Origin of the sequence: Enhygromyxa salina (assembly GCF_002994635.1) — a bacterium.
Lineage (GTDB): Bacteria > Myxococcota_A > Polyangia > Nannocystales > Nannocystaceae > Plesiocystis > Plesiocystis salina_B.
On sequence record NZ_PVNL01000119.1, the window covers coordinates 1 to 57671 of the forward strand.

Here is a 57671-nt window from a genome sequence, read left to right on the forward strand (position 1 = left end):
GAAAGGGGGGGTGGAGCCGGTGGACGAGAATCGACTTGATTTCAAAGACTATCGGACGCCGGGGAATGTAGTGCTCTCGATCGGAGGCGCGGCATTGATAGCGGGCGTGGTGATGATTGCGGTCGACGTGAGCAAGCGGAAGAAGGCGCGGACGAAGGGGCACTCGAGTGCAAAAGCGCGAGTGGAGCCACGGGGGGTGGGGTTTGCGTTCTGAATTCTGTCGCTGACGGAATGACGTTTTACGCCGTGGTGCTCTAGTCTCGGCGTTGGTTGGTCAGAGGCGTCGCCGCCCGGCGTACTGGTCTCGATTGACGACTTGACGAACACTGCGTGGCTGCGGACAATATGGTGGTGAGTAACCGTCTCGTGGTCACCCTCGTCGCCGGCTTCAGCATTGGGGCGGCGCTCCCGTCGTTGCAAGGTTGCTCGGTGCCAAACGCCGAACACTGCGTCAACAACGGGGGTGATGAGTACTGCGCGCAGCAGCACTCGGACTGGGCGGAGGCGTACTGCTCGGATAATAGCTGCCTGGCTGCGGATGAGAAGACTGAGGATGGGTGCACCGAGGTTATTCCGCAGGGGTGCTGGTACTGCGACGGTCGGGACGAGCCCGAGTGTAGCGGGATGGCTGAAGGCGACGGGGATGGAGACGGGGACGGGGATGGGGATCCGCCTGGGGATGGTGATGGCGAAGGGGACGGCGATGGTGATGGGGACGGGGATACTTCGTGCATGGGGGATGAGGATTGCACCGCGCCGATGATGCCATTTTGTGATCTCGACAATGGTGTCTGCGTGGGTTGCGACGAAACTGCGGATCCCGATGGTTCGTGCGCGGGGGCTGATCCTAACATGCCAGTGTGCGAGGGGGCGGCGTGCGTGCAGTGTACAGCAGATGTTCAGAGCGCCTGCACGGGGACAACACCGATCTGTGACGTGGCTGGCAACGTATGTGTTGGGTGTGTCGATCACGAACAATGCTCCGATAGCGCATGCAATTTCGCTGAGGGCAATTGTTTTGATCCTGCAAATATTCTGCATGTCGACGGAAATAATGGAGTGATATGCGGCGCAGCGGACGGTAGTGAAGCGCTGCCATATTGTACGGTCGGGGCCGCGATTGTGAATGCACCGAATGAGTCGGTGATCGTAATCCATGAGCTGATTGGAGAGGCCGCCTATCAAGAAGATACCACAGTGACAGGGACATTGGCGATGTTCGCGGCTGTCGGTGATGCGCCGATTCTTCGAGGCTTCAACGGTAATCCAGCTGTTACGGTGGCCGTGGCGGGTACGTTGTTCATGCGCGGGATACAGATCTCGCTCTCCACTGCTCCTGGATTCCGTGTGAACGGGGGGGCGGCGTGGGTCGAGAGTTCACGGATCGTGAACAATCCCGGTGGGGGGTGGTCGTTGCTGGCGGCGGTTCACTGACCCTCGAGAACTGCTTCGTTGGGGGTAACGTGACGGACGTTGACGCGGTGAGCGTTGTGGATGGTGAAGTGAGTATTGTATACTCGACTCTTGCTGGCGGTGCGGCGGCATCGGCGGCACTCGTTTGTGCCGACGGGAGTGGTGTGAATCTTCGTAATAGCCTTCTGGTGTCGAGGCAGCCTGAAGATGAAATGTCTTGTCCGAATGTGACTGCTACCGACAACGCGCTTGAAATGATCATCCCTGGGAACACATCTCTGGGGGAGATGCCTGACACGTCGTGGTTTGCCGGCTACGCGCAGGCTGACTTCCACCTCAACCCCGCGATGTATCCGCCAAGTATTGAGACTGCTGCAAGTTGGATGAGCGGTGACCCTGGCAACGATATTGATGGCCACTCTCGCCCAGGAAATGACGGTACCCCCGATTTTGCTGGTGCGGACTTGGTGCCCTGATCGGCTGTTCGCGCGAAATGAGTGCCCCTGAACGCCGCGCAGGTTAGGCTGCGGGAGAATAGGTGACGCAGAGTCTGGACCTCGCTGGCGCCGATGTCGATGACCCGGGTACCGAGGCCCGTGTGGGCTCTCAAGCGACCTGTCGCAGGCTCCCATACCCGGTGAGCAGCCACACACCCCCTACGCTCACCCAACACCACCAGTCAGGTACACGACCCCCATGCGCCCCACCAACTTCCTGCTCGCCCTCAGCCTGCTCGCCTGCGAGGGCACCCCGCCCGCAGCCGAACAGCCCGAGCGCGTCACCCCGACCACCGCATCGCCGGCTGCCAACCAGGCCACACCAACACCCGCTCCGAACGACGTCGTACTCAACCAACAGGTCAAGCTCCTAGACCTAGACGGCACCACCAAGAACCTGACCGACTACCGCGGCAAAGCCCTGCTCGTCGTCAACACAGCCTCGGAGTGCGGCTTCACCCCCCAGTACGCAGAACTCCAAGAACTCTACGGCAAGTACAAAGACCGAGGATTCGAGGTCATCGCGTTCCCATCCAACGACTTCGGCGGACAAGAGCCGGGCACGCCCGAGCAGATCGACGCGTTCGTCCACAGCGAGTACGCGGTCGAGTTCCCGATGTTCGAGAAGGTAATCACCAAGGGCGCCGACAAGGACCCGCTGTATCGCACGCTGACCGAGCAGACCGGGGAGGGCATCAAGGGCGAGATCGCCTGGAACTTCACCAAGTTCCTGGTCGATCCCCAGGGTCGCGTGGTTCGCCGGTTCGAGCCGCCGGTCACGCCGCTCGACCCCACGTTGATCACGGCGCTCGAGCAAGTGCTGCCAGACGCGTGAGCCCGGTCAGCGCCCGCGATGCTGCTGCGAGCGTCGGTACTCTTCGACGCGCTCGATCAGCTCCGCGGCGCGCTCGTCGTCGATCTCGAGCAGCGCGCACAGCCGGGCGCGCGCGTCCTCGGGCTCGTGCGGCAGCAGCTCGTAGACCTTGTAGACCAAGCTCTGCTCGACCCGCAGGCGCAGGCGGTCGAGCTCGCGGTAGTCGGACTTGAGCCGGAGCCCGCGCTCGAGGTGATCGAGGCCGCGGTCGGGCGGGTTGATGTCGAACACCCACGACTGATAGAGCGCCCACAGGTAGCGACGCACGGTCGAGTGCTCGAGTTCGTCGTTGGAGCTGGTGGCGGCGCGCTCTTCGAGCCGCTCGAGGATCCTGGCCTGGCTGCGGAATTCGTCGCCGGTCGGCAGCTCGGCATGAATGAACTCGAGGATCGCGTGGCGTCGGTGCAGCTCGAGGTGCAGACCCGTGCGAGCGAGCCGAGCCCGGGCGCGGCTCAAGAACGCCTCGGGGGTGGGCTCCCACGGGCGCACGGGCGGCGGCGTGACCACGGCGCCGCTCGGAGGCGTGTCGGATTGGTCGTGCGGACCGATGGGGTCGGGGCTGTGCATGGCCCCGGGCTCGGCGGGAAATACCCGGATGTCGCGGCTGTGGGCGTCGGTGGCGTACTCGATGCGGACGATCTCGGGCATGGCCTCGAGCAGCTTCGAGAACTTGAGGAACCCGAATTGTGTCTCGTCGAACCCAGGGTCGATGCGGTTGCGGATCATGGGCTTGAGCGTGGCCCCCAGGATGCCGCCCGCGCCGACCTCTTCAGCGAGCAGCAGCCGCATGTGCTCCTTGAACACGGCCAGATCGCGGATCTCAACGGCGCTGCGCGGCGTCTCGCGCTGTTCTTCCGGGCCCCAGGTCCGCCACAGATCCCGGTAGTAGACGAAGCGATCACACAGGTTGGGGAGGTCGCGCGAGGCCGACTCGCGGACCGAGACGCCAATGATGCGATGGCCGTGTTCGCGCACGACCCGCAGCAACGGGAGAAAGTCCCGGTCGCCGCTGATCAGCACGAAGGTGTCGAACTCGCGCTCGTACAGAGCCCTGACCGCGTCGACAGCCAGGGCGACGTCGACCGAGTTCTTGATCTCCGAGCCGTGGCGCCGACCAAACACGTGCACGGTCTCGATCCCCTGCACGTAGAGATCTTGCTGGTGCTGGCGGACGCCGGGGCTGCGCCAGTCGGCGTAGGCGCGGGCGAGCACCAGCCGGCCTTCGTCGCGCACGAACCGAACCACGCGCTGGATGTCGACGTCGAGTTCGTGTTCGCCGTCGATGGTCGTGTTGTTGTTCTCGACCCCGTAGACCAGGTTCTCGAAGTCGATGAACATCGCAACGCGATCGCTAGGCATGGCTGAGATATCTATACCTCAGTCGTGCCAGGCTCGCATCGTGCTAGTTCCGCTCGCGGCCTGACTCGAGACCGCTGTTGGCGCGATCAGGCGTAGAACGAGGCGATCTCGCTCTTGTACTTCTCGTTGATCGCCTTGCGCTTGATCTTCATCGTTGGGGTCATCTCGCCGCCCTCGATCGTCAAGTCGCGGGGGAGGATCTTGATCTTCTTGATGGTCTGAACCCGCGCGAGCTCGGCGTTGACCAGCTGCAGCGAGCCCATGATGAAGTCCTGCAGCTTGGGATCTTGCGTGAGCTCCTCGAGGGTCTCGCTGGTGCTGCCGGTCTGCTTGATCAGCTCGTCGAACTTGTCCTCGTCGATCGTGAGCAGCGCGGACAAGAACGGCATGCGATCACCCACGACCACGGCCTGGCTGATCCACGCGATGTTCTTGAGCTTGCCCTCGATCATCTGTGGGGCGATGTTCTCGCCGCCAGCGGTGATCAAGAGGTCTTTCTTGCGGTCGGTGATGCGGTAGAAATCACCGGATTTCTCCCCGATGTCCCCGGAGTGCAGCCAGCCGTCGGCGTCGAGGGTCTCGGCGGTCGCCTCGGGGTTCTTGTAGTAGCCCTTGAACACGTTGCGGCCGCGCATGCACAGCTCGCCGTCTTCGGCGACCTTCAGCTCGGCGCCCGGGAGCGCCCAGCCAACCCAGCCGACCCGAAACTTGTTGGGCGTCGACATGCTCGCGGGCCCGGTGCACTCGCTCATGCCATAGACCTCGTTGATCAAGACCCCCAAGCTGGCGAAGAAGTCGAGCGTCTCCTTCGAGATCGGCGCGGCGGAGGTGATGTTGAAGATGCTGCGATCGAGGCCGAGCCGCTGCCTGACCTTGGAGAACACCAGCTTGTCGGCGATTCCATACGCGAGCGGCGGGGCCTCGCCGCGCTGACGGTTTTCGATCGCCTGAGCCCCGACCTTGCGGGCCCACTTGGCGATCGCCTTCTTGAGCCCGGTGTTCTGGGCGCCCGCGGTCATCATCTTGGCCTGGATCTTCTCCCACACGCGCGGCACACCCAGGAACACGCGCGGTCGGACCTCGCCCAGGTTCTCGCCGAGCTTCTCGAAGCTCTCGGCGAAGCTGGTGCACAGGCCCTTTTGCATGGGCACGAAGAAGGTGACGACCTGCTCGGCGATGTGCGACAGCGGCAGGTAGCTGATCATCATCGCGCCGACCTCGACGTCGAGCACCGAGGCGGCCGAGGCCGAGGTCCACGTCACGTTGTCGTGGCTGAGCATCACGCCCTTGGGCTCGCCGGTCGTGCCTGAGGTGTAGATCAGCGTGCAAATGTCGTCGGGTGTCTGCGCGGCGATGCGCTCTTCGAGCTTGGCGTCAGCGAGCGCGTCACCTTGCTCGAGCATCTGCGCCCATGAGTGGACCCCCGCGTCCTCGTGTTCGCCGCGCATCAGCACGATCGCCTTGAGCTCGGGCAGCTCCTCTCGGACCTCCAAGAACTTGGCGAGCTGCTCGTGGTCCTCGACGATCGCGATGTTGGAGTCGCTGTGGCCCGCGATGTACTGGCACTGCGCTGGCGAGTTGGTGGTGTAGATACCAACCGGGACGCCGCCCGCATGGATCGCCCCGAGATCGCCGATCAGCCAGCGCTTGCAGTTGAAGCCGATGATCGACACGCCCTTGCCAGGCTCGAGGCCCAGCGCGATCAGACCCTTGGCCGCGCGGCGGACCTCGGCGCGGTAGTTGGTCCAGGTCGTGTCCTGCCAGACCCCCGAGCTGGACTTGGCGCGCAGCGCTGGGGCAGAACCGAACGACTCGGCCGCCGTGTCCAGCAGCTGCATGACCGTCTGAGGGGGTCGATCCCGGATCGCGGCGTCACTCATCGCCGAAACCCCTACCACGAAATCCGGGTCGACAGGAGCCCCGGCGTGGACTCAGCTAGCGAAGAACCGAGTCATCGTCGTGCTGATGTTGTCGAGCGTATCGGCACCCCAGGCTGCGCCCGTGATGGTGCGACCCGTGGACTGGCCGTCGGCGTCGAGCTCGTAGAACACGGGGACCGAGACAGCCCGCAGCTCCTTGGTGCGCGGGTCATTGACGAAGTCGTCGAGCTCGGCGCGGATCAGGTAGACCCCCGCGAGCGCGGCCTGCAGGCGTGGCTGGTCCAGGAGCTCGCCGAACATGCGCGAGGGCGGACACCAGCGCGCGCCGAACTCCAAGAACGGACGCAGGCGGTGAGCCTCGGCTGTGTTCGCGTGCTCGCGCAGCAGGGATCCGAGCGGGGTGCCGGCGCGCAAGTGCACGACCACGTGGGAGCTGGCGGATCGCGGGGCGGCGATCTGCTGAGGTGGCGTGCCCGGGGACGCGCCGGAGCTCAGTTGCTGGGCGCGGGGGCGGGTGACCAGCCAAAACAGCAGCGAGCCGAACCCAAACACGATGAGCAGACCCGCGATCCCGAGCACGAAGATGCTCACCATGGCCGACCCTCGCGCAGCCAGGTCGCGGCCTCCGGGGCGAAGTAGCTCAGGATCACGTCGGCGCCGGCCCGGCGGATCGCTATCAAGGACTCGAGCACGGCTTTGCGCTCGTCGAGCCAGCCGCGCTCGCACGCGGCCTTGAGCATCGCGTACTCGCCGCTGACCTGATACGCGGCGAGCGGCAGCGGGGTGGCCTCGCGGACCGCTCGGATCACATCCAGGTATGGACCGGCCGGCTTGACCATGACCATGTCGGCGCCCTCGTCCTCGTCCAGTTCGACCTCGCGCAGGGCCTCGCGAACGTTGGCCGGATCCATCTGGTAGGTCTTCTTGTCGCCGTGCTTGGGGGCCGAGTCGAGCGCCTCGCGGAACGGGCCGTAGTAGGCCGAGGCGTACTTGGCCGTGTACGCGAGGATCGAGACCTCGGTGAAGCTGGCGTCGTCGAGCGCCTCGCGGATCGCCCCCACGCGCCCGTCCATCATGTCCGAGGGCGAGATGATGTCCGCGCCCGCGCGCGCGTGACACAGCGCCTGCTCGACCAGGACCTCGACGGTGGCGTCGTTGAGGATCCGACCATCGGCGGCGACGATCCCATCGTGGCCATCGCTCGAGTAGGGATCGAGGGCGACGTCGGTGATGACCAGGAGCTCGGGCCAACGTTGCTTGAGCGCCCGGATCGTGCGCGGGATCAGGCCCTCGTCGTTGTGAGCCTCGCGCCCGTCGGCGCTCTTGAGTGACTCGTCGATCGCGGGGAACAGCACCAGCGCGCGCAGATCCAGGGCCACCGCGCGCTCAGCTTCGCGCAGCAGGCCGTCGGGGCTCAGCCGCGAGCGGCCTGGCATCGAGGTGATCGGGATGTCGTCGCCGCCCTCGTGGATGAACAGCGGGTAGATGAAGTGCTCCGGTCCGAGCCAGGTCTCGCGGACGGCGTCGCGGATCGCCGCGCTCTTGCGGTTGCGGCGGGGTCGGGCGGTGAGGTCGAGGCGGGCCATGGCGGCCGAGCCTACGCTGTTTTTGTCAGCTCGGGCCAGGCTTCTGGCCCGCTTGCGGACGGCGCGATAGTCAGGGGGGCTCGTTGGCAGCGGAGAGTGATATTGCGCTTATTGGTGATCGGTCATGGTCTGCTGATTTGCAACGGTCACCAACGCGGCGGACCAATGGCGCGTCGATCTGGTAATTTGTTCGGTGATGGTGGAAGAGACCCTGGCCGCGACTGCGGCGCCCGCATCGGTGTCGGTCATGGACGACACGATGATCTCCGACGGGGGCGGCGAGTCGCCCAGTCGGACGGGAGGGGGCGGCGCGGCGGGCAATGAGGCGCCTGCGACGATCGGCCGCTATGCTGTGCTGTTCAAGCTGGGCGCGGGCGCGATGGGGGAGGTGCTCGCGGCCTACGATCCGCGCCTGGATCGCAAGGTCGCGCTCAAGCGGATCCACCCGGGCGGCGGCAGTCTGGACGCGGCGCGGATCCGGCTCGAGCGCGAGGCCCAGGCGCTGGCCAAGCTCGACGACCGCAACGTCGTCAAGGTCCACGACGTGGTGATTCACCAGGGCAGCGTGTTCGTGGCCATGGAGTTCGTCGAGGGCGAGACGCTCGGTCAGTGGATGCGCGCCGGACCCAAGCGCGCGCGTCCGTGGCGAGAGGTGGTCCCGGTGTTCGAGGATGTTGGTCGCGGACTCGGGGCGGTTCACGCGGTCGGCCTGGTTCATCGCGACGTCAAGCCGGGCAACGTGATGATCGGCAAAGACGGGCGGGTGAGGGTGATGGACTTTGGGCTCGCTCGGATCGAGACCGACGACACGGCCGAGCCCGGCGAGGAACCGACGACCGGCAGCCATCCGTCGCTGTCGATGACCCAGGCGCTGTTCTCGAGCTTTGGTGCGAGTCGAAGTCGGGGCTCCAGCAAGAAATCGGGCACGGGCTCGCACCCCAGCCTCAGCTCGAGCCGGATCCAGACGATGGACCTGACCCAGGCGGGCGCGCTGCTGGGCACGCCGGCCTACATGGCGCCAGAGCAATTCGCGGGCGAGCGAGCCACGGCGCGCAGCGATCAGTTTGGGTTCTGCATCGCGCTGTACGAGGCGCTCTACGGTCGCCGGCCGTTCTCTGGGGCGTCGATGATCGAGCTGTCGGTGGCGGTGCTCGAGGGCCGGATGGACGAGGGCCCGCGCGACGGCGACATCTCGGTGCCCGCGTGGCTGCGCGCGGTGGTCCTGCGCGGGCTGTCGACCGATCCGCGCGACCGCTACGCGAGCATGGAGGAGCTGCTGGCGGCGCTCGGTACGGGCGAGCTTCGCCGCAAGCGACGACGCTGGGCAGCTGCGGGACTGAGCGTCGCGGTGCTCGCGGCCGGGTTCGTCGGCGCCCAGCGCTGGGACCTCGCGCAGCGCGAGCAGGCCTGCGTCGCGGCCGGCGACGTGGTCGACGAGAGCTGGAACCCCGCGGCTCGAGACGCGCTGCGAGCGGGGATCCTGGCGACGCAGCTGAGCTACGCGCCGACCACCGTCGAGCGGGTGCTGCCGTGGCTGGACTCCTACAGCGAGAGCTGGCGCGCGCAGGCCCACGCCGCCTGCACCGCCGCGACCGTGGACGAGCGCTGGGATCTCGACACGCAAAACCGCGCCAGCTGGTGCCTCGAGCAACGTCGCGGGGCCCTGATCGCGCTGGTCGAGCGCATGAGCCAGGCCGAGATCGTCGACGTGCAGTACGCCGTGCAGCTGGCGGCGGCCTTGCAGTCGCCGATCGTGTGCACGGACGAGCGCGCGCTCGCGGACATGGTCGAGCCGCCGACACCAGCCTTGCGCCCGCAGGTCTTGGCTTTGCAAGAGCGGCTCGCCGGGGCCGAGCGGTTCGACGGCGGCGACGCGATCGATGCTGGCGCGATCGAGCTCGCCCGGGGGGTCCAACGTGACGCGCGGGAGCTGCCGTGGCTCCCGCTCGCGGTTCGGGCTCAGCGCTTCGAGGCCACGCTGCTGCGGGTCGCCGGCAAGATCGAGGAGGCCGAGCCCCTCGGCGCGCAGGCCTACGGTGAGGCCGCCCGCGCGGGCTTGTGGGCCGAGGCGTCGAGCGCCGGGGCGATGCTCGGCAGCATGATCGCCAGGCAGCCCTCGCGCCAGCCCGAGGCCCGGCTGTGGCTGGAGAGCGCCGAGATCGCCCGGGCTCACGCGAGCGACCCCCTCGGCCTGCTGCGCGGTGAGATCGAGGCCGGGCTCGCGGATGTCGAGCGCGCGGTCGAGACCTTCGATCTGGCGATCGAGCACGGCGAGCGGGCGCTCGCGGACGTCGAGGCCGCGTTCGGACCCGAGCACCCGCGAGTCGCCGACGCGGTGGCCCAGCTGGCCGACAAGCAATTCGGCAAGGGTGACTATCAGGCGGCCCAGGCCCTGCAGACACGCGCGCTGGAGCTCGCCCGCGCCAGCTTGGGCCCAGACCACCCGCAGGTCGGCAGGAGCCTCACCGGGCTCGGCGCGATCATGCTGCAGAAGGGCGAGCGCGAGGCCGCGGCCCGGTACTTCGAGCAGGCAATTGCGATCTTCGAGGTCGACGAGCTCTCGCGCCCCTCGCTGGTCGACGCCCTCAACCGGCTCGCGATGATGCTGTTCGAGCAAGATCGCAACGACGAGGCCCGGGCGCTGATCGAGCGGGCGATCGGGATCATCGAGATCACGCCCACGATCACGCGTCGGCTCGAGGCCGACACGATCCACAACCTCGGGCTGATCCATCGCGGGGCGGGGGACTACGCCCGCGCGCGCGAGCTCTACGAGCGCGCGTTGACGATCTACACCGAGCTCTACGGCGAGGGGCACCTCAACCTGGCGGCGAGCCACAACAACATTGCGATCTTGCTGCACCTCGAAGGCCAGCTCGAGGCGGCCGAGCAGCGGCTCGTGCAGGCGGTGGAGATCGAGGAGCGGGCGCTGGGGCCCAACCACCCCGAGCTGGTCACGAAGCTCGCCAACCTCGGGCGCACGCGGGGGGATCTCAAAGACTACGCTGGCGCGCTCGAGGTCCTGAACCGAGCGCTGGCGATCAACGAGCACGCGATCGGACGCGACAGCCCCGACCATGGGCCGATCCTCACCCGAATCGGCACCGCCGCGGCGGGCGCGGGGGATCACCTGGGGGCGATCGCGGCGTTCGAGCGGGCGGTCGAGTTGCTCGCGGCCAACGAGGACGGCTGGGCGCTACAGCTGGCGAGGACCCGGCTGGCGCTGGCGACCGAGCTGTGGGACGCCCCAGCCGCCGAGGGGCGTGACCGTGAGCGGGCGCGGGCGCTGGCCGAGCAGGCGCGGGACGGATTCGCCCAGCTCGGGAACCAAGAGCGAGTGGACACCTGCGTGGCGTGGTTGGCGGAGCACCGCTGAGCCACTAGCACTAGCCCCGCATGCGCCGATCGAAGCTGTCGAGCACCTCGCGCAGCGCCTCGGGCCGCTCGCGCTGGGGCGCGTGCCCGCAGCCTTCGATGATCCGCAGCTCGGCGTCGGCAAACAGCTTCGAGGTCGGCACCGCGAGCGCCGTCGGAATGATCTCATCCCGATCCCCCCACACGATCATGGTTGGACTCGTGATCGAAGCGGCCGCAGCATGCAGCCGCTCGCGGACGCCGTCGGGGTCGAACTCGTGGAGTTGATCGAGCTGCCCGAGCATGGCCTGGACGGCCTCGAGCCCGCCGTCACGGCACAGGCGATCCCAGTACACGTCGACATCGTCATCGAGGCGCTCGGTGTCGAGCAGCTCGGGAGTGCTGAGCGAGCGCCGCAAGAACCGGCGTAGATCGTTGCGACGAAACACGGTCCGAAACACCAGCGGCGCAAACCCGACCCAGCTCCAGGCCCGGCGGATCCGCGGCATCGGGCCCGGCAGCGCGATCGGGGTCTCGACGGGCAGGCAGTGCGGGGCGATCAAGATCAGCCGCCGCAGCCGCACGCGGTGCTGGCTGTGGCGGTGCTCGAGCCGGTGCGCGAGGTGGATCGCCGCGCCGCCGCCGTAGCCGTGGGCGATCACGTCGACGCACGGGACCTCGAGGCGATCGAGCATGCGCGCGAGCAGCTCGGCGTGCCACGCGAACCCGTAGCCAACCGTGTCGAGGGCGTCGGGACGATCCGAATTGCCGCACCCAAACAGATCAGGGCACAGCACCCGGCGGCTCTGCTCGGTGGCGATCGACTCGGCGAGGAAGCGAAAGTCCCAGCCGGTGACCAACAGCGAGTGCAGCATCAGCAGCGCGGGCTGATCGCTGCCAGGGGGGGCCGCGGTGACAGGCGCCAGCGGACCGACGTCCTGGACCCACAGCCGGCCCGGCGCCATCGACACCAGCCGCGAGCGATCCTCGGGCAGCGCGGCCGGGGCCTCGGTGATCGCGTCGAGATGGGTGTTCATGTCCCTCAGGCCTCGACCACGAGCCGCTCCGCCGCCGCGGCCGCGAGTTGCTGGTCCTCGTCGAGGCTCATGCCCGCGGTGTGCTGCAGGTGCTCGCCAAACCGCCCGCTGATCGCCTGCATGACCAGCCGACGGGCGTCGACGGCGGTCTCGCAGTCGAGCACGGCGGCAGCCAGCGCCTGCATCTCGTCGAGGCTGGACGAGCGGATGATGTTCTTGATGACCGGGATCGCCGACGCCTGCATCGACAGCTCGCGCAGCCCGAGGCCCACGAGCACCCAAGTGTAGCGCGGATCCGAGGCCATCTCGCCGCAAAGTGAGACCGGGATGCCGGCCTTCTCGCCCGCGTCACAGGTGATCTTGATCAGCCGCAGGATCGCGGGGTGCAGCGGCTCGTACAGGTAGTTGACCTCGTCGTTCTCACGGTCGATTGCGAGGGTGTATTGGATCAGGTCGTTGGTCCCGATGCTCATGAAGTCGACGTGTCGAGCGATCAGATCGGCGATCACGGCCGCCGAGGGCACCTCGATCATCACGCCGACCGATACGTGGTCGGCGTGGGGCATGCCCTGCTCGACCAGCTGCGCGCGGGCCTCGTCAAACGCCTCGCGCCCGGCCGCGAGCTCCTCGAGCCCGCTGACCAGCGGCAGCATGATCTGCACGGGCCCGTGGAGCGCCGCTCGCATCAGCCCTCGCAGCTGGGCCAAGAACTGATCGCGCCGCCGCAGCGCCAGCCGCATCGAGCGCAGGCCCATCGCCGGGTTGGCCTCGACCTCGCCGGTTGCGAACGCGGGGCACTGCTTGTCGGAGCCAAGATCAAATGTACGGATGCGGACCGGGTGGGGGGCCCAGCGCTGCAGCAGCGCCTTGGCGCTGCGGTAGTGCTCCTCTTCGCTGGGGGCGTTCTCGCGGTTCATGAACATGAACTCGGTGCGATACAGGCCGACGCCCTCGGCGCCAAACCGGCGGGCGACCTCGCACTCCTCGTCGAGCGCGAGGTTGGCTCGCAGGTGCACGGTCTCGCCGTCGTCCGACTGGGCCGGGAGCGCGTGCTCTTTCTGGAATTCCTGCTCGAACGCGACGTAGCGCTCGACCTCCAGCTCGAGCGCGTCGATCTGCGCCTGGCTGGGCCGAATGTGGACGAGCCCGTGCACGCCGTCGACGATCACGGTGTCGCCGGTGGCGACGGCCGCGAGCAGGTCATCGACGCCGACGACCGCGGGGATCTGCAGGGCGCGGGCGATGATCGCCGTGTGCGAGGTCTGCCCGCCCTCCTCGGTGACCAGCCCGGCGACCTTGTAGCGGGCCAGCTGCGCGGTGTCGGCTGGGTTGAGATCATGGGCGACGACGACCGAGCCCTCGGGTGGCGTGATCGCGTCGCGCTCCTCGCCGCCAAGCGTGGTGATCAGCCGCTCGCCCATGAACGCGACGTCGAACTGCCGCTCACGAAACAGCTCGACGCTGGCCTTGGCCAGGGTCTCGCGGATCTGATCGACCGAGCGGCTCACGGCCCACTCGGCGTTGATGAGATCGGTCTTGATCAGCGCCTCGGTCCGCTGGATCAGGTCTGGATCGCGCAGCATCATCTGCTGGGCCTTGAGGATCTGGCGGTGCTCGCCGTGGGTCAGGCGACCCTTGATCGTCTCGAGCTGATCTTGGGCGCCGCGCAGCGCCGTCCGGAACCGCTTGATCTCGTCGTCGACCGCGTCGCGCTCGATGTGGGTGTGCGGGACGTTGACCTCGCGACGATCAACGACATACGCGGGGCCCAGCCCGAGCCCCGGGCTGACCCCGTCGCCCCGCCGCTCGAGCGTGCCAGGCGGTGCGACGTCGCGAACCGTCGAGCTCTCGCGCTGCTCGCGAGGCTCGGGGCTGTCGCGTTCGGTGGGGACCATCGAGCGGGGATACTAGCAGGACCGAGATCTGGCCGATCAGATCTCGCCGAAGCCGGCGCCGACCAGGTCGGCGAGGGCTCCGTGTGCCTTGTCGGCGTCCTTGCCCTCGACCCGCAGCGAGATCCGGGAGCCCTGGCCGCAGGCGAGCATCAACACCCCGAGGATGCTCTTGCCGTTGACCTCCTGGCCGTCCTTGCCGATCCAGACCTCGGACTCGTACTTGTTGGCCAGGCCGACCAGCTTGGCCGCAGCGCGAGCGTGAAGCCCGAGCGGGTTGACGATCTCTAGCTCACTCGACTTGGTTCGACCCATGGTTGATGGCTGCGGCGAGGATGGCGAGTGAACGGAGTGACTCAGCCGGTCGAGCACTTCGCGGGCTGGGCCTGGGCTCCGGGCTGGGCTCCGGGCTGAGCTTCGGGTTGGGTTGCCTGGCTGGACTCGTCGTTGATCTTGACACAGACCGAGCGCTGAGCCGAGCCAGCGCACGCGTTGGCGAGCTCGCGCGGGCTGCTGCGTCGGTCGGCGAGGGCGAGCTTGGTGAGCATGGCCAGGTTGAGCCCGGTGACCAGCGCGAATCCGTGCCCGAGGCTGTTCTTGATCCCGCACATGCACGGGCTCGAGCCCATGAGATCGGCGATCAGCAAGATACCGCGGCCTTCGTCGACCTCATCGACAGCCGCACACACGCGCAGCTTGAGCTCGGCGGTCTCACCGACACCAGCGTCGATCGCGAGCACATCGGCGAGGCCGTCCCCGGGGATGATGTCGCGAGCAGCGGCGAGCAGCGCGGAGGCGGTGCCGCCGTGACCGATCACCACAACTCCACACTTCGCCGCCGCGCTATCGCTGCGCGCGCCTGGGTGAAACGAAGCTACGCCGTCGGCTGGCATGACCTGCGCAGATGCTGCATCCGCCCGGAAGAAAGCGCAACTTTGCTGCCTCTGTGCGACATGACCGCGATGGCTACAGGCGGCCGTGAACAGCATTTAGGAGCGGGTCTGGGGCGTTTAGGGCCTGTGCCCCACGAGGCCGCGCAGTCTGCAGACCCGAGCGGGAGAGGCCGCATGACGAGCGGCGTGGCCGGCCGAAGTGGCGTTCGCGCTGGCCGCCCTGGCGTGAATTTGGCCTGTTCGTGCTTGTCTTTGGTTCCGCAAGGCTTGTCGCTGTCGTGTTCGTCTTGTCATCGACGTGGGGCTTGGGCGGGCACGGCGGCTCTTGTGTCGTCGCATCGACTCCTGCCGCCGAGGGTGACACCGTGCCGCGCGACACGCGTGCACTCAGGACAGGTGGGCGGTGTCGGCCAGCGCCTGGGCGAGATCGCGGTGGCGGACCGCGAGCACGGGCGCGGGCGAGGCGACCGACGTCGCGGACAGGCGCTGGTGCAGCGCCTCGGTCAGCGCGACCGAGCGGTGTTGCCCGCCCGTGCAGCCCAGCGCCACGGTCAGGTACGAGCGGCCCTCGCTGATCGTGCGGGGCACCTGAAAGCGCAGCCACGACTCGATCCGCTCGAGCAGCTGCTTGGCGTCGTCTTGCTCGAGCACGAAGTCGCGGACGGCGTCGTCAAACCCACCGCGGGCGCGCAGCTCGGGCACGTCGAATGGGTTGTGCAGGAACCGGGCGTCGAACACCAGGTCGGCCTCGCTCGGCAGCCCGTTCTTGAACCCGAACGACATCAGGACCAGATGCAGCACCCCGCCGTGGGTCGCGTAGCGATCGCGGACCAGCTGGCGAAGCTGGCGCGACGACAGGTTCTCGGTGTCGATCACCGAGTCGGCCAGGGCCCGCAGCTCGCGGAGGCGCTCGCGCTCGATCCGGATCGCCATGCCGAGCTCGCCCAGCTCGCTCATCGGGTGACGCCGACGGGTCTCCGAGAACCGCCGGACGACGACCGCGTCGGGGGCCTCGAGGAACAACACCTCGATCGAGTGGCCGGCGGCGAGCAGCTGCTCGCGGACGCTGGCGAACGCGTGCAGGTGCTCGTTGGCCCGGGCGTCGACCCCAATCGCGAGCCGCCGCGGCCCATGGTCCGAGGTCTTGATCTCGACGAGCGCCGGCAGCATCGGGACCGGCAAATTGTCGACGCAGTAGTAGCCCAGATCCTCGAGCGCGCGCAGGCAGGTCGACTTGCCCGCGCCCGACAGCCCCGTGACCACGAGCAGCTGCATCACTCGACCTCGCCGAGCGAGATCAGCCCGGTGATCTGGCCCGAGACCTGCTTGGGGCTGCCCTCCTCGGGGGCGTCGGTCGCGGTCGCGGTCCCGGTTGTCATCGCGATGTGGGTGGCGATCTTCTCCTGGAATTCGCGGGCCGAGTCGATCCCGCGGAACTTCAGGATCTGGTTGCGGGCCACGACCTCGATCAACGACGAGATGTTGCGACCGGCTCGCAGCGGGATCCGGACCAGCGGGATGTCCACGCCCAGGATCGGCCAGTTGTTGTTCTCGGTCCCGAGCCGATCGTAGTCGTCCTCGTGCAGATCCGAGAGCTCGACCACGACCTCGATCTTCTTGTTGTCGCGCACGGCCGCGACCCCGAACAGGTGCGTGATGTTGAGGATCCCCATGCCGCGGATCTCCATGTGGTGCTGGTGCAGCTGGGTGGCCGCGCCCCAGATCGTGTCGGGTGGGCGGATCGTGACCTCGACGACGTCGTCGGCGACGAGTCGATGGCCGCGCAGCACCAGGTCGAGCGCCGCCTCGCTCTTGCCCACGCCGCTGCGTCCGATCAACAGCAACCCGACCCCGAGCACGTCGACCAGCACGCCGTGGATGTTCGCGCGCGGGGACAACAACTCCTCGAGCCGCCGGGTCACCCGCGAGATGAAGCTCGAGGTCATCAGCGGCGTGCGCAGCACCGGGATCCCGTGCGCGCGGGCCAGCTCCATCAGCGGCGGCGGCGGCTCGAGCCCGCGGGTCAGGGCCATCGCCGCGAGCTTGCGCTTGCAGTAGGACTCGAGCCCGGCGCGCGCCTCGGCCTCACCGATGCTGAGCAGGTAGTCGACCTCGGTCAGCCCCAAGACCTGCAGGCGATCGCCGTAGACGTGCTTGACGAAGCCCGACAGCGCGAGCCCGGGCTTTTGAATTCGGGGTCGGGTCAGCAGGCGGTCGAGCCCACCCCAGTCGGACAGGGTCTCGAGCTGGAGGGAGGCCGAGTCCTCGGCGATCAGACGGCTGACCTCCACGGCGGCGTCGCGGCGCATGGCGCAAGGGTGGCACGAACGACGCGGGGGTTACATCAGACCGCGCAGACGTCTCGGCAGCTCGCCGACCGCGGCCGTCTGCATGGCTTGGCGAGTGGTACTCGGCTGGACGCTGACTCGCAGCGGGAAAATAACGGCCATCGCGCGGGAATGACTGCGCCCGGGAGGCCCGGCGAGGTCCCGGGAGGTATTAGACTCGCCGGGTGCGAAATGAGCCCACGCGTGAGGACGCGACGCTTGCGCCCACTGGCTCGGAGTTCGGCTCGGAGTTCGGCTCGGTCGGTGGGCCTGGGTCGGACGACTCGCTCGGTGTGACCCACACGCGCGACGCGTCGGGCCCAGTCGCGGGCGCGAAGTCGGGTGGGCCCGAGATCGCGCCTGACAAGATCGCTCGGTTCGTCGTGCTCGAGCAGATCGGCCTCGGTGGGATGGGGGTGGTCTACGCCGCCTGGGATCCCACGCTCGACCGTCGCGTCGCGCTCAAGCTGGTGCGCGCGGATCGAGGCAGCGCCGACGCCCACGATCGACTGCAGCGCGAGGCCCAGGCGATGGCCCGGCTCTCGCACCCGAACGTCGTGTCGGTGTTCGACGTCGGTAGCCACGGCGAGTCGGTCTGGATCGCGATGGAGTACGTCGACGGGATGACCCTGCGGCGCTGGCTCAACAGCGAGGCGCGCAGCTGGGAGCGGATCCTCGAGCTGTTCCGCGCGGCCGGGGAGGGCTTGGCCGCCGCCCATCTCGCCGGGCTCGTGCATCGCGACTTCAAGCCCGACAACGTGCTCATCGGGACCGACGAGCGGGTGCTCGTCGCCGATTTTGGGCTGGTTCGACCGACCCACGACGGCTCGGCGCCCGGGCCCGCCGGCCCACCCGAGGACGACGAAGCCCAGGTAGACGCGCACGACCGAGCGCCGGAGGCCGAGCTCAGCTCGCTCGATCCAGATCTCACGGTCGGGGGCTCGACTCACGCGGCGACCGGCGTCACGACCCCAGCTGGGGCGCACCCGACCCCCGGTCGCGGTCGCGGCACCGCGCCGCTGACTCGGGCGGGCGCGCTGGTCGGAACCCCGCGCTACATGTCGCCCGAGCAATTTCAGCGCAGCCCCGCCGACGCTCGCTCGGATCAATTCTCGTTTTGTGTCGCGCTCTACGAGGCCCTCTACGGCTATCCGCCGTTCGCTGGAGCTCGCCTGTTCGAGATCATCACAGCCGTGACGCTCGGTGAGCCGCGTCCGCCACCACGAGACAGCCCGGTGCCAGCGAGCATCGGTCGCGCGATCATGCGTGGGCTCTCGCGCGAGCCGAACGAGCGCTTCGCCGACATGCGCGGCCTGCTCGACGCGCTGGCTGTCGAGGCGCCGCGAGACCAGCTCCATCGATGGCCGTGGTTGCTGGCGATCCTGGTCGCGGCGGGCCTGGCCGCGGCGTCGGCCGCGTGGCTCGTGACCAGCGGTGAACCCCAGCCGATCGACGTCTGCGAGAAAGGCCGCGCCCGGATCGCCGACGCGTGGGGGCCCGAGCCACGGGCCGCGCTCGCGCGCTCGTTCGGCGCGCTCGAGCTGAGCTACGCCGACACCAGCCTCGCGGCGGTCAGCGTCGGGCTCGACCTGTGGTCGCGCGAGTGGGCGGCGTACTACGCCACCACGTGCGCGACCCGGCACGAGCAGTCGTCCGAGCTCTACGATCTGCGCATGGCCTGCCTCGGGCAGCGGCTCGAGCAGGTCCAGGCGTTCGTCGCGCTGCTCGGGCAGGCAGACGCGGAGCTCGTGAGCGAGGCCCCGCGCCTGGTCACGACGCTGCCGACGCTGGACAGCTGCGCCGACGTCGAGGCGCTGCGGGCGATCGAAGCGCCGAGCGCCGAGCTGCTCGAGCCAGTGCGCGGGCTTCGGGAGGCGCTCGCGCGTGTGCAGGCGCGGCTCGAGGCCGAGCGCCTAAATGGGCTCGAGGCCGAGCTGGCGCGGGTGCGTGAGCAAGCTGAGCGGATCGGCTACGAGCCGCTGCTGGCCGAGCTCGTTGGCGCCGAGGCCGGCTTCGCCGGGATCTCCGGCAACCGCGAGCGCGAGCGCGCCCACTTGTTGCGCGCCCATGAACTGGCCCTCGGACTCGGCCATGATCGGCTCGCGCTCGACACCGCGCTGGCGCTGATCCAGGCCGACAATTTCGGCCCCAACGAGCAGGGGCTCGAGCTCGCGCGGCGCTGGTCGACGGTCGCCGCCGGGCTGTCTCGTCGCAACGGCCAGCCGGCGGACGCCGAGATCGAGCGGCGGCGCTCGCTGGGCCTGGTGCTCAGCCGCAACACCCACTACCTCGAAGCGATCGAGCAGCAGCGGGAGGCCGTGACCCTGTCCGAGCAGACCTACGGGACCGAGCAGCTGCGCACGGCCGAGGTGCGCCTGGCCCTGGTGATCGCGCTGGGTGAAGCGGGCCAGCTCGCCGAGGCCGGCACGCAGCTCGACGCAGTGGTCGGGGTGTTCGAGCGCGTCCTCGACCCCATGCACCCGTTGTTGCTCGGGCCGCTGCGCGCCCGCATGCTGCTGGCGCAGCAGGCCGGGGCGCTCGACGACGCGCTGATCGACGGACGACGAATGCAGAGCATCGCCGAAGCAGCCTTCGGGATCGCCCACGCGAGGACGCTTCCGACGCTGGAGGCGGTGGCTCAGATCCATGATCTGCGCGGCGATCACCTCGAAGCCCGCGAGCGCTTCGAGATGATCCTCGAGCGCAGCGGGCAGACGGCGACGCTGCAGTCGAAGCTCGGCATCAACACCGGGAACAGCCTGTGCTTCACGCTCTACAAGCTCGGCGAGCTCGCGCAGGCCCGCAGCATGTGCGAGCGGGCGCAGCTCGCGGCCGAGCGCGAGCGCGGGCCAGAGCACCTGATCGTCGCGATCATCCTCAACAACCTCGGCCTGATCGCGCGCGCCGAGGGTGACGCGCGCGGCGGGCTCGAGCATGATCGCCGCGCGCTCGCGATCTGCGAGGCCAGCGTCGGACCCACGCACCCGTACACCGCGTACTCGTTGATCGGCATCGGTCAGGGGCTGCTCGCGCTCGGTCAGCCTGACTCGGCCCTCGAGCCGCTCACCCGCGCGCGAGCGATCCGTGCCGAGGTCGGGGATCCCGGCGAGCTCGGCGAGGCCGAGTGCCTGCTCGCGCGCGCCCGAATCGAGAGCGACGTGCTCGAAGCTGGACCCGAAGACGGTGAAGACCCACCCCCGCGCGAGCTGGCGCGCGAGGGGCTGGTCAAGCTACGCGCGGCCGGACCCAACTGGATCCCCCACGCGCAGGCTTGCGAGCCGCTGGCGGCTCGACCGGACTGACGCTCACGCGTCTTCGACGTGACCGCGGGTCTCGATGAGCCCGTAGTCTTCGTCCATCCTGTAGATCACGTTGATGTCGCCGGTCTCGGTGTTGGTAAATACCAAGAACTGCTTGTGCATCAGGTTGAGCTGCATGACCGCGTCTTGCACGGTGAGCCGCTCGGCGCGGAACTCCCGCTCGCGCACGATGTTCGCGGTGGCCTCGTCGGCGACCGCTCCCGCCGCCTGTTCGGCGGCGCGGCGCCGCTCGGCCTCGACCATGGTCTCGGGCTCCTCGAAGGAATCACCGGCCAGCACGGTCTGGCGAACCCGCGCGATCTTGCCTTTGTGGGGCTTGTGCGTGGTGATGCGATCTTTGTAGCGCCGGACCTGCCGCTCCATCTTGGCCAGCGCCATGTCGATCGAGCTGTACATGTTCTCGGTGGTCTCCGACGAGTGCAGCTGCAGGCCATTGCGCAGCGTGACGTCAAACTGCGCGATGTGGTTGATCTTCTCCACGGAGAAGGTGCAGCTGACCTTGAGAGGATCCGAAAAGTAGCGCTTGATCTTGCTCAGGCGCTCCTCTGCGTAGTTGCGCAGTGCATCGGATGAGTCCATGTGGCGGAACACGAATTGGGTTTGCATGTAGTGCTACCTCCGTATGCCGAATTGATGTTCGACTCCCTCGACCTCGCGGCGGCCTTGGCTAATCCCAAAGCGGACCTCGAAGCGAGAGTAGTGGGTGAAAAGGGGGTTTTCAGCGCGGGCGAGGCTCCTCGCCCGCTATTGTCTTGACTGCCGGGCTCTGGGAGCTCGGGGTGGGGCGAGGTGTCGGGACAGGCGTGCAAGATGGCTGGCAGTTCGTGATGATCCTGATGATCCCGGTGCGCTCAGAATAGCTTACGTCGCTTTGAACTCGACAACAGGTGGAGCTGTTCTCGATATTTAGCGACGGTGCGCCGGGCGATCTTGATGCCGTCGTCGCGCAGCAGCTCGACCAGCTTCTGATCGCTGTAGGGCTTCTTGGTGTCCTCGCCGTCGACCAGACGCTTGATCTTGTCCTTGACGGCCTCGGACGCGAGCTCGCCGCCGCCGCGCTTGGAGATCCCCGCGTTGAAGAAGTACTTGAGCTCGAAGATGCCTTGCGGCGTGTGCACGTACTTGTTGGTGGTCACGCGGCTGACCGTGGACTCGTGCATCTCGATGTCTTCGGCGACGTCCTTGAGGATCAGCGGGCGCAGGTGCTGCGGGCCCTTCTCGAAGAACTCGCGCTGAAATTTGAGGATCGACTTGGTGACCTTGAGGATCGTGCGCTGGCGCTGCTGGATCGACCGGATCAACCACTGCGCAGAGCGCAACCGCTCGGTGATGTAGTCCTTGGCCTGGCCGCCGTCCCCCTTGCCCGGGCCCTTGCCGGCCGCACCCTTGCCGCTGCCCTTGCCCTTGGTGTCGGCGAGCATGGCGGCCTTGTAGTAGTTGGAGATCTTGAGCTTCGGCAGGCCGTCGTCGTTGAGGGTGACGAGGTACTCCTCGCCGATCTTGTGCACGTACACGTCGGGCGTGACGTACTGCGGCGACTCCGACACGAATTGGCGCGCCGGGCGGGGCTCGAGGCCCATGATGATCTTGGTGGCCTCGTAGACCTCTTCGAGGGCCTCACCGGTGTCGCGGGCGACGACGGGGTAGGCGCGCTTCTCGAGGTTGGGCAGGTGCTTGGCGATGATCGCGAGCACCAGCGGGTCGTCGATCGGGTGCTCGGGGTGGCGGGCCTGGATCCACAGCACCTCGGCGAGGTTGCGCGAGGCGATCGCCAGGGGATCGAGCTGCTGGACCCGGCGCAGGACCTGCTCGACCAGCAGCGTGGAGCAGCCGAGGCGGCGTGCCATCTGCGGCAGCGTGACGCCGCGCAGATAGCCAGACGGCGACAGGCTGCGCACGATGTACTCGGCGACGTCTTCCTCGAGGCTGCTGAAATTCGACAGCCGCACCTGCCACATCAGGTGCTCGACGAGGGTCTCCTCGTCGGCCATGGTCTGCTCGAGGCCAGGCAGGTCGTCGTCGGGGCGGACGGCGCTCGACGGCAGGGCGCCCGACAGCGAGTGGTGCTCGAGGTAGGCCTCCCAGTCGAAATTGTCGGCGTTGGGCTCGTCGGCCTTGACCTCTTGACTGGGCTGCTCGGCGGGCTTGCCCTCGCCCGAGTCGCCCTGCTGCTCGACGCCGTCTTGCATCTCCACGGCGGACACGGGCTCCTCGTTGGAGCTGCCCATCTCCTGGGACTCCTCGAGCAGCGGGTTCTCCAGCAGCTCGTTGCGCACCAGATCCTGCAGCTCCATGCGCGACAGCTGCAGCAGCTTGATGGCCTGCTGCAGCTGCGGGGTCATCACGAGCTGCTGCGACATTCGCAGCTCTTGGCGCATGTGCAGGACCATGAGGCACGATCACGTTAGCAGATCGGCTACACCACCCAAAGCGGGAAATCGGCTCGGGGTGCCCCGATCGTCGTCAAATCAGCGGGGCCGCTGGGCGCGGATCGTGATCGCGCGGCTGATTGCGCTTGCGGAACTAGCGAGAGGGTGTTTGGCGATCGCCGGAGACCGACCAGCCGACCGCCAGGATCAACCAGGATCGACCCTCAGCTACCGCGGAGCTTGGCGTGCTCGAGCGCCGCGCCGACGAAGGCCGTGAACAGCGGGTGCGGAGCGGTGGGCCGGCTCTTGAACTCGGGGTGAAACTGACAGGCGATGAAGTAGGGGTGGTTGCTCGCGGGCAGCTCGATCATCTCGACGAGCTTGGCGTCGGGCGACATGCCGCTGAGCACCAGGCCAGCCTCGCGCAGGGGCTCGCGGTAGGCGTTGTTGAATTCCCAGCGGTGGCGGTGGCGCTCGGACACGTGGGGCTCGCCGTAGATCCGCCGCGCCAGCGTGTTCTGGATCAGCTCGCAGCCGTAGGCGCCGAGCCGCATGGTCCCGCCCTTGTGCGTGACCTTCTCTTGCTCGTCCATCAGGGCGATGACCGGGTGCGCGGGGTTGTCCTCGAACTCGGTGCTCTGCGCGTCCTCGATCCCGGCGACGTTGCGGGCGTACTCGATCACGGCCAGCTGCATGCCCAAACAAATCCCAAAGAACGGGATCTCGTGCTCGCGGGCCCAGCGGATCGCCTCGATCTTGCCCGCGCTGCCGCGCTTGCCGAACCCGCCCGGGACCAAGATCCCGTCGAGCTCGGCGAGCAGCGAGGGCCCCCGGGTCGAGATCTGCTCGGCGTCGAGGAACACGATCTGCACGCCCGCGTTGTTGGCGATGCCGCCGTGGACCAGCGCCTCGGACAGGCTCTTGTACGACTCGTGGAGATCGACGTACTTGCCGACCACCCCGATCTTGACCTGGTTGGCGGGGTTCTTGATGACGTCGACGATCCGCCGCCACTCGTGCAGCTGCGGCTCGCGGCTCCAGATGTTGAGCAGCTCGCAGACCGCGTCGTCGAGCCGGCTCTCGTGCAGCGACAGCGGCACGTCGTAGATCGTCGCGGCGTCGAGCATCGGGATCACGTGGGCCAGCGCCACGTTGGTGAACAGCGCGATCTTCTCGCGGATGTCGGACTCGATCGGGTGGTCGGCCCGGCACACCAAGATGTCGGGCTGGATCCCGATCTCGCGCATCTTCATAACCGAGTGCTGGGTCGGCTTGGTCTTGATCTCGCCGGCCGTGGGCAGGTACGGCAGCAGCGTCAGGTGCACGAAGATCGCGTTGTCGCTGCCGAGCTCGAAGCGCAGCTGACGAACGGCCTCGAGGAAGGGCAGCGACTCGATGTCGCCCACGGTCCCGCCGATCTCGCAGATCAGCACGTCGGTGCCCTCGGCCGCGGTCAGGATCGCCTGCTTGATCTCGTTGGTGACGTGCGGGATCACCTGCACGGTCTGGCCGAGGTAGTCGCCCTTGCGCTCCTTCTCGAGCACCGCGCTGTAGATCTGGCCCGACGTGTAGTTGCTGTGTCGCGACATCCGGTGCGACACGAACCGCTCGTAGTGGCCGAGGTCGAGATCGGTCTCGCACCCGTCGTCGGTCACGAACACCTCACCGTGCTGGGTCGGGCTCATCGTGCCCGGGTCCACGTTCAGGTAAGGGTCTAGCTTCTGCAGACCAACGTTGAGACCACGGTTCTCGAGCAGCGCGCCGAGGGAAGCGGCGCACAGCCCCTTGCCAAGGGACGACACCACGCCGCCGGTCACGAAGATGAACTTGGTCCGCTTGGGGGAACTCTGCCGCCGCACGGGCGCTCGGATTGGCACGATCGGACAGCCGGGTCAAGCGCCGCGAGCTGACTCGCGGTCGACCCAGGTCCGCCGGCTCAGCCGCGGATCCGGACCGCTCGCTGCCACGCGGACATGTGGGGCTGATCAGCGCTCGCCGGGTTGCCCGAGCTGCGGCGGGCAGTCGCCACGCGTGAGACTACTGCGGCCGCGGCAGCCGCCGCCGCGCGTGAGTGATCCTCGGCGAGATCCGTCGCCTGGGTGAGCGCCGGATGAGCGTCGATGTAGTGAGTGTCAAACTCACCCGCGCGAAAGTCAGGCTCGGCGAGCACGCGCAGGTGAAAATTGATGTTGCACTCGATCCCGAGCACGACCGTGTCTTGCAGCGCCCGACGCATCCGCTCGATCGCGACGGCGCGGCTGGGCCCCCAGGTCACGAGCTTGGCGATCATTGGGTCGTAGTGGCTCGACACCTCGCTGCCCTCGCGGACCGCGGCGTCGACCCGCACGCCCGGCCCTTCGGGCCAGCGCAGGCGCAGCAGCGGCCCTGGGCTGGGCAGGAAGCGCAGCGCGTCCTCGGCGTAGATCCGACACTCGATCGCGTGCCCATCCAGGCGCACGTCGGCCTGCGAGTATCCCAGGGGCTCGCCCGCGCACACCCGGATCATGTCCCACACGAGGTCGCGGCCGGTGGTCATCTCGGTGACCGGGTGCTCGACCTGCAGCCGCGTGTTCATCTCCAGAAAGTAGAAGCTCGGCTCGCCGTGCTCGTGCTCCTCGAACAGGAACTCGACCGTGGCCGCGCCCACGTAGTCGACGGCCTTGGCCACGCGACAGGCGACCTCGCCCATCGCCTGACGGATCGCCGGGGTCATTCGCGGGCTGGGGGACGGCGCCTCTTCAATGACCTTCTGGTGCCGGCGCTGGACCGAGCAGTCGCGCTCGTTGAGGTACACGACCTGGCCGTGGCGGTCGGCCATCAGCTGGATCTCGACGTGGCGGGCGCCGAGCACCGCCCGCTCGACGAACAGCCGGCCGTCGCCGAACGCGGCCTCGGCCTCGCGCTGGGCCGCCGCGAACCCGCGCCGCAGCTGGTCGTCGTCGTTGACCACGCGCATGCCCTTGCCGCCGCCGCCGGCCGAAGCCTTGAGCATCAAGGGGTAGCCGATCTCACGGGCGGCCCCGAGCGCGGCGGCGACATCGACGAGATCTTCGCGGCCCGGCACCAGCGGCACCCCGGCCGCGAGCATCGCCTTGCGGGCCCGGACCTTGTCGCCCATCAGCTCCATCGCGTGGGCGCCCGGGCCAATGAACACGATGTTGGCGGCCTCGCAGGCGGCGACGAAGCTGGCGCGCTCGGACAGGAACCCGTAGCCAGGGTGGATCGCGTCGGCCCCGGTCTGCCTGGCGGCGGCGATGATGTTCTCGGCCCGCAGGTAGCTCTGGGCCGACGGCGTGGGCCCGATGTGGACCGCTTCGTCAGCTCCGGCGACGTGCGCGGCGTGGCGATCCCCGTCGCTGTAGACGGCGACCGTGCGGATCCCGTGCTCGCGGCAGGTTCGAAACACTCGCAGGGCGATCTCGCCGCGGTTGGCGACCAGGATCTTGCCAAAGGGGGGCTTTCGCTCGCTCACGCGAGCGGTAGCTTCGCGCGTGGCGGTGTCGGTGTCGAGCGCGTCGCCGGGTTCACGCGATCACGCGATCGCGCCTGCCAGCAACAAGTGCAGACGACGCAGATCGTGGTCGGCCTGTGGTGGAAACCAAAGCAGCGGGCGACCGACGAGCGGGACCTCGCTGGGCTCGGGCTCGGCGAGCTGACCGAGCTGGGCGCGGGCCAGCGAGCTGACCAGGTGATCGCTGCCCAGGCTGGGGATCTCGGTCGCGCTGCGCAGTCGCTCGCGCCGGGGCTCGCCGGCGAACGCGACGATCGTCAGGCGGCGCTCATGGCTGGGCGGCAGGCCGAGTCCGCGGGTCCGGGCCGAGCCCGCGCGATCGAGGCAGGGGACCGACGCGAGCAGGCGCAGCTCGTCGGTCGCGGGCTTGGGCGTGCGGGCGTACCCCGAGGTGATGACCGCGAGGCGCACCAGCTCGCCCGCGTCGCGGCCAACGAGGATCGACCCGATCCGGTGGAAGAACAGATCAGGCGGCTCGCGCCAGCCGAAGTACTCGGCGACCAGCGCGGCGACGCAGCGACGCCCGGTCTCGTCCACGCACCTGCCAAACAGGTCGAGCCCGCGGTCGATGCCATCGCGGACCCACGCCTCACGTGCGTGACGGGCCAACTCCTGGGCGAGGGCGGCCCCGGCCTCGAGCGCGCTGGCGCCGACCAACGCGCGGCCAAGCGCGACCGCGACGGCCGCAAAGAAGCGTCGGCTGCCCATCGCCTCGGCCTCACGGAGCGCATAGCTGGCGACCCGCTCGCAGATCTGTGCCGGCTGATCGTCGACGCTGAACTGCAGCTCGATCGGGGGCTGAGGCGCGAGACTCTGGGCAGCGTGCACCATGACGGTATCGACGGAATCGACGGGATCGACGGGATCGACAGGCGGGGCTCGTGTGAACGGGAGAACTCGAGCTCACGCGGCGTCTTCGGCGACCGACAGGCTGGTCTGTTGCTTGCCGCTCTTCTTGCGCGGACGACCGCGCTTTTGCTTGGGCGCGAGCTTGCGGGCGTCGAGCTTGATGTCGGCGAGCGCGGCGCTGAGCGCCTCGTCGCCCTCGGCGTAGACGCTGGCGTACGCGTGGGCCCGGCGAACCTGCTCGAGCAGCGCCGCCTGGCCATCGTCGAGGTTGTTGCGGGCCGCTTGCACGGTCTCGAGCGCGGCGCACAGCTCCGCGCGGCGCCGCTCGACCTCGCCCGCGACCTCGCGCAGGGTCTCGCGGTCGAGGTCAGGGAACTGAATGTCCGCGAGGGGGCCCTCGAACAGGTCCAGGACAGCCTGAACGGGGTCTGGGGGTGGGGCTGCGGCGGCTCCGGAGGATTTCGAAGAACTAGTCATCTGAACACCTGCGTCTGTGTTCAGGTGTTCTGCCAGGCTCCACGGGGGGTGTCAAGCCAAACCTGCCGCGCTCGGGGCTGCGCCGCTGCACGTTATCTGGTCTGGATATTGGCCCGAAGATCGAGCTGTCCGGCACGCGGTGATCCGAGGACGAGTCAGACGCCACAGTCGACGTTGCGCTCTTGCAGTCGGATCGCCTCGGCGTCGTCCACGATCACCGCCTCGGCCAGCAGCCAATTGAAGATCGCGTTGCCGATCGCCCGCTCGCTGCGGTCGTTCCACAGCCACACCGCCAGCGAGCAGACTGGCCCGTGCACGCTGCCGAACGCGAGCCGACGCATGGGCAGACCGCCGAACGCGACCGCCTCCATGTACTGCTCGCGCAGGTTCACGAAGCTCTGCCACTCGTCGAGCGTCGGCAGCTCGCGCTTGGCCTGGATCCGACCCTCGAGCGCGCCCGTCGCGACCTCGAGCGCGTCGAGCAGCTCGCCGTGCAGGCGTCGAGCCGCGCGCCCCAGCAGCTCGCTGTCGTCACCGAGCTGCCCGAGCTGCAGGTTGGCCGCGCGGACCAGCGCCAGCAGATCGTCCCGGACCAATTCGGCCAGCTGATCTGTGTGTTGTTCACCAGCGTGAGCGCCCAGCACCGCCGCTCGATCGAGCAGGCGGCGGGGCAGCTCGGGGTCGGCGAGCGCGATGTCCCACGCGCGCGCGAGCTGACCGAGGTCGTCGCGGGTGAGCCCGTTGGGGTCGCGGGTCAGGGTGTGCGCGTGCAGGGTCATCGCGGCGAGCAGCGGCTCGTCGCTCGGCAACGTCGGCGTCGATACCTTCGCGCGAGCCTGGCTCGCGCGCGGCGAGGCCGGGGTCGCGAGCGCGCGGCGCAGCAGCTCAGCGGTGGCGATCCGCCGGGGCGCGACCAACCACCGCCATCGCAATTCCAGGTTGCTCGGCAGCGGAGCGATGCCTGTCAGCCTGGCCGCGACCGCGCCCAAGAACTTGGTCGCGGACGCCTCGATCGGCGCGGTGCGGGCCAGAAACTCGACCTCTCGCCAGGCCCCACGCTCGACCGCCTCGGCGCAGAGCCACGTCCACGCCAGCGCGATCGCGTGGCGCGGCCAGGTCGGCTCGGACAGCTCGCCGGCGGATGACAACAACTGGCGGGCCTGATCTCGATCGCCGCGACCCTCGGCCAGCAGGCCCGCCGCGACGATGCCCGCGCCGCCCAGTCGCCAGCGGACCTCGCCGACCGGCGTGGCCGCCATCCGCCGCTCGATCCAGGCCAGCAGCTGGGGTGACACGCGGCCGCCCCGCTGAGCCCGCCGAGTCAACGCCCAGCTCGCGGCCACGAGCGCGCCGCCCCGCACGTCGCGGCGCCACACCCAAAAGCTCAGCCGCGTCACCGCCCAGGCCAGCTTCACGCGGCCACCCGGGATCAGCAGTCCACGCGCGATCGGCCAGGGGAACAGCACGATCGCGGTCGCCAGCGTGAACCCCAGGGCGACGAGCGCGGACCCCCAGTCGCCCGTCGTGATCGCCTCGATCAGCAGCCCGATCTCGAGCATGAAGACCGGTCCGAGGATGAACCACACCAACCACGCGGCCACGCCCCCCGACGCGACCGCTGCGTTTGGCTTGTGCTTGCCGCTCCCGGTCGCCGCCAGCACGGCCACGATCAGGCCGGCGAAGATGGCCGGGTTCACCGCTCGCTCCAGTCGCCAAACCCCAGCACGCGCAGGGCCGGAAACGGGCGCAGATCGATCGACGCCGGGCCTGACTCGAGCTCTGGATCCGGCCCGTCGAGTCCGTCGTCAGCGGGCGCCGCCGGTCCGGGCGATGTCGGGTCGAGCGTGGCCCACAGCTCGTGGAGCAGCCGCCGGTTGGGATCGCGCAGCTCGGCCATCGCCGCGCGCACCAGCTGGGACGAGCGCGGGTGTTCGCCGAGCGGCGAGCGATAGCGCAGCGCCCCCGACAGCTCGAGCTCCAGCATGCCGATCAGCTTTTGTCCCTGGCGCTCGACGTCGGCCCGCGAGCAGTCGGGCCGCAGCTCGAGCACATAGAAGGGATTGTGTGCGAGCCGCTGCCACGCCGCGTCGCCGTGCTCGTCGCCGCCATGCCCACGCGCGTGCTTGGACCGGTCGGCCATCGCCTAGCGCACTCCCGAGTCGAAGCTCTGTCGGCGCGTGCTCACGTCGGCGGGCAGCAGTCGCCAGAGCCGCTCGGTGACCCGACGCAGCGCCTGGTTGTCGTCGCGGGCGAGCGCCTGACGACCCTCGCGGACCAGCGACTGCGCGAGCGGGAGGTCCGTGGCCGAGTCGGCCTTCGAGGCGGCGTCCTCGAACAGGTACTCCCAGGTCGAGGGATCCCGGTACCACGCGGTCTCGCCCAGCTGATTGGCCAGTCGCAGCTGGCGCTGGAGCTCGCGGGGATCCTGCTCGCCCGCGGCCCGATCGATCGCGTCGCTGACCTCCTCGAACAATTTTTGCTCGCGGGGGGTGCCGTACTGACTGATGCAGGCCGAGGCCCACGTCATGGTCCGGACCTTGCGCTCCTCGAGCTCGGGCCAGCGCTTGACCTGCTCGACTTGCTCGAGCTCGGCGTCGAGCTCGAGCAGGCTGCGGCGCGCCCGTTGGCCCGCGTCCTCGTTGCCGCCGCGCGTGGCCTCGAGGTCACCCTCGACCTCCGCGAGTCGCTGCTCGACCCGATCCAGCGCGCCGAGCATCTGCGGCGTACCGTTGCGAAACGCGTCGCCGCGCAGGGTCACCAGCCGCGCCCGCATGGTCTCCGCGATCGCCTGCAAGACCTCGGGATCGGCGGCCGGGACCAGCAGGTGCGCGACCTCCTGGAACACCTGATCGAGGCTGGGGACCAGCGCCCGGGCCGACAGCCGACCGCCGCGATCGAGCTCGAGGGTCAGCTCGACCTCGGCGCCAGCCGGGAGGCTAGCGGTGATCTCGGTGCTGGGTATCTCCAGGGTGCCGACCAACCGGCACAGGTGCGCGCGGTCGTACTCGCCCTGGACCACGGGGATCTTGAGCACGCTGTCCTCGGTGCCCTTGGCGACCGACTCCACCGTGTTGTGGGTGAAGGTCCGCTTGGCGGGCAGCGGAGTCCCACGCTCGAAGTAGACCCGGACCGCGTCGTTGGCCAGGGCGACCCCGATCGTGCGCGACAGCGGTGGATCGCTGATCGTCACGCCCTGCACGATCGTGATCGTGGGCGGATCGACAGGCACGGGGTTGCCGTCGGCGTCGCTCGCGACGAGCTTGAACACGTTCGACTTGCGCGGGAGCAGGTCGACCCCGAGCACGAAGCCGCCCTCGTGATCGACGGCGGTCGACTGGCTGTGCCACAGCCCATCGCCGCGGTGGAGCTCGAGGTTGACCGGCTTGGGTCCGGGCCCGTCGACCACGCGGCCGACCACGTGGGGGCTGAGATCCGAGGACACCGCCGGGAACTGCAGCCACAGCCGACGCCCGCGGTGCTTCGACGCGGTCAGCTCGGCCGGGCGGGCGTCGAGGTTGGCGGTCGCGGCATAGATCGCGGCGCCCTGGGCGACCAGCGTCATCGGATCGTGGCCCTCGGCGATCGCCGCCCCGAGCATGCTGCCCACGCGATCGCGCAGGAACGGCATCATGGTTGGGCCGCCGACAAATACGATGCGATCGAGCGACCCCGGCTCGACCCGATGTTGGCTCAGCAACCGGCGGCAGACCTCGACCGATCGCTCGACCAGGCCGCCGCACAGGGTCTCGACCGTGCCCCGATCGATCTCGAGCTCGATCTCGATCGCCTGCCCGTCGACCTCGAGCTCGCCGGCCGGGACCAGGACGGCCTCGGCGCTGCGCGACAGCTCGATCTTGACCTCTTCGGCGGCCTGCTTGATCGCCCGGATCGCCCCGGCGTGGGCCGGATTGGCCCGACTCAGCTGCACGCCGTCGCGCGCGTTGACCTTGGCGATCGCCCAGTCGACGATCGCCCAGTCGAAGTCGCGTCCGCCCAGGAAGTTGTCGCCGTCGTGACCGACCACGCGCAGGAACCCGTCGGCGGTCTCGAGCAACGACGCGTCGAAGGTCCCGCCGCCGAGGTCGTAGACCAGCCATGCGCCGCCGTCGTCTTCGGCTGACCAGCCGGCCGCGAGCGCCGACGCGATCGGCTCTTGCAGCAGCTCGACCCGCTCGAACCCAGCGAGCTGGGCGGCCTCGGAGGTCGCCGCGCTCTGGGGCAGCTCGAACAGCGCGGGCACCGAGATCACCGCGCGGATCGGCGCGAACCCAAACTGATCTTCGACGTCCTTGCGCAGCGACGCGAGGATCATTGCGGCGAGCTCGGCCGGTCGCCGGGTCAGCTTGGGCCCCGGAAACTCGAGCGCCTTGCCGGTTCCCATCAAGCGCTTGAACTCGTTGTGGGTGTTGGCAGGGTCGCGCTCGATGAAGCGCCGGGCCTTGGCCCCGACCGTGACCCGCTCGCGGGCGTCGATGCGCACGACCGAGGGGGTCAAGTTGCTGCCTTGGCTGTTGCGGACCACCCGGGTCTGGTCGCCGTCGAACACGGCGGCTGCAGAGTTGGTGGTCCCGAGGTCGAAGCCGACGTAGAGGGGCTTGTCCGACATGCGTGTGCGACCTTGCCCGTCCACTGCGGGCGTCTGTGAAGGGGGGCGACCAACCCTAGCACGCGCGGGGGCCGACGCCGGTGGGCCGATCGCGCGCTCGCCGGGTCGTGAACGACAATTTACACGGAATTCGGGGTGACGACAGCGGGCTGGCCCGCCGCGGAGGTCATCTGAACTTCAGAAATTGGGGTGGTGGTTGGGGTAGGGTCCGCGCGATGGCAGACGGTCATTCGCGAGACCCCAGCGCTGGCGCACAGGAGCCGGCTCACGCTCGGCTTCCGAGCTTCGCCACGGCCACGGCGACTCGACACCGGGCCCGGCTCGCGGGCATGAACCCCAACTATTGGTACCCGCTCGAGTGGAGCGACGCGGTCAAGCCTGGCGACGTGGTCGAGACTCGGTTTTGGGGCCAGTCGATCGCGCTGTACCGCGGCACCGACGGCCGCGCGCGCGCGGTCGAGAATCGCTGCGCGCACCGACAGATCAAACTGACCATGGGCCACGTGCGCGAGTGCGAGCTCGTGTGCCTCTACCACGGCTGGAGCTACGACGAGGGCGGCCGACTCGTCGACATGAAGCACGACCACTTCGGCAAGAAGCTGCCCGTGCTGTCGATCCGCGCCTATCCAGTGCGTGAGCGCTACGGCCTGATCTGGGGCTACATGGGCGAGCCGGCCGCAGCCGAGCGCGTGCCGCTCGTCGAGATCGAGCACGGCGACGGCGAGGACAGCTGGGCCGCGATCCGGTTCGACTACACCTGGAAGGCCCACCACTACATGGTCATCGACAACCTGTGCAACCTGACGCACCTGTACGTGCACGGTCGCTGGGTTCCGTACGACCAGACCACGCTGACCCATCACTCGCTCGACGGCGATCGGCTCGAGCTCAACTGGCACCACACGCTGCGGCGGGATCCCGGCTTGTATGGCGTCTACAAGCAGGTGTTCGGGTCACCGGGCTCGCGCGAGACCAGCGAGACCCACATGGTCTACGACTACCCGTACCAGCGCGCGCTCTCCAACGATCGGATCCGATCGTGCAACTTCATGCTGCCGCAGGCGCCCGATCGGACCCGGGTGTTCTCCGTGCAATTCTGGAAGGCGCCGCAGCTGCCCGTGCTCGGTCGCCCGGTCCCGCGCGCGCTCATGAGCAAGCTGTGGGCGCCGGCGGTTCGGCCTGTGACCAAAGAGATCTTTCGCCAGGACGGCGCGACGGTCGAGGGCGAGCAGGACGCGATCATGGGCGAGCACTTCGACCGCCCGATCCCCGAGCTCAACCCGTCGGTCCGGCTGTTCGAGCGGCTCACGATCGAGCGCTGGCAGGCGCACCTCGACGCGCCCGCACACGCTGGCGACGCGGGGCTCTGCACTCGCGTCAAGCGGCTGTGAGCGCGCCCTCGCGCCAGCCTGCGCGCTTTGCTATGTAGCCGACCGTGCCCGCCCAGCCCCAGCCGACGCCGTTCACTCGCGACACCGGAGCCACGGTCCCGCTGATCTGCGGGGCGATGTATCCCTGCTCCAACCCCGAGCTCATCGCCGCGGTCTCGGCCGCCGGGGGGATCGGTGTGGTCCAGCCGCTGTCGATGATCTACGTGCACAAGAAGGACTTGCGCGAGGGTCTGCGGCAGATCAAGCGCGTGACCTCCAACCCGATCGGCTTCAACGCGATCGTCGAGGCGTCGTCCAAGGTCTACGAAGATCGGATGCGCAAGTGGATCGACATCGCGCTCGAGGAGGGCGTGCGCTTCTTCGTGACCGCGCTCGGCAACCCGCGCTGGGTCGTCGACAAGGTCCATGCGTTTGGCGGCGTCGTCTACCACGACGTGACCGAGCGGAAGTGGGCACAAAAGGCGCTCGATGGCGGCGTCGACGGGTTGATCTGCGTCAATCGTCGGGCCGGCGGGCACGCGGGCCAGCTCGATCCTCGCCGGCTCTACGACTCGCTCGCCGACCTCGGCGTGCCGCTGGTCTGCGCGGGTGGGATCGGCGACGAGCAGCGCTTCGTCGACGCGCTCGATCTCGGCTACGCCGCCGTGCAGCTGGGCACGCGCTTCATCGCAACCACCGAGTGTCGGGCCCACGACGACTACAAGCGCGCGATCGTGCGGGCCGCCGCCGAAGACATCGTGCTGACCGAGCGCATCTCCGGGGTTCCGGTCGCCGTGATCAAGACCGACTACGTGCGGGCGATCGGCACCAAGGCGGGTCCGGTCGCCAGGCAGCTGCTCAAGCACCCCAAGGCCAAGCACTGGATGCGCACCTTCTACTCGCTGCGATCGATGTGGCAGCTGAAGAACGCCTCGCTCGAGGGCACCAGCTATCGTGACTATTTTCAGGCCGGGCGCAGCGTCGATGGGATCGCCGCGGTCGAGCCGGCTGGCGCGATCGTCGAGCGCTACGCGGCCGCGTTGATCGCCGCGCAGACCCCAGATCTGTCGGCCGAGGCCCCACTCGCCGAATAGCGCTCAGCGGCAGCTCGCGTCGCCGGGCGGGCAGGCGAAGCGCACGTGAAGATGGTCGTGGTGGTTCCACAGATGCCGAACCACCCGCCCGTCCGCGCCGCGGCCATCGGGGTACTCGAACACCTCCGCGAGCTGCTCGACGGTCCAGCCATCGCGGCGCGCCGCCGGGTACAGCAGCCGCTGGATGTCGTAGTCGAGGTAGACCAGCGCGACTCCGCCCGGCTGATCGGCGAGGCGCACGAACCCCTCCAGCAGGTCCCAGGTCGCGGCGACGTCGAGGTTCTCGCGGGTCGCGGGGACAAACTCGGCGGGGTAGCTCGCGGGGGCGTCGACGAAGTAAAAGCCCAGGTCGATGTCGCGGCCCGACTGGTGGGTGCGGTGCCCGGTCAACGGTCCGCCGGTCTCGGCCGACAGGTCACCAATCGCGAGGCGATGCACGCCAGGTCGTTGGTTTCGCACGGCCTCGACCACGCGGACCGTGTGCGCGACCAGGTGCTCGCTCGCGTAGGTCCGAGGCAGGCGGCGGCGGTAGTAGGCGGCGCTGTGGGGCAGCTGCGTGGGATCCTCGAGCCGGCCGTCGTCGACCTTGCCGTGGCTCTGCCCGCTGCGCACCAGCGAGGCGCCCGCGTCGCGAGGCAGGCGCAGCCGCTGGCCCACCCGGATCAAATTGCTGTCGAGATCGTTGTGCTTGCGCAGGGCCGCGACCGTGGTCGCATATCGAGCTGCGATCGCCTCGAGTGAGTCGCCCTCCACGACCACGTGCTCGCGCAGCTTGGGCCCGGTGCAGCTCGGCAGCCGGATCTCGGTGCCGAGCACCAGCGCGTCCTCGCGGGTCATGTCGTTGGCTTTGCGCAGCTGCGCGACCGTACAGCCGTGGGCCTCGGCCAGCTTCCACAGCGAGTCGCCCTTGACGACCACGTGGGTCGCCCCGCCCGCGTGGGCCGACGCGGCCGCGCCACTGGACATCAGTGTGGCGGCCAGAACCACGAGCGAGCACCGACTGGGCCAACGCATGCGTCACGGTCGGACAAGATCGCAGTGTCGAGCAAATTTTTGGCGAGCCTGCGCTGAGCCTGGGTTCAGTCGTCGCTGACGTCGTGCAGCCCCAGGGCCTGGAGCCGGGACCGCAGCCGCCCACGCGTGATCCCCAGCCGCCGCGCGCTCGCGCTGATCGACTGACACTCGGCCATGACCGACGGCAGGTAGATGCTGTCGACCAGCATGTGCAGATCCTCGTACTCGTGGTTCTTGTCGTCGTCGAGCGCCTTGGCCAGCTTGTAGCCCCAGCCGTTGGGCCGGCCGAGCGTGAGATCCTCGGACCGGATCACGTGGTCGCGGCACACGAACGCTGCCCGGCGAATCGCGTTCTTCAGCTCCCGCACGTTGCCGGGCCAGTCGTAGGTGGCCATCAGGGTCTTGGCGTCGTCGGCGAGGCTGACCCGCTCGCCGTGATCCTGGGCGATGACATCCAAGAACCGCTCGGCCAGCGCGATCACGTCGATGCTGCGCTCGCGCAGCGGCGGCAGGCGCAGCGACGCGACGGCGACCCGGTGAAACAGATCCTCGCGAAACCGACCATTGCGGACGTCGGCCGAGAGCTCGCGGTTGGTCGCCGCCACGACCCGGACGTCGACCGTCCGCAGGTTGCCGGGCTCGCCGAGCCGCGCGACCTGCCGACGATCGAGCGCGCGCAGGAACTTGACCTGCAGCTCGGCCGACAGCTCGCCGATCTCGTCGATGAACAAGGTGCCGCCGTGGGCCTGCTCGAACAACCCGGGCTGGTCGTGCTCCGCGCCCGTGAACGCGCCGCGTCGAAACCCGAAGATGCTCGCGTCGGCCAGCGTAGAAGGCAAGGTGCTGCAGTCGAGGATCACGAACGGCGCGTCGCGTCGCAGCGACAGATCGTGGATCGTCCGGGCCGTGAGCTCCTTGCCCGTGCCGGTCTCGCCCTGAATCAGCATGTCGAGCGGGGTTGGGGCCAGCTTGGCCAGCGCGACGAACAGCTCGCGCATGGCCAAGCTCTCGCCGAACAACAGGCCGCACTCGGACTCGGCCGCGATCTCGACGTCGACCTCGCCGATCTCGACGAGCTCGATCGCGCAGCCGCCGGCCGAAAATTTGTCGCCGCGGGTGAGCACGATCCGCCGGACCCGCCGGCCTGCGTACCAGGTGCCGTTCTTGGCGCCCAGGTCTTCGAGCTCGACGCCACCGTCGACGACCCGCAGCGAGAAGTGGACCTTGCTCACCGATTGATCGCTGATGACCACGTCCGCCGCGCGGCTGCGCCCGAAGGTGATGGTTGGTCCGTTGGCGAGGGGGAACTCCGCGGTCTCCCCGTCGAGCAGACGAACCCGCAATTGCCCGGCCCGCCGCGCGGTCTTGGTGCTACCGGAGCCAGTGGTTGGCTCGGTCAGGTCGGCGTTGGTCGGTTTCGCAGCCATCGTGGTGTGGTGGGCTTTTGTGCTGGGGTGGGCGCGAGGATCAGAACCGACCCTGAACGGTCAGCGCGGCGCCGTTGTTGGTGGTCAGGCCGACACCAGTGATCCCCGCAGTGGGTGCGGCCCGACGCTTGTGTAGCACGCTGAGATCAAGCGCCAGCAAGACATTGCCGATCACCATGACCCCCAGGCCCGCGCCCAGCAGCCCCACGCCAGCGGGTCGATAGTCAGTGATGGCGAGCACGGGGGCGCCTGGCTCACTGGTGACGACGGCCCCGCGGTGCAGCACGACGACGCCGGCGATCGCCGCCCCGAGGCCGAGCGCGCTCGAGGCGATCCCGGCGTAGCCGACCGGGCCCAGCGGCGCGACGCGGCTTGGCACGACCGGCGCTTGCGGGCACTCGACCTCCTCGACCACGTCGGGATCTGGTGGGGCCGCGGCCGCTCGGGCCTTGCGGGCCTGCTCGACAGCTCCCGGGAGCAGCGCGAGGCTCTCCGCCGCGACTTCGCGGGCCGTGCAGCGCAGGCAGACGTCCTCTTGGGCCTCGCTGATCGTCTCGCCGTCGAACTCGACCGAGGAGCTGATGAGGTACACCGAGCTCTGGCCCTTCGGCTGTGAGACGCTCGCTCGGATCACGAGGTCTGGCTCGCCCTCAGTGACGAGCGTGAACGCGTGGGTCTTGGCGAGGGCCTCGAGCTCGGCTTGGGCTTGCGAGCGCACGTCGGGCTGCAGGTCCTTGGGCAGACCGTCGACCCCGAGCTCGAGCGCGACCGTGAGCGGGGGAGACTCGGATGGTGCGGTGTTTGTGACAGGATCCTGGGCCGAGACGGGGGTCGCGACGCAGAGCGATCCGAGCGTCAGCGCGGCGATGAAGGGAGCACGGAGGACGTTCATGGTTAGAGCGTGACCTTTAGCAGGTACAGCTGTTTGTTTGGACCACTATGGCCGATGGCGACCGCGAAGCCCTGCTCCGAGACGGCGACATCGAACAGCGTGGTGGGTTGCTCCTCACCGCTGTAGGTGAGCTCGTGCAAGTTGCTTCCTGCGGTCGAGTGCCAGCTCAGCAGGCCGACCTGTTCCTCGCTGTCATTGTACGTGTACCCGGCGACGACCGTGGTGCCGTTTGGCAGCGCCGCGATCGCGGTACCGGGGGCAGCCACGCCGCTCGGGGGGTGGGCTTTGAACCACTGTTCAGTGCCATCGAGGGCGAACTTTTGAATCCGAAAGTTATGTTCGCCGCTGACCGACGAGTTGCCGAGCAGGAAGGCGTTGCCTGCTTGATCGACCGCAATGTCGGCTTTCGTGCCGCCGCTGAAGATCTCCGACACCCACAGCTGGTCGCCCGTAGCCGAGTAGCTGTGGAGCCTGAACGAATTGGACTGCAGCGCCCAGATCTGGCCGTCCGGTCCCGTCGTGACGGAGCTGAAGCTGGCGCCGTTGTCGTACGCGTACGACCAATTGACGTCACCGTTGGCCGCGAAGTGGTAGAGCAGCGGATCGCCGTCGGTCTCTCCCGCGGCGACGATCGAGCCCGCCTCGTCGATGGCGACGTCGTATACGGCTGACGGATCGAGCGGGATGGTGCCGACCCAGTCGTAGATCCCGGTGGCCCTGTGGTAGCGAACTTGCCCCTTCGTGGCGAGCTGGCCACCGATCACGAACGCGTTCGCGTCGGACTGCGAGACCGCGATGCTGGGGTTGCCGCTGGTCACCATTGGCGTCTCATCGGTCCACAGCACCTCGCCGTTGTCGTCGACCTCCATCAGCCCGCGCTGGGGATCCTCGCAGGTGTACACGATGTTCACGCTGCCCGTGGAGGTCACCGCGAGCGCGGCGTCGGTGCAGTGCTTGAACTCGTAGATCTTGCTCCACACCACCGTGCCCGGCAGCGTGCAGTTCCAGCCACACGTGTCGCCGCTCTCCGTGTTGCCGTCGTCGCAGGCCTCGTCGAGCGTGGCTTGCACGATGCCATCGCCACAGCTTGGTAGGTTGCAGGTGTTGCTGCACTCATCGTCGTCGACCTCATTGGCGTCATCGCACTCTTCTTCGGCCTCTACGATGCCGTCACCGCATATCGGGTCGGCGCCGGCCGATTCTTCCGACTCGTCGCCCGCGGCTGACTGACAGCTGTCGTCTTCCTCCGCGTACGCCCCGCCTCCGCAAGGGCTGTAGCACTCGACTGGGGGGAGCTGCTCGACGCAGCCGTACGCGGGGGCGGTCTCCGAGCACTCTTCGGTGGGGCCGATGCAGAATGGGCGTGCGTCGCCGTAGCGGTCTGCGCAGGTGAGGTCGCCCTCGGCGTAGTGGCAGTGGGCTGGGTTCGCGGATTGATCGGAACGGCAGCCCGCGGCTGTGGTGCACGCGAACGCGAGGAACAAGAAGTGGTGGGGTCGGACGCGGGGGGTCATGACGTTGGAGGTAGCGGGGTAGTGTCGGGACGGTCGGGATCCGTCACGGTATTCCGTCGGCGCCCGCGAAATCGGGGGCGTTGTGGGTGGTCGGGCGTGGGTCGCCGTCAATGTCGGTGGTCAGGTCGCCGGATTGCCAGGTCGCGGCGGTGTCGATGACGGCTGGGTGCGTGTTGGAGAGGTGGAAATCGCCGGCCGCGTAGTTATCGAACCAGGCCGACATAAACGGCGATTCGGCATTGCCTGGGAACTGCGAGTTGTCCTCGACCACGCTCGATTCGATGCTCGCCGCCGCGCACTGGACCTCTGGCTCCGCCGCGGGAGACACGAGGATGGAATTGCGCACCGTTACCTCGGCACCAGGGCCGCAGCCGAGCGCCCTTGGGTCGACATCGAGTTTGGTACCCGCAACGAGGGTTGAGTAGAGCACGTTCGCCGCGCCATCGATGATATCTACCGCCGCCACGTCGGTGACGTTTCCGCCGACGAACGAGTTCTCGAGGAACAGCGAACCGCCGCCGTCGACGACGATGCCGCCGCCGGAGTTGTTCACCACGTGCGAACCCTCAATCCAGGCACCGCCGCCTGCGATGACGATTCCCGTACCGCCGTTTGCGGTGTTTGAGATGGTGACGCCTCGCATGAATAGGCTTCCCGCATTAGCGACGGTCAAGGCGGCGGTGGCGGATGTTCCTCGCAGGACTGGGGTCTCGCCGGGGGCAGCAAGTATGGCCACGCTCAGCTGGACCATATTGGACTCATCAGGGTACACGAACGGGGGCGAGTTCACCTCGTGAAGGATGATGAGCGAGTTCGAATCAACGGCGGTCAACGCCTGGCCAAGCGTGCAATACGGCGTAGCCTCAGCCCCCCCGCCCCCTGGGTCGCAATTCGCATTGTTGCTGCCGTTCACATGCACGATGTTAGCAGGAACAACACAGCTCCCCTCCGCCAAGTTGCACGCACTACCAGCACACTGTTCATGATCCGAACACCCAACGCACTGATTCATCTCCACATCACAGATCGGCGTAGCCCCCACGCACGCCTCCTCCTTATCAACGGCACAAGCCACGCAGACCCCGGCCTCACAGACCGGCATGCTCGAGTCCAGCCCGGCGCACGAACCATCCGCATCATCGGTCCCGGCACAGTCCACGCACAACCCACTGCTGAGGTCACAAAACGGCGCCAGCGGATCAACGCAGTCGGCCGGCCCACTACAGAGGGTGTCGCCGTCGCCGTCCCCGGTAGGGTCGCCATCCCCGTCCCCATCGCCGGTGGGGTCCCCATCGCCGTCGCCAGCGACGACGCAGCTGTCATCATCGAGAATGTTCTTGTCCCCGCCGCAGGCGTAGTTGCACTCAGCGGTAGGCTCGTCCTCCACGCATCCGCCGAACCCCTCACCGCTGGGGTCACACTCGGGGGTCGTGCAGTACGGGCGCGCGTCGCCGTACCGATCAGCGCAGGTGGCCGCACCGTCCGCGCTGGTGCAGTGATCAGGGGCTGGGGCTACGTCAGTACAGCCCACCACCACGCCAGCAGCGAAGGCCAGCAGTGAGGCGGTGAGCGCGACGGCGAGATTGGCGTTAGATTTCGTCATGACGTGGGTGCGGGGTGTTTGGCGGCCGAGAACTTGTCACGGAAGGACGTCGGCGCCCGCGAAGTCGGGGCCGTCTTGAGTCGGGCGTGGGTCGCCGTCGATGTCGGTGCTGGGGTCGCCGGATTGCCAGATCGCGGCGGTGTCGGTGGCGGCTGGCTGACTGCCGGAGAGGTGAAAGTCGCCGGACAAGTACCCGTCAAACCAACCGACCTCGACATCTCCGAGGGCGACATTGTCACCGACGAGCGCCTCGAGAGCACTTGCGCTAATCGAGACGTTGGGGCAGTCAAGCTCCGGATCAGAGTGGGTGCTGGTGATGAGACTGTTGCGGACGGTGCTCATGGTGCCGTCGCTACATTCGAGCGCCGGACCGCCCAATACGGCCGGAAGGCCCATCGTGACGTACAGCAGATCAAAGGTTCCGTTGGGAACGCGAACGGCAGGACTATCTGCCGAGCCGCCGACGAAGCTGTTCTCGAGGAACAGCGAACCTCCGCCGTCGACGACGATGCCGCCGCCGGAGTTGTTCACCACGTGCGAACCCTCAATCCAGGCACCTCCGCCTGCGATGACGATTCCCTCGCCGCCGTTTTGTGTGCCCGAGATGGTGACGCCTCGCATGTACAGGTTGCCCGCATTAGCGACGGTCAGGGCGGCGTTGCCGCCTGTCCCCTCGACAACTGGGGTCTCGCCTGGCGCCGCAAGTATGGCCACGTCGAGTTGTACTGAGTTGGATTCGTTGTAGACCTGTGGCCCGGTCAGCATCTCGTGAAGCACGATCAATGAATTCGAATCCACCGCGGTCAGAGCTTGGCTGAGCGTGCAATACGGCGCCGCGTCAGTTCCTTCGCCATCCGCGGCGCAGTTCGCGTCGCTGGTGCCGTTCACATGCACGATGTTAGCAGGATCAACACAGCTCCCCTTCGCCAAGTTGCACGCGCTACCAGCACACTGATCATGATCCGAACACCCAACGCACTGATTCATCTCCACATCACAGATCGGCGTAGCCCCCACGCACGCCTCCTCCTTGTCAGCCGTACAAGCCACGCAGACCCCGGCCTCACAGACCGGCATGCTCGAGTCCAGCCCCGCGCACGAACCATCCGCATCATCGGTCCCGGCACAGTCCACGCACGACCCACTGCTGAGGTCACAAAACGGCGCCAGCGGATCGACGCAGTCGGCCGGCCCACTACAGAGGGTGTCGCCGTCGCCGTCCCCGGTAGGATCGCCATCCCCGTCCCCATCGCCGGTGGGGTCCCCATCGCCGTCGCCAGCGACGACGCAGCTGTCATCATCGAGAATGTTCTTGTCCCCGCCGCAAGCGTAGTTGCACTCAGCGGTAGGCTCGTCCTCCACGCATCCGCCGAACCCCTCACCGCTGGGGTCACACTCGGGGGTCGTGCAGTACGGGCGCGCGTCGCCGTACCGATCAGCGCAGGTGGCCGCACCGTCCGCGCTGGTGCAGTGATCAGGGTCGGGCTCGGAGATGTTTCCACACGCGGAGACGCTCAAGCCCAGAAGAAAACCAACGCCGAGGATGATGAGTTGTTTTTGCATGATCGTGATCCTTTATACTCAGAAACTTCCGGAGACCCCGAGGCCGAGGCCGGTCGGAGAGAACAGGGGAACAACGAGGGCTTGCGATCGCGCGCGCTTGCGCTGCTTGGCCCGGCGGGCCACGTCGACCCCCAGCAAGACCAGCCCCGCGCTCGCCACCGCGGCCCCCACTCCAACGAGCACGTACCCGCGGGGGGCATGATCCACACCGGTGCGCACCTTAAATGCCCCGGCTGGATGATCGTAGACTCGCCCGCGCGAGACCTCCACCGCACCCCACACGATCACGCCAAGCCCAACGACAGAGGCCGCGGCTCCGGCGACCCCAATTGGCCCGATCGGCTTCGGCAGGGGCTCGACGCCACCATCATCGTGCCCGCCGTCACCCTCCGCGCCGCTATCCTCGCCAGTATCCGCATCAACCGATGCCTCCTGGTGCGCTTGAATCGAGGCGTACAGCTCGTCCTGCTTCGACTCGAGCTTCTGCAACATTCGGGCTTCGGTGCAGAACACACAGTCGGTCCACTCGGCGGCCGGGACAACGGAGTCGCCCTCGACGAACTCAAAGTGGATCCCATAGTTGCGATCCCCAGCTTCCATGAGCCGAACCCGAATCTGGAGCACCGTCGCCGCTCCAGGATCATCGGTGATCTCGATCCCGCCAGCTTCCACGATCGAGCGCAGCTGCTCGAGCAGCACAGGCCCGACGCCCCGCTCGGCTTCGGGCAATTCGGAGACGTCGACGCCGAGCGCGAGGGGCTCGGCCGAGGTCTCGGACGCAGGTGGCGGCGCCGAGTGGGCGATCGGGTGGGCCCAGCCGAACACGGCGAGCACGCTGAGTGAAAGAGCGAGGAGAGGCTTTTTCATGGGGATGTCTCGGGGGGGGCGAACATGCGACAACCGTCGACCTTCGCGCGAACGTTGGGATCCGTCGAGCCCGAGCCGGCTTCGACACACTTGGACCACTCGCCCAGCTCCGAGAACGCTGCCACCCGCAGGGCGGCGCGCTCGGCCTGGGAGGACCAACACTTGCGGTTGGCCGACAGCGACAGCGCGCGCCGCCAGTCACGGTCGGCGAGCGCCTTGCGGGCTTGGTCCGCGGTACCGCCACAAGCGTCGGACTCGGGCTTTGGCTGCTGATCAGGCTGGGGCTTGGGTTCGGGATCGGGATCGACTTCGGGTTTGGGCTCGACTTCGGGCTTGGGTTTGGGCTTGGGCTTGGGCTCGACGTCGGGTTTGGGCGGCGCGAGCTCGGGCACGAGCTCGGGCACGGTCTCGACCGCGGGCTCGTCACGCTTCACCGGCTCGGGGGGCGCCGCGACCGGGACATCGTTGGTCGGGTCCTGGAACCGTTGCCACCCTACGAACCCAATACCTCCGAGCAGCAGCAGCGCGAGAGCGACCCACCAGATCCGAGCGCGGCCGTTGTCGAGCGGTGGGGCGTCGGGTTCCACCTCCGCTGGATCTTCCGCGGCGTGCTGCGCTGTGTCTGGCGGCGCAGGTTCAACCACTGGCTCGGCCGCGAGCACGGGGACGAGGGTGGGCCGATGCTGCGGCGGCCGAGCGAACGCAAGCCGGGCCGTCGCGGTCTCGTCGTCCTGGTCCTGGTCTGGGGCCTCCGTGTGCTGTGCCTTGGCGACGGGCGACGGCGCGGGCTCGGTCGTCGGCGGCTCCGCGACCTCCACCTGCGTTGGCGGCGGGCCCCAGGCGCCGATCGACGCCTGCGTCTGCTGCGTGCGGAGTCCGGCCTGTTCGATCTTCAGGGTCGTCTCCGGCACCGGCCTCAGCTCCATCTTGACGGTCGCGTCAGGATCCAGCTCTGGCGCCGGCCTCAGCTCCATCTTGACGGTCGCGTCGAGGTCCAGCTCTGGCGCCGGCCTCGGCGTCATCTCGACGGTGGCGTCGGGGACCCGCGGCACCGCTTGCTTCGGCTTCATCTCGACGGTGGCGTCGGGGACCAGCGGCACGGCTGGCCTCGGCGTCATCTTGACGGTGGCGTCGGGGACCAACATCGGAGCTGGCCTCGGCGTCATCTTGACGGTGGCGTCGGGGACCCGCGGCGCGGCTGGCCTCGGCGTCATCTTGACGGTGGCGTCGGGAACCCGCGGCGCGGCTGGCCTCGGCGTCATCTTGACGGTGGCGTCGGGAACCAGCGGCACCGCTGGCCTTGGCGTCATCTCGACGGTGGCGTCGGGGACCTGCGCTGGAGCCGGCCGCAGATCGATCTTTTCTGTCGTGTCTGGAGCGTCTGAACTATCGCCCCTCGACCCTGGAGGTGCCCACACACCCATCTTCACGGGTACGCCAGGGACGGGGGTCGGCGCTTGGCGAAGCTCCATCTCGACGGTCGCCTCGGGAGCTTCGACCGCCACCGAGTCGGGAGCTGGCGTGGGGCTCGTGCCGATCGCAGCGCGGATCGATCGGAGCCGCGCGATGATCTCCTCCATCGATGGCCGCTCCGCGCCGACGCGCTTGGTGCAGTCATGAACCAGCTCGGCGAGCTCCTCGGGCGCGCCGTAGGCCCACGCGTGCAGCCGCGGGGCTTCGAGCTTGCCCTCGCGCTGACCCTGAATGTACGCGCCGCGATCGTGAATGTGTGCGTACGGGTTTTGCCGAGTCACCAGCTCGAACAGCAGGACCCCAAACCCGAACACGTCCATGCTGGGGTCCGCCGGCCCTTGGCGAACCTGCTCGGGGCCCATGTAGCCGAGCGTACCGGGGACATCGTGGACCCCGGTGAGCCGACCAGACGCACCCACCGCGAGCTGCGGCGCGCACAGATCCGCGGCGTGGCTGAAGTCGAACAGCTTCACGCCGCCCGCAGGGCCATCGAGCATGAACAGATTGCTCGGGGTCGCGTCGCGATGAACGACGCCCGCGGCGTGGCAAGCGAGCAGACCGTCGGCGACCTGCGTGGCGATCTCGATGATCCGCGGGATCTCCAGCGTGCCACGCACGAACACCAGGTCGAGCGTGTCGCCTGCGAGCACCTCGGTGGCGAGCCACGGCCACCGGCCGCGATCCTCCAGCCGGCCCGCGCCCACGAACTCGACGATGTGCGGGTGACCCCGAAGCCGCCGCAGGTACTCGGCCTCATTGATCAGCCGCTGCTCTCGCTCCGGTCGGCCGACGTAGCGGGGCAACAGCAGCTTGAGCGCCACTTCGATGCCCTCGACGCAGTCGTGGGCGCGATAGACCACGCTCGTGCCGCCCTCGCCAAGGTTGGAGAGCAGCTCGAAGCGACCTTCACCCACGACCTCGCCCCGCGAGGGCGCTACCGGCTCTGCCGCCTTCACTTGGCCGATCCCTTCGCGCCCTTGGTCGCCGTCAGCGTCGTGCTCGTCAGCTTGACGTCGTAGAAGGTGCCTGGCGCGAGGTTGCTCTCGACGCGGAGCTTGCCGGCGTTGTTCCAGGCTGCGCTGGTGCTCGCGCGCCAGCGGACGTCGTAGGTGCCGGGCCTGAGCTTGACCAGGGCGAAGGACCGATACGCGACGGAGCGGTTGCCGATCTCGAGATCCGCCGTCTTCGCCCCGCTGATCACGAAGGTCACCTCGACGCTGGGGGCAGGCTTGGGCTTGGGCTTGGGCTTGGGCTCGACCTCGAGATCTTCCTTGGAGTTTGGCTTCGCGTCCGCGCCCTCCGACTTGGGCGGGGGATCTATGTCCTTGGGCTCGACGGACAGCGTCTCGGTCTCGGTCTCAGTCTCGGTCTCAGTCTCGGTGGTGGGCGTGGGCGTGGGCTCGACGGGCGGCGGTTGGGTGTCGGGCGTCGCCGACTCGTCGGCCTTCGCCACAGCCAGAGGCGTGACGGGGGGAGCGACCGGCTCGTTCGACCCGCGGATGATCGCAACGGCTGCCCAGACGAACAGCGCCCCCGACAGCGTGGCCAGGCAGATCGCCCCAATGATCAGCGCCTTCGGCACGCGCGGCGACGCCGGCTCTGGATCGGTCTGCGCCTCGCGCCACGGAGCGCTGGCCTCGGTCACGACCGCCTCAGCCGCAGCGAGGGCCTGGGACGTGGGCAGCCTGAGCGTAAGCTCGCACGCCGGCTCCTCGGTCCAGGCCGACGCCGCGCCCGTGTTGGTGCGGTCGATCGTCGCGTAGTCCCCAAGCTCATCACTCGGGCGCGCGCTGGGCCGCAGGGCCGGCGTGTCTGCTCCCGTGGCCGCCGTCGCCGGCCCATCGGCGGCGGTGCGGGCCGCCGGGTCCACCAGGGCGAGCGGCTGCGAGTCGCTCTGGTTGAACAGCGACGCCGGCAGGCTCTGATCGTCTTTGTGCAGCGCGATCAATTCGGTGAATCCCGAGCGCGGCTTGCCGATCATGCGGTTGTAGAACACCTTGAGCTCGCGGGCGGCGATCTGATAGCGGGCGGTGTTCTGGACGATCATCCAGTGCGCGTCACCTGCCGAAGGTCGCTCCTCGGGCTTGGTCCCGAGCATCCGACGACGCAGTTGGTCCACCCACGCGGGGATGTCTGGCGCCGTGAGCTCCGGGATGTGCCCGCCGAGCACGCTCGTCTGAAATTCCGCGACCGTACAGCCACCGAGGAAGCGCTCGCCCTCGAGCAGCTCGTGCAGCACGACCCCCAGGCTATAAATGTCGGACTGCATGCGTACGCGACCGGTCATCTGCTCGGGGGACATATAGCGCGGGGTCCCGACGGAGCGTGACATCGTGGCCTCGGAGGTCTTGGCGAACCGAGCGATGCCGAAGTCGGTCAGCTTCACCTCGCCGCTGGAGGAGACCAGGATGTTGCCGGGGGTCACGTCGTAGTGCACGACCCCGGCCTCCTCGCCAGCGACGGTGCGGCCGTGGGCGTACTCGAGGGCTGAGAGGATCTCCCCGACGATGTACAGCGAGATGTCGACGCCCAGCCGTCGGGTCCCGATCTCCTCCGCGCGATCGAGCAGGTTCCGCAGGTTGACCCCGTCGACCCACTCCATCACCAGACACGGCGAGCCCTGAACCTCGCTGGTGTCGACGACCTTGACGATGCGGCCGTGGTCGAGCTGGGCGGCGATGCGGGCCTCGCCAAAGAAGCGCTCGCGGTCCTCGCTGGTCATCGCGAGCGCCGGGTGCAGGACCTTGATCGCGCAAGGCATCTGGAGACCGTCGTCACTCCGCTTGATCGCGCTCCAGACTTGGCCCATGCCGCCCGCGCCGATTCGGGTGGTCAGGAGGTATTTGCCGGACTTGTCTAACATTGTCGGGTGTCTCGAAAACTACCACGGCGGGCTAAGCACGTGGCGTGCCAGCAGCAACGCCGCCGGAGGGCGCAACTCGAGGACAGGTGGTCGGCGGGCGGTCGGCAGGGTCGTCTCAGGGGTGGTCGATGATCGACCAGGCTGGCTCACGCGCCTCTATACCCCAGCTGTTTCAGGTTCGCACCGCGTGACGCTCTAGAGTGCAGGTCGGCGAAGGCTCCACGGCTTGGCGTGCTCGAGCTGGGCGGCCAGGCGTAACAGCAGGGCCTCTTCGCCCAACCGCCCGACAAACTGCACGCCCATGGGGAGCCCGTCGGTGTCCCAGTGCAGCGGCAGCGAGATCGCCGGCTGCCCTGTCATGTTGAACAGCTGGGTGTTGGGGGTGGGGGCGAGGGGATCGGCGGCCAGCTGGTCGAGCAGCTGGAGCATCACGCGTTTGATCGGGGCGGTACGAAACACGCGGGCAGCGTTGCGCTCGAGCGCCGTCGTGGCGATCTCACCGACCTTCAGCGCCGGTTGGGCCAGCGTTGGGGTGATCATCACGTCGTGATCGACAAAGAACGCAGACAGCTCGATCGCTGCCCTTTGGATCAGCGCGAGCTGTTCGATGTACTCGCCCGCGCTCACGGACTCGCCGATGATCCGCAGCAGCCAGGTCTTGGGCTCGAGCTCGCTAGCTCGCGCCGGCTTGCCACGCTCGGCCTCGTACACACGGATCGCCGAGGCCGTCCCGCAGCAGACCATCATCAAGTACGCGCGAGTCAGCGCCGCGCGATCGAAGCTGGGCGTGGCCTCGACGACCTCGTGACCGAGCTCGGCGCACAGCTTGGCGGCGTCTTCGGCCGCTTGGACACACTCGGGGTGGGTGTCGGTGGCCAGCAGCGCGCGGGTACACAGGGCGACGCGCAGGCGCTCGGGCGCGCGCTCGAGCTGGGCCATGAACGATTCTTCAGGCCCAGGCAATTGCTCGGCGACACCGCGCCGGGGGCCCGCGATACAGTCGAGCAGCCCGGCGCTGTCCCGCACGCTGCGGGTCAGCACGTGCGCGCCTGCGAGGTCGCCCCAGGATCCGGTCGGCTCCATGACGGGGACCCGGTGGCGGGTCGGCTTGAGGCCCACGAGCCCGCAGTTGCTGGCCGGGATTCGGATCGAGCCGCCGCCGTCGCTGGCGTGCGCGGCCGGAACCATGCCCGCGGCCACGGCCGCCCCCGCGCCCCCGCTGCTGCCCCCGGGGGTGCGCGCGGTGTTCCAGGGGTTGCGCGTCGGCCCAAACAGCTCCGGCTCGGTCACCCCGAGGATGCCCAGCTCGGGGGTGTTGGTGCGGCCGCAGATGATCAGCCCGGCGGCCTTGAACCGGCGCACCAGCTCGTCGTCGCCGGTCGCACGACGATCTGCCCACAGCCGAGATCCATTGCTGCTCGGCTGCCCAGCGTCGAGCGCCTTGAGATCCTTGAGCAAGAACGGGACCCCGCGAAATGGCCCGTCGGGCAGTTGATCGGGCGTCTGCGCCTGGGCGCGGGCCCGCTCGAAGCTGCGATGCACGACCGCGTTGAGCTTGGGGTTGTGCGCGTCGATCCGCTCGATCGCCGCCTCGACCAGCTGGGTCGGCGACACCTCGCCGCTGCGCACGAGCTGGGCGAGCCCGGTCGCGTCGTGTTGCTCGTAGTTTGCGAAGCTACTCGGCATGCCGCGGTTTTATCGTCGCACGACGCCGCTGGCGAGCGCGGGTGTACGCTCCCCCGGCATGAGCGATCCCGACGCCCGGCAGATCAACCCGGAGGCGAGCAAGCAGGCGCTGCGCCAGCAGCTGTTGGCGCAGCGACGGGCGCTGTCGCCCGAGCGTCTGGCCGCTGGATCGAACCGGCTCACGGCCAAGCTCGTCGCGCACCCGCGATGGATCGAAGCTCGCGGTCTCGCGGCCTTCGTGGGCGTACGCGGCGAGGTCGACACGCGACCGTTGCTCGAGCTGGCGCTCGCGGCCGGCAAGCGCGTGTGGTTGCCGCGGCTGACCGGACCGGGGCGCATGCGGTTTTGGCCGTGTGAGGAGCTCTCGCAGCTCGAGCTGGGTCGGATGGGCCTGCTCGAGCCACCGATCCACACCCCCGGGGCAGGGGACGGCGTGGTCGCGCCGGGCTCGGAGCACGGCGTGGATCTCATGTTGGTCCCGGGGCTCGGGTTTGGGCGTGACGGTGCGCGACTCGGGTTTGGGGCCGGGCACTACGATCGCGCCCTCGCCGGGCGCCACGCGAGCCCTCAGCTCGAGCTGCCGCCGCTGTGCGGGGTCTGCCTGGCCGAGTTCATCGATCCGCCTGGGGGCCCGATCCCGATGGTCGATCACGACCTACGCATGAACTACCTGGTCTCCGACCAGGGCGTCGAGCAGCTCACTCCGGGCGGCTGAGCGAGCGGTCGCGGGCGGGTCAACACGCGGACTCGCAGGCCTGATCCATGCAATCGAGGAGCGGATCGAGCTCGGGCATGTCCGCCTTGGTTCCATTGCAGGCGTTCTTGCACGTGCCGTTGCTGCCGCCGTTGAACAGGCAGCTGGCCAGACACGCGCAGTCCTCGACGTCTTCGCACGCGAGCGCGAGGTCGCAGCAGCTCGCGCCGACGCAGCTGCCACACTCGTCGTCGAACCCATCGAGCGGCGCGCAGGTGTTGTCATGGGTGTCCTCGCCGTCAGCGACATCGAGGATCTCGGGCATGTCGGTGTCCTCGGTGTCGCCGCCCGACTCGGTGTCGCCGCCCGACTCGGTGTCGCCGCCCGATTCGGTGTCACCGCCCGACTCGGTGTCACCGCTCGACTCGGCCGCGTCGTCGCCGACGGTGTAGATCAGCGGATTGGGCTTCATGCACGTCGACGCGCCGCCACCGAGCGCCAATACCAACAGACAGAGCATGGGTGAGATCGGGGTGGTCATCAGCTCAAAACCTCGTCGTCCAGGCCAGCCCGAGCTCGGTGCCGCGCCGGTCTCCAGCTCGGGTCTCATCCACGATCAACATCACCCCGCCGGTCAGGCTGGCAGCGAACCCGGCAGACACGAGCGCGATCCCGCCGGTCCGGGTGTCGTAGAGCTCGGGGCAGGCGGCGAGGTCGTTCGGGTCTGCCCCGCGCGGGCAACGGCTGTCGATCGCCCACAACACGGCGCCAGCGACAAGCGCAGCGCCGCCCGCGACGAGCGTGGTGACCTCGGTCCAGCGTGGGGCCACGCGGCGCCGCGGCGGGCCGAGGTCGAGCGATCGTTCGCTTTCCTTGGCGCGGTCCAACCGGGGCGCGGGGGTGCGGACGGCGTCGGTCGACGCGGGGTAGCTGACGGTGACGACGCTGCCGGCAGCATCGAGGGAGACCGTGGTGCGCAGGGGATCTGTGTGGCCCGCGGTCTCGTCCAGCGACTCGACCCAGATCCGGTGGGTACCGAGCGGGAGCGCGATCTCGCGTGCGGAGCCCGGCGTGTCGACGTCGCCGACGTTCCGCTCGTCGATCAACACGCGGCACTCGGCGCGACACTCGACCCGCAACCGCGCGACGCCGCGGGCCTCGAGCACGCGCTGGCGTTCAGCCACCAGCGCGCCCAATCCCGGGCCAAGCCGGTCGCTAGACAGCGGCGCGTCGCCCAGGGCCTCGAGGGTCGCGTCAATGGTCGCCGACGCCGCGTAGCGATCGCCTTGGGCCAGCTGCGCGCGGGCTAGCGCGAGCTCGGCCAGCACCCGCAGCTCGAGGGTCTCGGGGTCCTCAGCCAGCTGCGGCGTGAACTGGTGAAGCTCGATCAGCGCCGCCCGCAGGCTATCGACGCCGTGCTCGGGGTCGGTGTTGACCTGCAAGAGCGCGGTCTCGACCGCGGCGACGGCCGCCGGGTAGCGCTCATCGTTCGGTGTAGGGCCAAGTATCAGGCCGAGAGTCAGTAGAATGCCGAATGCCGGCCCCGAAATAATTGCCATACTCTTGTCGCGCGGTTGTACCAGCGCGATCCAGTGTCGCGCGGTGCCGTGCTGAGTCCAGGTTTTTTCTAGCGCTCAATATTCGCGATCAACCCACACTGAGGCTGTAATCCGCCAGTGGCACCCGGGCGCGCGGGGTGTCTGTTTGGCCATGTCGGATGATGAGCGACTCCAAAATAGCATGATTCAATTGCATGAAGTTGTCTTGACATCTCCAGGATACTCGTCATTTCATCATGTGAGTGCAGCGATTGGGCTCATACGCGTTGGTTCGTCGAATCGCCTCGGGCGGGATGGCCGAGGTGTGGATGGGTCGGCGCCAGGCCATGGGTGGGGCGAGCAAGGCGGTGGCGATCAAGCTGCTCGCCACGCACTTCGCCAACAACCAGGTCTACCGTCGCATGTTCGTCGACGAAGGGCGCCTGAGCATGATGTTGACGCACTCCAACATCGTGCAGGTGTTCGACGTGGGTGAGCATGAGGGGCGGAGCTACCTGGTCATGGAGTGGGTCGACGGCATGGATCTCAGCCGGCTCGCAACCAGCATGCGCGAGCAGGGCCAGGCGTTCGAGCTGCACGTCGTCGCCCACGTGATCGGCGAGGTCCTGCGTGGGCTCGCCTATGCCCACGGCCTGACAGAGGGCGACGAGAGCAGCGCGATCGTGCATCGCGACATCTCGCCGCACAACGTGCTGATCTCGGTCAGCGGCGAGGTCAAGGTCAGCGACTTTGGTGTCGCGCGCCTCGCCAGCGAAGAGACCTCGGGCCTGCACGTGCGCGGCAAGCTGCGCTACATGCCGCCCGAGCAGCTGCGCGGCGATACCAAGCACGCGACCACGGATCTGTTCGCGGTCGGGGCCATGATGCAAGAGCTACTCGACGGCCTCCGGTTTCGGGCTGGGGCCGGACGCGACGCGCTGCTTGGCATGGTCGTCACAGGTGAGGTCCCGCCGCTGCGTCGCGGCAATGTCCCGCTCGAGCTGGTCGCGCTGCGTGACGGGCTGCTCGCAAGCGACCGCGGCGCGCGTCTGCAGTCCGCAGATGAGGCGCTGGCGCTGCTGCGTCGCTGGCCCGGCTACCGCAACGCCGCCGACGAGCTGACTGCGCTGGTGCGGGGCCGCGCTGGGATCGCTGCCCCGCGTACCGGGTTGACGGTGGAATTCTCGGATGACGAGCTCGAGTCCAGCGACGAGCCGACCGTGCATGAGCGCTCTGGGCAGTCTGGGCAGTCTGGGCAGTCTGGGCAGTCTGGGCATGAGCGATCTGACTCGCAGGACGCCTCGGACGTAGCGACACGCTCGGTGCTCGCCGTTGATGAAGCGGCGTCGGAGACCACGCCGCAGCCGTTCGAGCGGGTCGCCGGGCGACCGGGCAGCGTCTGGCGGCGACTGCCCGCCGCGCTGCTGCTCGCGCTAGCGATGCTCGGCGTCAGCCTCGGGTTCGGATATGCCTGGGTGTCGGGGGCCACGTCCGCGTCCGCGCTCGCCCCGAGCGAGTACGTCGAAGCCGAGCCAGCCGAGCCAGCACCCGCGCCGCCCAAAGCCGAGCCAGCACCCGCGGCGCCCGAGGCCGCACCAGTCGCGGCGCCCGTCGATGACTCCATGATCATCGAAGACCCATCAGACGCGGCCCCCAGCGAGCCCGAGCGGCGGATGCCCAAGGCCACGATTCCGGCCGAGGTCGAGTTCGCCGCGCACGAGTTCTTCTTTGTATGGGTCAAGGTCGACGGGCGCCAGCTGGCGCTCGAGCCAGTCGCCAAGCTCAGCTTGCCGCCGGGTCGCCACAAGGTGTTGCTGCGCGAGCGCGCGGGCGATCCGTGGGTCAGCGCAGGGCGGATCAAGGTCGCTTCGGGTCAGCGCTATCGCGTGTCGCTCGAGAAGCCGGCCGGCCTGAAGCTGCAGCGGCTCGAGTAGGCCTGCCGTCAGGCTGGGCCAGCGAGCTCACGGCTCATACACGGATCGACTGCGTGTAATCGACGCCATCGAGACCGACCTCGTCGGCCGGTGGGTACACCTGACCGTTGCTCTCGTCGTCGTCGCAGTCGTCGTCGTCGTCGTCGTCGCAGTCGTCGTCGTCGTCGCAGTCGCCGTCGTCGTCGCACTCGCAGTCGTCGTCGCCGTCGTCGTCGCACTCGCAGTCGTCGTCGTCGTCGTCGTCGCAGTCGTCGTCGTCGTCGTCGTCGTCGTCGCAGTCGTCGTCGTCGCACTCGCAGTCGTCGTCGTCACCCCCGTCGTCGCCGTCGTCGCCGTCGCCGTCGCCGTCGCCCTCGTCGTCGCCGTCGCCCCCGTCATCGCCGTCGCCGTCGCCGTCACCGGAGTCCGTCTGATCGTCAGCTCGCTCGGGGCTGCGACCGGAGTCCGTGTCGTCGCCGGAGTCCGTGGCGTCGCCGGAGTCCGTGTCGTCGCCGAAGTCCGTGTCGTCGTCCGTCTCGCTGTCGGCTTGGAACAGCGGGTTGAGTTCCATGCAAGCTGGCGTGGTGCCGCTCAATCCGAGTACCAGCACGAACGCGGTGAGCGTGGGTGAGATGGGGATACACATCAGTTCGAGTACCTCGTCGTTCCGCCATGCTATCATCAATCGAGCGCATGGGCATTGTAGGGTGTCGAACAGCGCCTGGCTGGGTCCACGTTTGTCGGGCCTGCACGCCCAACGGGTCGCGCAAATATTGACGTGTACCAATTGACAAGTGCCAATTGGTACACGTTGGTGTTAATCGGGGCATCTGTGTCATTCGGGTCAGTCGCTGGCAATTGGAACATCATGGGTCCAATGTGTCAGCAAAATGGCTGGCCCCGGATCAATGCACTGACTCCAGAGCGCCGATCAAGCTGATCGGTGTTCCAGCGCTTCGAGCACGGTGTCGACGACGATGCTGGCGAGCGCGTCGTAGGTCGCGTGGCCCTCGGCCGCGCTGGCCTCGGCAGGGTCCCCGCAATACGCCTGATCCAGCCCACACTCAGCAAAGCTGGCAGCCCCGCGGGCGATGTGTTCGTGCAGTGCCACGTGGTGCTTCGGCAACCGTTGCGCGACCGCGACCCGCACCAGGCTCGGATCCACCGCCAGCACCAGCGAGGTCTCGTACTGCCCGGCGTGGCACGAGCCGCTCTGAAATTCCTCGGTCAAGCGCGCGGCGAAGCGGCGCCGGGTCTTGTCGGGGAACAGCAATTTACCGGGAGCCCCGGAGTCCGCGTAGTCGCGGGTGACGCCGCGCAAGGTCGCAATATTGTCAGGCTCGAGGTGTGCGTTGATCAGCACGGTCGCGTCGAAGCCCAGCGTCGCGTAGCGGGTTGCGAGCTCGAGCAAGGTCGCCCGGGCGGTCGCTGGGGTGATTCCAGCCGATCCCGCAAAGTCTGCGGCCCAGTCGGTGACGGCGTAGTGCAGCGGCGGCATTCGCACCGCGAGCATGCCCCGCGCCGCCAGCTGATCCGCGGCGCGACGGGCCATCTCGACGGAGATGATCGAGTCAGTGGCAAGCGGCAAGTGGGGCCCGTGGGCTTCGGTGCTCCCGGTCGGCAGCAGGGCGATCTTGGGCTCGGGTCGCGCGAGCGCGGCCTCGACCTCGACGTAGGTCATGTTCGCCAGCTCCCACGCCGCACCGCTTGGGGCGCTCACGCTGGACCCCCGCGATCGTCGGCCTGCCTGGCGGCGAGCTCCCGCAGCGCCGCGCGCCGGATCTTGCCAGTCTCGGTCCGCGGCAGCTCCGCCACGAACGCGAGCTTCCGCGGGGCCTTGAACGCGGCGACCAGCGTGCGGCAGTGGGCGATGATCTGCTCGCCGAGCTCATCGCTGGGTTCATGGCCGGCCGCGAGCTCCACGAAGGCCATGGTCTTCTCCAGCTCGTCGGCGTCGCGGAAGCCGACGACGCCAGCCTCGCGCACGGCGGGGTGCGCGATCAGGGCGTTCTCGACCTCGACCGGCGACACGAACACGCCCGAGCACTTGAGCATGTCGTCGCCGCGGCCGCAGTACCAAAAGTAGCCTTCGGCATCGACCATGAACTTGTCGCCGCCGACGACCGCGTCGCCATGAAAGGTCTCGCGGCTCTTGTCGCGCATTCGCCAGTAGCACAGCCCGGCCGAGCCGCCCCGGATGACCACGGTTCCGATCTCGCCCTGGGCGACCGGGCGGCCGTCGTCGCCGACCAGCTCGTACTCGTAGCCCTCGACCAGCTTGCCGAGGCTGCCCTCTTTGACGTCGCCGGGGCGGTTGGTGATGTACACGTGGAACATCTCGGCCGAGCCGATCCCATCGTAGATCTCGGCCTTGAAGCGGTCGCGCCAGGCCCGATAGATGCGGGGCGGCAGCGCCTCGCCGGCCGAGATCAGCGAGTGCAACTTTGACAGATCCCGGCCGTCGGCGGCGCCGTCGTTCTCGGCCGCGGCGACCATCTTGGCGATCGTGGTCGGCACGGTCACGAACTGCGTGGCCGCGTAGCGCTCGAGCAGCTCGAAGTACGCGGCCGGCTTGATCCGCTGGGGCAGCAACACGCAGCTGCCACCCACGCTGAACGGGAACAGCATGTTGCTGGCCAGCGCGTAGCCAAAGAACAGCTTGGGGGCCGAGAGCGTGATGTCGCTCGGCTTCAATTTGAGGGTGCGCTGGGCGTAGGCGATCGTGTTCCACACGAAGTCGTGGTGCATGTGGACCACGCACTTGGGGTTGCCGGTCGAGCCGCTCGAGCTCAGCCAGGTCGAGATGTCGTCGCGGTAAGTGGGCTCGGCGCGCGCGGTGCTGGGCAGCGAGCCGCAGGCCTGGGCGATGTCCACGGTGCCCTCCGGGGTGGCCGCGAAGCTCCGGTCGTGGACGATGTAGTGCTTGGTGTGGCGGCCCTCGGTCTTGCGCGCCTCGTCGACCGCCGGCCAGATCTCGGCGTCGACGATCACGGCCTTGGGCCGGGCGTACTCGAGGTAGTACGCGTAGTCTTTGGCCTTGAGCCAGTTGTTGGCCGGGACCGCGACGCACCCAGCTCGGAGCACGCCAAAGTAGCAGGCCACGAACGCGGGCGTGTCGGGCAGCAAGATCAGCACGCGATCTTCGATGCCGAGCCCGAGCTCACGCAGCAAGTTGGTGACCTTGCAGCTCTCCGCGACCAGCTGCGCGTAGCTGAGCTGGCGTGGCTGGTCGATCGCGCTGCCGTGGTAGTAGATCGCGGTCTTGTCGCCCAGGCCCTCTTCGAGGCGCCGGTCCAGGAACCACTCGGCCATGTTGAGGCGATCCGGGATCTCGATAGCAGGGCCCGATGACATGGCCGGAGTGTACACTCCGCCCGATGGCGACGGCCCTGTATCCGACGCTGACCTTCGACCTCGGTCGCGACACCTTCGTGGTGTGGCTGCGCTGGGTGGCGATGGAGCAGCCAGCCTCACCCGACGAGCCCCCGGGTCAGGGGATCCGCGTCGAGCTGCAGCTCAACCGCAACCCGGTGATCGGCCCCACGATCGTGTATCGCCGGGATCTCGACGCTGGGGTGTACCTGCGGGCCAACGGCGGGCGCACCCGCCAGATCCTGCGTACCGCGGCGGCTCGCGTGGGCACGGTCGATGTGCAGCTGGTGATCCACGGCTCGATCGCCAACGCGCCCTACGCCGCGCTGTACCAGCTGCGCGACTACGAGGGCGAGGCGATCTCGACCGCGTCCGTGCCCGCGACCCCGCTCTTGCAGCTGCAGCCGTCGACACCCGGGGATCAGTGGCACGTCGCCGGCCAGGCCAACCTGCGCGTGACCGTGAAACTCGAGGGCAATCCGCTGCATCTCAACGTGCTCAACTGATGCCCGCTTCACACTCACTGGCACTGTCACTGGCGCTG

The 57671-nt window shown here is 68.3% G+C and carries 46 protein-coding genes and 1 pseudogene (1 of these 47 running past the window's edge); 12 read left to right on the plus strand and 35 right to left on the minus strand.

Annotation, left to right across the window (positions count from 1 at the left end; all coding sequences use genetic code 11):
• The 4 genes from ENSA7_RS45120 to ENSA7_RS30760 form a co-directional block, all read left to right on the plus strand.
• On the plus strand, nucleotides 1-214 hold a 214-nt coding region (locus tag ENSA7_RS45120), incomplete at its 5' end, for a hypothetical protein (protein ID WP_219908090.1).
• A 410-nt stretch (nucleotides 215-624) separates the two neighbouring features.
• Complete coding sequence (locus ENSA7_RS44395; protein WP_504823129.1) at nucleotides 625-1434, plus strand: hypothetical protein; 810 nt, start codon at nucleotides 625-627, stop codon at nucleotides 1432-1434.
• Nucleotides 1435-1463: 29 nt separating this feature from the next.
• Nucleotides 1464-1889, plus strand: coding sequence for a hypothetical protein (locus tag ENSA7_RS42675; protein ID WP_146158324.1), 426 nt, complete (start codon nucleotides 1464-1466; stop codon nucleotides 1887-1889).
• A 220-nt stretch (nucleotides 1890-2109) separates the two neighbouring features.
• The gene (locus tag ENSA7_RS30760; protein WP_106092964.1) at nucleotides 2110-2745 is read left to right on the plus strand and encodes a glutathione peroxidase; all 636 of its coding nucleotides are present in this window, start codon (nucleotides 2110-2112) and stop codon (nucleotides 2743-2745) included.
• Nucleotides 2746-2751: 6 nt separating this feature from the next.
• Here ENSA7_RS30760 and ENSA7_RS30765 read toward each other — a convergent pair whose 3' ends face one another.
• The 4 genes from ENSA7_RS30765 to hemB all read right to left on the minus strand — a co-directional run bounded on the left by ENSA7_RS30765 (nucleotide 2752) and on the right by hemB (nucleotide 7609).
• Nucleotides 2752-4143 (minus strand): NYN domain-containing protein, encoded by a 1392-nt coding sequence (locus tag ENSA7_RS30765; protein ID WP_106092965.1) that lies wholly within the window; start codon nucleotides 4141-4143, stop codon nucleotides 2752-2754.
• 86 nt (nucleotides 4144-4229) lie between these two features.
• Entirely contained in the window at nucleotides 4230-6023 is a 1794-nt protein-coding gene (locus tag ENSA7_RS30770; protein WP_106092966.1) for an AMP-dependent synthetase/ligase, read from the minus strand.
• Nucleotides 6024-6074: 51 nt separating this feature from the next.
• Nucleotides 6075-6617 carry a thioredoxin domain-containing protein gene (locus ENSA7_RS30775; protein ID WP_106092967.1) on the minus strand — a complete coding sequence of 181 codons (543 nt, stop codon included), beginning with the start codon at nucleotides 6615-6617 and terminating at the stop codon, nucleotides 6075-6077.
• Nucleotides 6611-7609 (minus strand): porphobilinogen synthase, encoded by a 999-nt coding sequence (hemB, locus tag ENSA7_RS30780; RefSeq protein ID WP_106092968.1) that lies wholly within the window; start codon nucleotides 7607-7609, stop codon nucleotides 6611-6613. Before hemB ends, ENSA7_RS30775 begins: the two co-directional genes overlap by 7 nt.
• Before the next feature lie 196 nt (nucleotides 7610-7805).
• Here hemB and ENSA7_RS30785 point away from each other — a divergent pair, with 196 nt between their 5' ends.
• Nucleotides 7806-10985 carry a serine/threonine-protein kinase gene (locus ENSA7_RS30785; RefSeq protein WP_106092969.1) on the plus strand — a complete coding sequence of 1060 codons (3180 nt, stop codon included), beginning with the start codon at nucleotides 7806-7808 and terminating at the stop codon, nucleotides 10983-10985.
• Nucleotides 10986-10995: 10 nt separating this feature from the next.
• Here ENSA7_RS30785 and ENSA7_RS30790 read toward each other — a convergent pair whose 3' ends face one another.
• The 6 genes from ENSA7_RS30790 to hprK all read right to left on the minus strand — a co-directional run bounded on the left by ENSA7_RS30790 (nucleotide 10996) and on the right by hprK (nucleotide 17094).
• Complete coding sequence (locus ENSA7_RS30790) at nucleotides 10996-12000, minus strand: alpha/beta fold hydrolase (RefSeq protein WP_106092970.1); 1005 nt, start codon at nucleotides 11998-12000, stop codon at nucleotides 10996-10998.
• A 5-nt stretch (nucleotides 12001-12005) separates the two neighbouring features.
• The gene (gene ptsP / locus ENSA7_RS30795; RefSeq protein ID WP_106092971.1) at nucleotides 12006-13895 is read right to left on the minus strand and encodes a phosphoenolpyruvate--protein phosphotransferase; all 1890 of its coding nucleotides are present in this window, start codon (nucleotides 13893-13895) and stop codon (nucleotides 12006-12008) included.
• A 36-nt stretch (nucleotides 13896-13931) separates the two neighbouring features.
• Nucleotides 13932-14207, minus strand: coding sequence for an HPr family phosphocarrier protein (locus ENSA7_RS30800; protein WP_106092972.1), 276 nt, complete (start codon nucleotides 14205-14207; stop codon nucleotides 13932-13934).
• Nucleotides 14208-14248: 41 nt separating this feature from the next.
• On the minus strand, nucleotides 14249-14710 hold the full coding sequence (locus tag ENSA7_RS30805; RefSeq protein WP_181234277.1) for a PTS sugar transporter subunit IIA: 462 nt from the start codon (nucleotides 14708-14710) through the stop codon (nucleotides 14249-14251).
• A 462-nt stretch (nucleotides 14711-15172) separates the two neighbouring features.
• Nucleotides 15173-16060, minus strand: coding sequence for an RNase adapter RapZ (gene rapZ, locus ENSA7_RS30810; protein WP_106092974.1), 888 nt, complete (start codon nucleotides 16058-16060; stop codon nucleotides 15173-15175).
• Nucleotides 16060-17094 carry an HPr(Ser) kinase/phosphatase gene (hprK, locus tag ENSA7_RS30815; RefSeq protein ID WP_106092975.1) on the minus strand — a complete coding sequence of 345 codons (1035 nt, stop codon included), beginning with the start codon at nucleotides 17092-17094 and terminating at the stop codon, nucleotides 16060-16062. Before hprK ends, rapZ begins: the two co-directional genes overlap by 1 nt.
• A gap of 203 nt (nucleotides 17095-17297) precedes the next feature.
• Here hprK and ENSA7_RS30820 point away from each other — a divergent pair, with 203 nt between their 5' ends.
• Nucleotides 17298-20414 carry a serine/threonine-protein kinase gene (locus ENSA7_RS30820; RefSeq protein ID WP_106092976.1) on the plus strand — a complete coding sequence of 1039 codons (3117 nt, stop codon included), beginning with the start codon at nucleotides 17298-17300 and terminating at the stop codon, nucleotides 20412-20414.
• 3 nt (nucleotides 20415-20417) lie between these two features.
• Here the strand turns inward: ENSA7_RS30820 and hpf are convergent, their stop codons facing one another.
• From hpf to ENSA7_RS30865, 9 genes are all read right to left on the minus strand, one after another.
• The gene (gene hpf, locus ENSA7_RS30825) at nucleotides 20418-21038 is read right to left on the minus strand and encodes a ribosome hibernation-promoting factor, HPF/YfiA family (RefSeq protein WP_106092977.1); all 621 of its coding nucleotides are present in this window, start codon (nucleotides 21036-21038) and stop codon (nucleotides 20418-20420) included.
• Nucleotides 21039-21283: 245 nt separating this feature from the next.
• Nucleotides 21284-22822: an RNA polymerase factor sigma-54 gene (rpoN, locus tag ENSA7_RS30830; protein WP_106092978.1), complete on the minus strand. Its 1539-nt coding sequence runs from the start codon at nucleotides 22820-22822 to the stop codon at nucleotides 21284-21286.
• A 203-nt stretch (nucleotides 22823-23025) separates the two neighbouring features.
• Complete coding sequence (gene pyrG / locus ENSA7_RS30835) at nucleotides 23026-24660, minus strand: CTP synthase (RefSeq protein WP_106092979.1); 1635 nt, start codon at nucleotides 24658-24660, stop codon at nucleotides 23026-23028.
• Nucleotides 24661-24737: 77 nt separating this feature from the next.
• Nucleotides 24738-26273, minus strand: coding sequence for an acetyl-CoA carboxylase biotin carboxylase subunit (locus ENSA7_RS30840; RefSeq protein ID WP_106092980.1), 1536 nt, complete (start codon nucleotides 26271-26273; stop codon nucleotides 24738-24740).
• 60 nt (nucleotides 26274-26333) lie between these two features.
• Nucleotides 26334-27143: a hypothetical protein gene (locus tag ENSA7_RS30845; RefSeq protein WP_106092981.1), complete on the minus strand. Its 810-nt coding sequence runs from the start codon at nucleotides 27141-27143 to the stop codon at nucleotides 26334-26336.
• 72 nt (nucleotides 27144-27215) lie between these two features.
• Nucleotides 27216-27638, minus strand: coding sequence for a hypothetical protein (locus ENSA7_RS30850; protein WP_106092982.1), 423 nt, complete (start codon nucleotides 27636-27638; stop codon nucleotides 27216-27218).
• 155 nt (nucleotides 27639-27793) lie between these two features.
• A complete protein-coding gene (locus ENSA7_RS30855; protein ID WP_106092983.1) occupies nucleotides 27794-29335 on the minus strand; it encodes a hypothetical protein in 1542 nt (513 codons plus the stop codon).
• Entirely contained in the window at nucleotides 29332-29778 is a 447-nt protein-coding gene (locus ENSA7_RS30860; protein ID WP_106092984.1) for a hypothetical protein, read from the minus strand. The genes ENSA7_RS30855 and ENSA7_RS30860 overlap by 4 nt, the downstream gene beginning before the upstream one ends.
• A 3-nt stretch (nucleotides 29779-29781) precedes the next feature.
• Nucleotides 29782-32244 carry an Hsp70 family protein gene (locus tag ENSA7_RS30865; protein WP_106092985.1) on the minus strand — a complete coding sequence of 821 codons (2463 nt, stop codon included), beginning with the start codon at nucleotides 32242-32244 and terminating at the stop codon, nucleotides 29782-29784.
• A gap of 215 nt (nucleotides 32245-32459) precedes the next feature.
• On the opposite strand from ENSA7_RS30865, the gene ENSA7_RS30870 reads away from it, so the two are divergent.
• A complete protein-coding gene (locus ENSA7_RS30870) occupies nucleotides 32460-33635 on the plus strand; it encodes a Rieske 2Fe-2S domain-containing protein (RefSeq protein ID WP_106092986.1) in 1176 nt (391 codons plus the stop codon).
• A gap of 44 nt (nucleotides 33636-33679) precedes the next feature.
• A complete protein-coding gene (locus tag ENSA7_RS30875) occupies nucleotides 33680-34708 on the plus strand; it encodes an NAD(P)H-dependent flavin oxidoreductase (RefSeq protein ID WP_106092987.1) in 1029 nt (342 codons plus the stop codon).
• Nucleotides 34709-34711: 3 nt separating this feature from the next.
• Here ENSA7_RS30875 and ENSA7_RS30880 read toward each other — a convergent pair whose 3' ends face one another.
• The 11 genes and pseudogenes from ENSA7_RS30880 to ENSA7_RS30935 all read right to left on the minus strand — a co-directional run bounded on the left by ENSA7_RS30880 (nucleotide 34712) and on the right by ENSA7_RS30935 (nucleotide 49610).
• Entirely contained in the window at nucleotides 34712-35674 is a 963-nt protein-coding gene (locus tag ENSA7_RS30880; RefSeq protein ID WP_181234278.1) for a penicillin-insensitive murein endopeptidase, read from the minus strand.
• 113 nt (nucleotides 35675-35787) lie between these two features.
• Nucleotides 35788-37149 carry a sigma 54-interacting transcriptional regulator gene (locus ENSA7_RS30885; RefSeq protein ID WP_106092989.1) on the minus strand — a complete coding sequence of 454 codons (1362 nt, stop codon included), beginning with the start codon at nucleotides 37147-37149 and terminating at the stop codon, nucleotides 35788-35790.
• A gap of 40 nt (nucleotides 37150-37189) precedes the next feature.
• On the minus strand, nucleotides 37190-38041 hold the full coding sequence (locus tag ENSA7_RS30890; protein ID WP_106092990.1) for a hypothetical protein: 852 nt from the start codon (nucleotides 38039-38041) through the stop codon (nucleotides 37190-37192).
• Nucleotides 38042-38043: 2 nt separating this feature from the next.
• The gene (locus ENSA7_RS30895; RefSeq protein WP_106092991.1) at nucleotides 38044-39555 is read right to left on the minus strand and encodes a DUF4215 domain-containing protein; all 1512 of its coding nucleotides are present in this window, start codon (nucleotides 39553-39555) and stop codon (nucleotides 38044-38046) included.
• A 43-nt stretch (nucleotides 39556-39598) separates the two neighbouring features.
• Nucleotides 39599-41158 (minus strand): right-handed parallel beta-helix repeat-containing protein, encoded by a 1560-nt coding sequence (locus ENSA7_RS44400; protein WP_181234279.1) that lies wholly within the window; start codon nucleotides 41156-41158, stop codon nucleotides 39599-39601.
• Between the two features lie 36 nt (nucleotides 41159-41194).
• On the minus strand, nucleotides 41195-42046 hold the full coding sequence (locus ENSA7_RS30905) for a right-handed parallel beta-helix repeat-containing protein (protein WP_106092993.1): 852 nt from the start codon (nucleotides 42044-42046) through the stop codon (nucleotides 41195-41197).
• Between the two features lie 24 nt (nucleotides 42047-42070).
• Nucleotides 42071-42721, minus strand: a pseudogene (locus tag ENSA7_RS46390) (hypothetical protein); the annotation flags it as partial.
• A gap of 18 nt (nucleotides 42722-42739) precedes the next feature.
• Complete coding sequence (locus tag ENSA7_RS30910; RefSeq protein WP_146158327.1) at nucleotides 42740-43588, minus strand: hypothetical protein; 849 nt, start codon at nucleotides 43586-43588, stop codon at nucleotides 42740-42742.
• Nucleotides 43585-46017: a serine/threonine protein kinase gene (locus ENSA7_RS30915; RefSeq protein WP_106092995.1), complete on the minus strand. Its 2433-nt coding sequence runs from the start codon at nucleotides 46015-46017 to the stop codon at nucleotides 43585-43587. Before ENSA7_RS30915 ends, ENSA7_RS30910 begins: the two co-directional genes overlap by 4 nt.
• Nucleotides 46014-47924: a serine/threonine-protein kinase gene (locus ENSA7_RS42685; RefSeq protein WP_146158328.1), complete on the minus strand. Its 1911-nt coding sequence runs from the start codon at nucleotides 47922-47924 to the stop codon at nucleotides 46014-46016. The genes ENSA7_RS30915 and ENSA7_RS42685 overlap by 4 nt, the downstream gene beginning before the upstream one ends.
• A 195-nt stretch (nucleotides 47925-48119) precedes the next feature.
• Entirely contained in the window at nucleotides 48120-49610 is a 1491-nt protein-coding gene (locus tag ENSA7_RS30935; RefSeq protein ID WP_106092997.1) for an amidase, read from the minus strand.
• A 58-nt stretch (nucleotides 49611-49668) separates the two neighbouring features.
• On the opposite strand from ENSA7_RS30935, the gene ENSA7_RS30940 reads away from it, so the two are divergent.
• Nucleotides 49669-50325 (plus strand): 5-formyltetrahydrofolate cyclo-ligase, encoded by a 657-nt coding sequence (locus ENSA7_RS30940; protein ID WP_181234280.1) that lies wholly within the window; start codon nucleotides 49669-49671, stop codon nucleotides 50323-50325.
• A 19-nt stretch (nucleotides 50326-50344) separates the two neighbouring features.
• On the opposite strand, the gene ENSA7_RS30945 is transcribed toward ENSA7_RS30940, so the two are convergent.
• The gene (locus ENSA7_RS30945; protein ID WP_106092999.1) at nucleotides 50345-50845 is read right to left on the minus strand and encodes a hypothetical protein; all 501 of its coding nucleotides are present in this window, start codon (nucleotides 50843-50845) and stop codon (nucleotides 50345-50347) included.
• A gap of 4 nt (nucleotides 50846-50849) precedes the next feature.
• Nucleotides 50850-51746, minus strand: coding sequence for a hypothetical protein (locus ENSA7_RS30950; RefSeq protein WP_106093000.1), 897 nt, complete (start codon nucleotides 51744-51746; stop codon nucleotides 50850-50852).
• A gap of 383 nt (nucleotides 51747-52129) precedes the next feature.
• Between ENSA7_RS30950 and ENSA7_RS30955 the strand changes: the two genes are divergently transcribed.
• Nucleotides 52130-53776 carry a serine/threonine-protein kinase gene (locus ENSA7_RS30955; protein ID WP_146158329.1) on the plus strand — a complete coding sequence of 549 codons (1647 nt, stop codon included), beginning with the start codon at nucleotides 52130-52132 and terminating at the stop codon, nucleotides 53774-53776.
• 34 nt (nucleotides 53777-53810) lie between these two features.
• Here ENSA7_RS30955 and ENSA7_RS42690 read toward each other — a convergent pair whose 3' ends face one another.
• From ENSA7_RS42690 to ENSA7_RS30970, 3 genes are all read right to left on the minus strand, one after another.
• Complete coding sequence (locus tag ENSA7_RS42690) at nucleotides 53811-54401, minus strand: hypothetical protein (protein WP_146158330.1); 591 nt, start codon at nucleotides 54399-54401, stop codon at nucleotides 53811-53813.
• Between the two features lie 285 nt (nucleotides 54402-54686).
• Entirely contained in the window at nucleotides 54687-55475 is a 789-nt protein-coding gene (locus ENSA7_RS30965) for a creatininase family protein (protein WP_106093002.1), read from the minus strand.
• Nucleotides 55472-57109 carry a benzoate-CoA ligase family protein gene (locus ENSA7_RS30970; RefSeq protein WP_106093003.1) on the minus strand — a complete coding sequence of 546 codons (1638 nt, stop codon included), beginning with the start codon at nucleotides 57107-57109 and terminating at the stop codon, nucleotides 55472-55474. Before ENSA7_RS30970 ends, ENSA7_RS30965 begins: the two co-directional genes overlap by 4 nt.
• 23 nt (nucleotides 57110-57132) lie before the next feature.
• On the opposite strand from ENSA7_RS30970, the gene ENSA7_RS30975 reads away from it, so the two are divergent.
• A complete protein-coding gene (locus tag ENSA7_RS30975) occupies nucleotides 57133-57633 on the plus strand; it encodes a hypothetical protein (RefSeq protein WP_106093004.1) in 501 nt (166 codons plus the stop codon).
• Nucleotides 57633-57671, plus strand: partial view of a hypothetical protein gene (locus ENSA7_RS44405; protein ID WP_181234281.1) — the beginning only. It continues 693 nt past the right edge of the window; 39 of the gene's 732 nt are visible here — the first part of the coding sequence; it begins with the start codon at nucleotides 57633-57635; its stop codon lies off the right edge, out of view. Before ENSA7_RS30975 ends, ENSA7_RS44405 begins: the two co-directional genes overlap by 1 nt.

Coding starts and splice junctions, on each gene's coding strand:
- ENSA7_RS30765 (WP_106092965.1), bottom strand. CDS start 4,143: ATGCCTAGCGATCGCGTTGCGATGTTCATCGACTTCGAGAACCTGGTC.
- ENSA7_RS30945 (WP_106092999.1), bottom strand. CDS start 50,845: ATGACCACCCCGATCTCACCCATGCTCTGTCTGTTGGTATTGGCGCTC.
- ENSA7_RS42685 (WP_146158328.1), bottom strand. CDS start 47,924: ATGTTAGACAAGTCCGGCAAATACCTCCTGACCACCCGAATCGGCGCG.
- ptsP (WP_106092971.1), bottom strand. CDS start 13,895: ATGGTCCCCACCGAACGCGACAGCCCCGAGCCTCGCGAGCAGCGCGAG.
- ENSA7_RS30970 (WP_106093003.1), bottom strand. CDS start 57,109: ATGTCATCGGGCCCTGCTATCGAGATCCCGGATCGCCTCAACATGGCC.
- ENSA7_RS30770 (WP_106092966.1), bottom strand. CDS start 6,023: ATGAGTGACGCCGCGATCCGGGATCGACCCCCTCAGACGGTCATGCAG.
- ENSA7_RS30940 (WP_181234280.1), top strand. CDS start 49,669: ATGAGCGATCCCGACGCCCGGCAGATCAACCCGGAGGCGAGCAAGCAG.
- ENSA7_RS30760 (WP_106092964.1), top strand. CDS start 2,110: ATGCGCCCCACCAACTTCCTGCTCGCCCTCAGCCTGCTCGCCTGCGAG.
- ENSA7_RS30785 (WP_106092969.1), top strand. CDS start 7,806: ATGGTGGAAGAGACCCTGGCCGCGACTGCGGCGCCCGCATCGGTGTCG.
- ENSA7_RS30870 (WP_106092986.1), top strand. CDS start 32,460: ATGGCAGACGGTCATTCGCGAGACCCCAGCGCTGGCGCACAGGAGCCG.
- hpf (WP_106092977.1), bottom strand. CDS start 21,038: ATGCAAACCCAATTCGTGTTCCGCCACATGGACTCATCCGATGCACTG.
- ENSA7_RS30975 (WP_106093004.1), top strand. CDS start 57,133: ATGGCGACGGCCCTGTATCCGACGCTGACCTTCGACCTCGGTCGCGAC.
- ENSA7_RS30895 (WP_106092991.1), bottom strand. CDS start 39,555: ATGACCCCCCGCGTCCGACCCCACCACTTCTTGTTCCTCGCGTTCGCG.
- hprK (WP_106092975.1), bottom strand. CDS start 17,094: ATGCGCCGCGACGCCGCCGTGGAGGTCAGCCGTCTGATCGCCGAGGAC.
- ENSA7_RS30790 (WP_106092970.1), bottom strand. CDS start 12,000: ATGAACACCCATCTCGACGCGATCACCGAGGCCCCGGCCGCGCTGCCC.
- ENSA7_RS42690 (WP_146158330.1), bottom strand. CDS start 54,401: ATGTGTATCCCCATCTCACCCACGCTCACCGCGTTCGTGCTGGTACTC.
- rpoN (WP_106092978.1), bottom strand. CDS start 22,822: ATGGTCCTGCACATGCGCCAAGAGCTGCGAATGTCGCAGCAGCTCGTG.
- ENSA7_RS30865 (WP_106092985.1), bottom strand. CDS start 32,244: ATGTCGGACAAGCCCCTCTACGTCGGCTTCGACCTCGGGACCACCAAC.
- ENSA7_RS30890 (WP_106092990.1), bottom strand. CDS start 38,041: ATGAACGTCCTCCGTGCTCCCTTCATCGCCGCGCTGACGCTCGGATCG.
- ENSA7_RS30845 (WP_106092981.1), bottom strand. CDS start 27,143: ATGGTGCACGCTGCCCAGAGTCTCGCGCCTCAGCCCCCGATCGAGCTG.
- ENSA7_RS30910 (WP_146158327.1), bottom strand. CDS start 43,588: ATGAAAAAGCCTCTCCTCGCTCTTTCACTCAGCGTGCTCGCCGTGTTC.
- ENSA7_RS44400 (WP_181234279.1), bottom strand. CDS start 41,158: ATGACGAAATCTAACGCCAATCTCGCCGTCGCGCTCACCGCCTCACTG.
- ENSA7_RS30885 (WP_106092989.1), bottom strand. CDS start 37,149: ATGGCTGCGAAACCGACCAACGCCGACCTGACCGAGCCAACCACTGGC.
- ENSA7_RS30850 (WP_106092982.1), bottom strand. CDS start 27,638: ATGACTAGTTCTTCGAAATCCTCCGGAGCCGCCGCAGCCCCACCCCCA.
- ENSA7_RS44395 (WP_504823129.1), top strand. CDS start 625: ATGGCTGAAGGCGACGGGGATGGAGACGGGGACGGGGATGGGGATCCG.
- ENSA7_RS30880 (WP_181234278.1), bottom strand. CDS start 35,674: ATGTCCAGTGGCGCGGCCGCGTCGGCCCACGCGGGCGGGGCGACCCAC.
- ENSA7_RS30775 (WP_106092967.1), bottom strand. CDS start 6,617: ATGGTGAGCATCTTCGTGCTCGGGATCGCGGGTCTGCTCATCGTGTTT.
- rapZ (WP_106092974.1), bottom strand. CDS start 16,060: ATGCAGCTGCTCGTGGTCACGGGGCTGTCGGGCGCGGGCAAGTCGACC.
- ENSA7_RS30800 (WP_106092972.1), bottom strand. CDS start 14,207: ATGGGTCGAACCAAGTCGAGTGAGCTAGAGATCGTCAACCCGCTCGGG.
- ENSA7_RS30860 (WP_106092984.1), bottom strand. CDS start 29,778: ATGGCCGACCGGTCCAAGCACGCGCGTGGGCATGGCGGCGACGAGCAC.
- hemB (WP_106092968.1), bottom strand. CDS start 7,609: ATGGCCCGCCTCGACCTCACCGCCCGACCCCGCCGCAACCGCAAGAGC.
- ENSA7_RS30935 (WP_106092997.1), bottom strand. CDS start 49,610: ATGCCGAGTAGCTTCGCAAACTACGAGCAACACGACGCGACCGGGCTC.